The following is a 55,850-nucleotide window of genomic DNA, read 5'->3' as shown; positions in this document are numbered from 1 at the left end:
GAGGAGCTCTAGGACCAGAAGAAAGAGATTATCGAAGAGCAACCTTAATCCGTGAGCGATTACGAATTGAACAAAATTAAGCGCAAGTAGGAGGCGATTTCTATGATGTTTGGAAGATTTACAGAACGAGCACAGAAAGTATTGGCTTTATCTCAAGAGGAAGCAATTCGCATTGGGCATAATAATATTGGAACAGAACATATTTTACTTGGGCTTGTACGCGAAGGTGAAGGAATTGCAGCAAAAGCGTTAATTGCTCTTGGATTAAGTCCAGAGAAAGTTCAAAAAGAGGTAGAAGCATTAATTGGACGTGGAACGGAAGCTTCTCAAACAGTACATTACACACCTCGTGCTAAAAAAGTTATTGAGTTGTCTATGGACGAAGCTCGTAAATTGGGCCATTCCTACGTTGGAACAGAACATATTTTACTTGGTTTAATCCGTGAAGGTGAAGGTGTAGCAGCACGTGTTTTAAATAATTTAGGTGTAAGCCTAAATAAAGCAAGACAACAAGTGTTACAACTCCTTGGAAGTAATGAAGCTAGTTCAGGTCACCAAGGTGGTTCATCAACAAATGCGAATACACCTACACTTGACAGTCTAGCGCGTGATTTAACAGTTGTTGCACGTGAAAATCGTTTAGATCCTGTTATTGGACGTAGTAAAGAAATTCAACGTGTAATTGAAGTGTTAAGCCGTAGAACAAAAAACAATCCAGTATTAATTGGAGAACCTGGTGTAGGTAAGACAGCAATTGCGGAAGGATTAGCACAGCAAATTGTAAATAATGAAGTTCCTGAAACTTTAAGAGATAAGCGTGTTATGACATTAGATATGGGTACAGTTGTTGCTGGAACAAAATATCGTGGTGAATTTGAGGATCGTTTAAAGAAAGTGATGGATGAGATTCGCCAAGCTGGTAACATCATTCTATTTATTGATGAGCTTCATACGTTAATTGGTGCAGGAGGGGCGGAAGGTGCAATTGATGCATCGAATATTTTAAAACCATCTTTAGCACGTGGTGAATTACAATGTATTGGTGCAACAACTTTAGACGAATATCGTAAATATATTGAAAAGGATGCGGCATTAGAAAGACGTTTCCAACCAATTCATGTTGATGAACCAAACTTAGAAGAATCAGTTCAAATTTTAAAAGGTTTACGTGACCGTTATGAGGCGCATCACCGCGTATCTATTACAGATGATGCAATCGATGCGGCTGTAAAACTTTCAGATCGTTACATTACAGACCGTTTTTTACCTGATAAAGCAATCGATTTAATTGATGAGGCCGCATCAAAAGTGCGCTTACGTTCTTATACAACACCGCCAAACTTAAAAGAGCTTGAAGTGAAGCTTGAGGAAATTAGAAAAGAAAAAGATGCAGCTGTGCAAAGCCAAGAATTTGAAAAAGCTGCTTCCTTACGTGATATGGAACAACGTTTACGTGAAAAGTTAGAAGATACAAAGCGTCAGTGGAAAGAGAAACAAGGACAAGAAAACTCAGAAGTAACAGTAGAAGATATTGCAAATGTCGTTTCCACATGGACACGTATTCCAGTTTCTAAACTTGCACAAACAGAGACAGATAAATTATTAAACTTGGAATCAATTTTACATGATCGTTTAATTGGGCAGGATGAAGCAGTTGTAGCTGTGGCAAAAGCTGTTCGTCGTGCGAGAGCGGGATTAAAAGATCCGAAACGTCCAATTGGCTCATTTATTTTCCTAGGACCGACTGGTGTAGGTAAAACAGAACTAGCGAGGGCGTTAGCGGAATCTATGTTCGGTGATGAGGATGCAATGATCCGCATCGATATGTCTGAGTACATGGAAAAGCATTCTACTTCTCGTTTAGTTGGATCTCCTCCAGGATATGTTGGATATGAAGAAGGTGGACAATTAACAGAGAAAGTTCGTCGTAAGCCATATTCAGTTGTCTTATTAGATGAAGTAGAGAAAGCTCATCCTGATGTGTTTAATATTTTACTACAAGTATTAGAAGATGGCCGTTTAACAGATTCTAAAGGACGTACAGTTGATTTCCGTAATACAATTGTTATTATGACGTCTAATGTTGGTGCAGACGCATTAAAACGTAATAAACATCTTGGATTTAACGTACAAGATGAGAGCCGCGATTATTCAGATATGAAAGGTAAAGTAATGGATGAATTGAAAAAAGCATTTCGTCCAGAATTCTTAAACCGTATTGATGAAATTATCGTGTTCCATATGCTTGAGAAAAAACATATTCAAGAAATTGTAACTCTTATGGTGAATCAGTTAGTGAATCGCTTAAAAGAACAAGAGATTGAATTGCACTTAACAGAAGGAGCAATTTCAGCAATTGCTGATAAAGGATTTGATCGAGAGTACGGTGCTCGTCCGCTTCGTAGAGCAATTCAAAAACATGTAGAAGATAGACTATCAGAAGAACTGTTAAAAGGTGCTATTGAGAAAGGGCAAAAAGTTATCTTTGATATAGAAGGAGAATCATTTGTCATTCATAGTGCGGAAAAGGTAAAATAAGTATAGACAAACAAAGAGGGCTACGCGATAGCCCTCTTTCTTGTACGAGAAGGATAAACGTTTGTAGATGAAAGTGAAGTGAACTATAAAAGATATGGCTAAAAAGAAAACAAAATTCACATGTCAAGAGTGTGGTTATCAGTCGCCAAAATATATGGGGAAATGTCCTGGATGTGGTAAATGGAATACGCTTGTTGAAGAGATGGAACCAGTTGTATCATCAAGGCGCCTTAATTATGCCAATGCAATTCAATCAGAAGTAACAAAACCAAGACGCTTAACAGAGGTAGAAACAAAGTCTGAGGCGCGTATTGAAACGAAATTTCAAGAGTTTAACCGTGTACTTGGTGGCGGGATTGTAGATGGATCTTTAGTACTTATTGGTGGAGACCCTGGGATTGGGAAATCAACATTGTTATTACAAATTTCATCGCAATTAGCAGATTCTTCATATGATGTACTATACATATCAGGTGAGGAGTCAGCAAAGCAGATTAAACTTCGTGCAGATCGTTTGCATGTAAAGGGTAGTAATCTATTTGTTGTAGCAGAAACTGATCTACAGCGAATTGCAGCGCACATTGAAGAGATGAATCCAGCTTTTGTTGTTATTGACTCTATTCAAACGATACATTTACCTGAAGTGACGTCAGCCCCAGGAAGTGTAGCGCAAGTACGTGAATGTACAGCGGAATTAATGAAACTTGCAAAAACGAAAGGGATTCCTATTTTTATCGTCGGACATGTGACAAAAGAAGGGGCAATTGCAGGGCCACGTATGCTAGAACATATGGTTGATGCAGTTCTTTACTTTGAAGGAGATCGTCACCATACATATCGTATTTTGCGAGCTGTGAAGAACCGTTTTGGTTCCACAAATGAAATGGGTATCTTTGAAATGAAGGAACTAGGTCTTGCAGAAGTACTAAATCCTTCTGAAATTTTCCTTGAGGAACGTCCAGTTGGAGTTGCAGGATCCACAGTGGTTGCTTCAATGGAAGGAACAAGACCGGTTTTAGTAGAAATACAAGCATTAATCTCCCCTACTAGTTTTGGAAATCCTCGAAGAATGGCGACGGGAATTGATCATAACCGCGTTTCACTTATTATGGCAGTGCTAGAAAAAAGAACAGGTTTATTGTTGCAAAATCAAGACGCGTATTTAAAAGTCGCGGGTGGCTTGAAATTAGATGAACCAGCAATCGATTTAGCTGTTGCCTTAAGTATTGCTTCAAGTTTCAGAGATAAAGCTACTGCACCAACCGATGCGGTAATAGGAGAAGTAGGCCTAACTGGAGAAATAAGAAGAGTATCAAGAATTGAACAACGTGTACAAGAAGCAGCAAAATTAGGATTTCAACGTGCTATTATTCCTAGAAAAAATTTGGGAGGATGGACAATTCCAGATGGGATTGAGGTAGTAGGTGTTTCTAATTTAGGAGAGGCGCTTCGTTTGACATTAGGAGGCTAGGCTATGGAGGAAAACAAGCAACGTGTCAAAAGTATGATTAACATTCTACAGCTCGTTGCCCCAGGAACACCACTACGCGAAGGGATAGATAACGTACTTCGTGCGCAAACTGGAGGGCTAATTGTTCTTGGGTATAATGAGCAGATTAAAAGTATTGTTGATGGAGGATTTCACATTAATTGTGCATTCTCACCGGCTAGTTTATATGAATTAGCAAAAATGGATGGGGCACTTATTTTAAATGAAACTGGGAGCAAAATTTTAATTGCAAATGCACAATTAGTTCCAGATCCATCCATTGATTCTATTGAAACAGGTATGCGTCACCGAACGGCAGAGCGTGTAGCAAAGCAGACGGCTAGCCTTGTTGTGGCTATTTCACAAAGACGTAACGTAATTACACTATATCAAGGGAACTTACGTTATACACTAAAAGATATAGGTGTAATTTTAACAAAGGCAAACCAAGCTATTCAAACGTTAGAAAAATATAAAGCTGTATGGAATGATGGGATTACGAATTTGGGCATTCTAGAATTTGAAGAGGTCGTTACAATGTCCGAGGTAGTTCACGTTTTACATAGTGTTGAAATGGTACTGCGTATTAAAAATGAAATATTGAGCTACATTCATGAGTTAGGAACGGAAGGAAGGTTAATTCGTTTACAACTTACAGAATTACTAGCCGACTTAGAAGCAGAGGCAGCGTTATTAATTAAGGATTATTATCAAGAAAAAACGCAGGATCACCATCAAATTTTGAAAAAGTTACAAGATCTTGCAAATACACAGCTTCTAGAGGATAGTGATTTAGTTAAATTGCTTGGCTATCCAGGGCAAATGAGCTTAGAAGTAAGCGTGACACCGAGGGGATACCGAATCGCAAGCAAAATTTCTCGTGTTCCACCACTTATCATTGAAAATTTAATTAATCGATTTAAAACGTTACAAGGTGTTTGTCGTGCAACTATTAATGAATTGGATGATGTGGAAGGAATTGGGGAAGTTAGGGCGAAGAAAATACGAGAGGGCCTAAAAAGAATTCAAGAGCATCTCTATATGAGTAGACACAATTAAGAATATTACATTGATTCCATAATATAACGACACTAGAACATTTTTGGTATATGATATGGTATATTGGTAAATAAAACTATTTACAAAAAAAACACGTCCGCTTTTGCATTCGGCGTTTTGATTAGCAAAACAATGGTTAATAATGAGTAGGAGGTGGTTGGATGTTAAAAAGGATCGTACAGCTCTTCTTTTTAGTGATCGGGGGAGCGTTAGGGATTTTTCTAATCCCAAAAGTTATTAATGTATTGGACGTCGGTGCTGTTCCTTGGCTTGAGGGATCGTACGTTCGTGCAATTATTGGTGCAATTATTTTATTTTTAACAACATTTTGGCTTGTGGATTATATTGTTCAACTTATTAAACATATCGAAGAAGCCCTTGTAAAGGCACCGGTAGCGGATGTTTTATTTGGTACATTAGGGTTGATCTCTGGTCTTATTGTTGCATATTTAATTTTGATACCAATTCGTGAATTCACGATTCCAGTCATTAGTACAGTATTACAAGTGTTCTTTACTCTTTTACTTGGTTATTTAGGATTCCAAGTAGGATTTAAAAAGAGAAATGAATTGCTAGGATTATTTACATTACCCCAGCGCGGAGGTAAGAAGAAAAACAATAGCGAGAACGAAGAGGTAGAGGTAGAAAAATCTACAACTCATTGGAAAATTCTCGATACAAGTGTAATTATTGATGGACGTATTGCGGATATTTGCCAAACGAAGTTTTTAGAAGGAACAATTGTGATTCCACAATTCGTATTAGAAGAGCTTCAGCATATTGCCGATTCTTCTGATGCTTTAAAGCGTAATCGTGGTCGCAGAGGATTAGACATTTTAAATCGTATTCAAAAAGAGCTACCAATTCCGGTGGAAATTTATGAAGGCGATTTCGAGGATATCCAAGAAGTGGATAGCAAGCTTGTAAAGTTAGCGAAAATCACTGGTGGAACTGTTGTAACAAATGATTTCAACTTAAACAAAGTATCTGAATTACAAGGAGTAACAGTGTTAAACATTAACGATTTAGCAAATGCAATTAAACCAGTCGTACTCCCTGGCGAAGAATTAAGTGTTTATGTTGTAAAAGATGGTAAAGAGCAAAATCAAGGTGTTGCATACTTAGATGATGGTACGATGATTGTAGTAGAAGACGGTAGAGAATTTGTCGGTTCGCAACTTAATGTACTAGTTACAAGTGTGTTGCAAACATCGGCTGGTCGTATGATTTTCGCAAAACGTAAATTATTAGAAAAAGCATTATAAGTAGAGGATTATTAATATGTATACGTTAATTATTCCGGCAGCGGGTCAAGGAAAACGGATGGGTGCTGGCAAAAACAAGTTGTTCTTACTTATAAATGGAGTACCTATCATTGTGCATACATTACGTGCTTTTGAAAAAGATAAAGCATGTAAACGCATTATCATGGCAATTAACGAAGAGGAACGCCCTTATTTTGAGGAGTTAATGCAGAAGTATCCGGTTGAAAAGCAGGTGCAATTTATTCAAGGCGGGGCCGAAAGACAAGATAGTGTGTATAATGCGCTTCAGTATGTGAGTGGTGTTGAGTATGTTCTCGTACACGATGGTGCGCGCCCGTTCGTAACGAATAAGATGATGCAAGATGTATTAACTGCAGCAGAGAAATATGGTGCTTCCATTTGTGCGGTGCCAGTGAAGGACACCATTAAGAAAGTAGAACAGGGTGTTGTTGTTGAAACGGTAGAACGTTCTCAGCTTAAAGCGGTTCAAACACCACAAGGATTTTCTGTTCCTCTTTTATTAGAAGCTCATAGAAGTGCAAAGCAAAGTTGTTTTCTTGGTACAGATGATGCAAGTCTCGTAGAACGTGTCGGGAAGCAAGTAGGCGTAGTAGAGGGGAGTTACTATAATATCAAGGTGACGACTCCAGAGGATTTACTAATTGCTGAAAGCTTCCTTCATGTTCAGAAGAAATAGAAGTGATGGTATTATAGTAAAGAAAAGCTCGGCCGTTGCCGGGCTTTTCTTTATAGAGATAGCAATATAATATAGAATTCATAAAGTAGTTTAGATTGAGGAGGATGTAAAGAATGTTTCGAATTGGACAAGGTTTTGATGTGCATGAATTTGCGGAAGGTAGACCGTTAATTATCGGCGGAATTACAATTCCTCATGAAAAAGGGTTAATCGGTCACTCGGATGCAGATGTATTGTTACATACGATTGCTGACGCATGTCTAGGAGCAATTGCAGCAGGAGATATTGGAAAACATTTTCCTGATACAGATCCTGCCTTTAAAGATGCGGATTCAGCTGTGTTGTTACAAAAGGTTTGGGAATTTGTGCGTGAACAAGGTTATGAACTAGGGAACCTAGATTGTACAATTATTGCCCAAAAGCCAAAAATGGCACCGCATATTGAAAGCATGCGTAAACGCATTAGTGAACTATTAGAAACGTCTATTGATAATATTAATGTAAAGGCAACAACAACAGAAAAATTAGGATTTACAGGTAGAGAAGAAGGGATTGCTTCTCAAGCGGTTGTTTTATTACAGAAAAAATAGTGGTTTTTAATTCGTAAGATGGATAATCACGTTTTTTTGGTGTACAATTATAGAATGTGTTGACATTAAGATTGGAAGGTGTACCAATTATGGAAAAGCAAGTGAGAGTGCGCTATGCGCCAAGTCCAACAGGACACTTACATATCGGAAATGCGCGTACGGCATTATTTAATTATTTATTTGCTCGTCATCAAGATGGTAAGTTTATTATTCGTATTGAAGATACTGATGTGAAACGTAATGTTGCTGGTGGAGAAGAAAGCCAATTAAAATACTTGAAATGGCTCGGTATGGACTGGGATGAGGGTGTTGATGTTGGTGGTGAATTTGGACCATATCGTCAAACAGAGCGTTTAGATATTTATAAAAAATTATATGAAGATTTATTAGAGCGTGATTTAGCTTACAAATGTTATATGACAGAAGAAGAGCTAGAGGCAGAGCGTGAAGGTCAAATCGCTCGTGGTGAAACACCGCGTTATGCAGGAAACCACCGTGATTTAACTGAGGAGCAAATTAAAGGTTTTGAGGCTGAAGGCCGTATTCCAAGTATTCGCTTCCGTGTGCCGGCTGATAGCGACTACACGTTTAAAGATATCGTAAAAGATGAAGTTGCATTCCATTCAAATGATTTTGGTGATTTCGTTATTGTGAAAAAAGATGGAATTCCAACTTATAACTTTGCGGTAGCGGTAGATGATCACTTAATGGAGATTACACACGTACTTCGTGGTGATGATCATATTTCAAACACGCCAAAACAAATGATGATTTATGAAGCTTTCGGTTGGGATATTCCGAAGTTCGGTCATATGACTTTAATTGTAAACGAAAGCCGTAAAAAGCTAAGTAAGCGTGACGAATCTATTATTCAATTTATTGAGCAATATAAAGAGCTTGGATATCTTCCAGAAGCAATCTTTAACTTTATTGCATTACTAGGTTGGTCACCAGTAGGTGAAGAAGAAATCTTCTCTCAAGATGAGTTTATCAAAATGTTTGATGCAGCTCGTTTATCAAAATCACCTGCATTATTTGATTCTCAAAAACTAAAATGGATGAACAACCAATATATGAAAAAACAAGATTTAGATACGGTTGTTGAACTAAGCTTACCGCATTTAGTGAAAGCGGGTCGCGTAGGCGAAAACTTAAGTGAGCAAGAACAAGCGTGGGTTCGTGATGTAATTGCTTTATATCATGACCAAATGAGCTTTGGAGCTGAAATTGTAGAGCTTTCTGAAATGTTCTTTAAAGATCATGTTGATCATGAAGAAGAGGGACAAGAAGTATTGAAGGGTGAACAAGTACCTGAAGTACTTCGTACATTTGCCGATCAATTAGAAGCTTTAGAGGCAATGGAGCCAGCGGCAGTTAAGGCGGCTATTAAAGCAGTTCAAAAGGAAACAGGACATAAAGGTAAAAACCTATTTATGCCAATCCGTGTTGCTACTACTGGACAAACACATGGTCCAGAGCTTCCTAACGCTATTGCTCTTCTTGGAAAAGAAAAAGTTTTAAATCGTATTCAAAAAGTAATTGGTTAACATTTTCTAGGTTTAGCAATATAATAAGTATACCTAAAATCTAATAAGGAAAAGCGACGAGAAGGAGAAGTAGAAAATCAGGCTTTTTACAGAGAGAACCACCCTTAGGCTGGAAGTGGTTTATAAGCGGATTTTTGAAATGCCCCTTCGAGTCTTCTGTTGAACAGCGAAGTATTTCGCGGAACGTCTTAGGGCGCAAAGTAAACAGAAGCGGTGTAAACCGTTATCATGGATGAGTTTGAGGCTTCTTTAGCCTAAACAGAGTGGAACCGCGCTTAAAAGGCGTCTCTGTCTATATGACAGAGGCGTCTTTTTTTTATACCATGTAAATGGGTGTGAGTATAAGTTTTATCCCCTTGTATAAAGATTCAGGGGGAGTTAGGGGAGTTAGTTCACTCGAAAAAAGCAGCCCATAAAGGGGAGGGAACATCGATGTTTAAGAGGCTTCGGGAAGATATTGAAGTCGTTTTTGAACAGGATCCAGCGGCACGAAGTTATTTCGAAGTCATTTTAACTTACTCTGGATTACATGCAGTTTGGGGCCATCGAATTGCACATGCTTTTTATAAAAGGAATTTTTTCTTTATGGCACGTTGGATTTCGCAAGTTAGTCGTTTTTTTACTGGCATTGAGATTCATCCAGGAGCAACTATTGGTCGTCGTTTTTTCATTGATCATGGAATGGGGGTTGTAATTGGCGAAACGTGTGAAATTGGCGAAAACGTAACAATTTATCAAGGTGTCACATTAGGTGGTACAGGTAAAGAAAAAGGAAAGAGGCACCCTACAATTCAGGATAATGTATTAATTGCAACAGGTGCTAAAGTACTAGGTTCTATTACTGTTGGAGAGAATTCTAAAATTGGAGCAGGATCTGTCGTGTTGAAGGAAGTTCCTGCACATTCTACAGTTGTAGGTATACCTGGCCGAGTCGTTATTCAAAATGGAGTAAAGATTGGTCAAGAATTAAATCATTCTGATCTTCCGGATCCGATTTTTGATAAATTAAAGGTTATGGAAGCAGAACTTGATAAATTGAGAAAGCAACTCGAAGTAAAGGTAGAAAGGAAGGATAAAAATGACTATTCACATTTATAATACGTTAACGCGTCAAAAAGAAGAGTTTATGCCATTAGAAGAAAATAAGGTGAAGATGTATGTGTGCGGACCTACAGTGTATAACTACATTCACATTGGGAATGCAAGACCACCTATGGTATTTGATACAGTACGCCGTTACTTAGAATATAAAGGATATGATGTGCAGTATGTATCTAACTTTACTGACGTGGATGATAAATTAATTAAGGCGGCAAATGAGTTAGGTGAAGATGTGCCAACAATTGCAGATCGTTTTGTTGAAGCTTACTTTGAAGATGTAACGGCACTAGGTTGCAAGCACGCAACGGTTCATCCGCGTGTAACGGAAAATATGGATATCATTATTGAATTTATTCAAGAACTTGTGAATAAAGGGTATGCATATGAATCAGAAGGTGATGTGTACTTTAAAACGAAAGAATTCGAAGGTTACGGTAAATTATCACATCAACCAATTGCAGACTTACGTCACGGTGCACGTATTGAAGTAGGAGAAAAGAAACAAGACCCTCTTGACTTTGCTTTATGGAAAGCTGCGAAAGAAGGAGAAATCTTCTGGGAAAGCCCTTGGGGGAAAGGACGCCCAGGGTGGCATATTGAATGCTCAGCAATGGCGCGTAAATATTTAGGGGATACAATTGATATTCATGCTGGTGGTCAAGATTTAGCATTTCCTCATCATGAAAATGAAATTGCGCAGTCTGAGGCGTTGACAGGAAAAACATTTGCACGTTATTGGATGCATAATGGATATATTAATATTAATAACGAGAAGATGTCGAAGTCGCTTGGAAACTTCATTTTAGTTCATGATATCATCAAACAATATGATCCGCAGTTAATCAGGTTCTTTATGCTATCGGTACATTACCGTCACCCAATTAACTTTAGCGAAGATTTATTGCAAAGTACGAATAATGGACTAGAAAGAATTAAAACAGCTTACGGTAACTTAAAGCATCGTATGGAAAGTAGTACGGATTTAACGGACCATAATGAAAAATGGTTAGCTGAAATGGAAAAGTTCCAAGTTGCATTTGAAGAAGCGATGGATGATGATTTCAATACGGCTAATGCGATTACTGAATTATATAACGTAGCAAATCACGCAAATCAATATTTGTTAGAAGAACATACTTCTAAAGTTGTAATTGAAGCGTATGTAAAACAACTTGAAACATTATTTAGTATTTTAGGATTGGAATTAGCGCAAGAAGAGTTGCTTGATGAAGAAATTGAAGCACTAATCCAAAAGCGTATTGAAGCTCGTCAAAATCGTGACTTCGCATTATCTGATCAAATTCGCGATGATTTAAAAGGACGTAATATTATTTTAGAAGATACCGCTCAAGGTACAAGATGGAAAAGAGGATAAGAATGATTGATGCAAAGCAATTGAACAGCTTAGCGTTAGCATATATGGGTGATGCGGTATATGAACAATATATCCGCTATCACCTCCTTCAAAAAGGGAAAGTTCGCCCTAATCAATTACATCGCTTAGGGACGGGCTTTGTTTCGGCAAAAGCACAGGCGAAAGTTGTTTATCATTTATTAGAGACGGCATTTTTGACAGAAGAGGAAGAGGCGGTATTAAGAAGAGGGCGTAATGCAAATTCGGGTACTGTTCCGAAAAATACAGATGTACAAACATATCGATACAGTACAGCCTTTGAAGCGCTAATCGGTTATCATCACTTGTTGAATAATCGTGAAAGATTGGACGAGATTGTATATAAGGCGATTGACGTTTTGGAAGAAAAGGAAGGGAGCACATCATCATGAGTAGTGAATATATTATCGGACGTAACCCTGTAATTGAAGCTTTAAGAGCGGGGCGAGATATTAATAAAATTTTGGTAGCGGAAGGTGCTGCCAAAGGACAAGTGCAGATTGTACTAGCATTAGCAAAAGAGAATAAGGTTATTTTGCAACACGCACCAAAGAAGAAGTTAGATCAATTGGTTGAGGGAAATCATCAAGGTGTAATTGCTCAAGTAGCTGCATATCAATATGCTGAGTTAGAGGATTTGTTTAAATTAGCAGAAAAACGTAATGAAGATCCGTTCTTCTTAATTTTAGATGAAATTGAAGACCCGCATAACTTAGGTTCTATTATGCGTACCGCGGATGCAACAGGGGCTCATGGGGTTATTATTCCGAAAAGAAGAGCGGTGGGACTTACAGCGTCAGTTGCGAAAGCGTCGACTGGGGCAATTGAATATATTCCTGTTGCACGTGTAACAAATTTATCGCGTACAATTGATGAATTAAAAGAACGTGGGCTTTGGATTGCTGGTACAGATGCCAAAGGGAAAACAGATTACCGTAATTTAGATGGTAATATGCCAATCGGACTAGTAATTGGTAGTGAAGGAAAAGGTATGAGTCGTATTATTGGTGAAAAGTGTGATTTCCTAATAACTTTACCGATGGTCGGTAAAGTTACATCCTTAAATGCTTCAGTAGCCGCAAGTTTGTTAATGTATGAGGTATATCGTAAACGTCACGAAATTGGTAAATAAAAAATGGACGATATTTTAATCGTTGACGGTTACAACATTATCGGAGCTTGGGGAGACTTGAAGAAACTGCGGGATGTAGATTTACAATCATCAAGAGACGCACTTATTGATAAGATGGCGGATTATCAAGGCTATACAGGCACAAAGGTAATGATTGTCTTTGATGCCTATACAGTCTATGGTATTGAAAAAAAGATGAAACAATCGCGGGTGGAAGTAATATTCACGAGAAAGAAACAAACTGCAGATGAAAAGATAGAACAACTTGCGATTGAGCTTAGAAATATAAATACACAAATATACGTTGCAACTTCGGATTATACGGAGCAATGGATTATATTTGCGCAAGGTGCACTTCGAAAATCTGCGCGTGAATTAGAGTTAGAAGTACAAGCGATGGAACAACAAGTAAGAAGGCGTACAAAAGACACGAAAGAAAAGCAACCCGCCATGCGAAAGATATTTAGTGAAGATATTACAGAAAAATTAGAAAAATTAAGAAGAGGAGAGCGTTGAAGCATTGACGCTCTTTATCTTTTTACTGTATAATATTGCTAAATATATAGCGGTCGGAGGGATCAAGGTGGAAGCAGGCTTCGTAAGTGTAGGCGACGTTACATTTCGTGATTTAGAGGATGAGGCAATCGTTGAGTTAGTTCGAAAAGGTAATACTGACGCTCTAGAATATTTAATTCACAAATATAAGAACTTTGTTCGCGCGAAATCAAGATCTTATTTCTTAGTGGGTGCCGATCGAGAAGATATTGTTCAAGAAGGCATGATTGGATTGTTTAAAGCCATTCGTGATTATAAAGGGGACAAGCTGTCTTCGTTCAAAGCATTTGCTGAACTGTGTATCACTCGACAAATTATTACCGCTATTAAAACAGCAACAAGGCAAAAACATATTCCGTTAAATTCGTATGTGTCTTTAGACAAGCCAATTTATGATGAGGAATCTGATCGAACATTATTAGATGTTATTTCGGAATCGAAAGTAACTGATCCAGAAGAGATGATTATCAGTCAGGAAGAATATACAGACATAGAATCAAAAATATCTGAATTATTAAGCGATTTAGAAAGAAAAGTGCTATCTTTATACTTAGATGGTCGTTCCTATCAAGAAATTTCAGAACAGTTAAACAGGCATGTGAAATCTATTGATAATGCTTTACAGCGGGTAAAGAGGAAACTGGAAAGATATATGGAAATGAGAGAGAGTACAACCTTAAATTCATAGTAAGTGTTGCAGGTGTGAAATATGTCACCTGTTTTCTTTTTGTAAAGAGTACAAAAGGCATGTCATTGACATTGTCTTTTGTTGTATGATACATTTTTAGGGACAATGTTACAAGGTTGGTGTAACTAATGAGGAAAAAAGTTGTACTCTCATGTGAAGAGTGTAAAAATCGAAACTACTCTACGATGAAAGATACGAGCTCAGTAGAGCGACTTGAGATAAAGAAATTTTGTAAAACATGCAATAAGCATACAGTTCACAAAGAAACAAAATAAATAATTGAAATAATACACTGGAGGTCCCGTAGATGCGTTTAACGAACTTTTTCGGCGATGTAGGTCGCGAAATGAAAAAAGTAAGTTGGCCTAAAAAAGATGAATTACTCCGCTCAACAACGACTGTTATTGCGACAGTTGTGTTCTTTGCGATTTTCTTCGCAGTGGTTGATATGGGCATTTCTTCTTTAATTCGGTTAATTCTTGGTTAATTCTTGAATAAGAAGCACTTATCCATGATATAATGTTATTTATAAGAACTGTGTAAAAGCCCGGTGAACGGGTTTTTTCATTTGCGCAAAAAAATGTACGTCAGGGAGGGAAGGACGCTCGTCCTAAATGAATGGAAAAAAGTTGGTATGTTGTCCATACTTATTCTGGATATGAAAATAAAGTAAAAGCAAACCTAGAGAAACGTGTAGAATCAATGGGTATGCAAGATAAAATTTTCCGTGTTGTTGTCCCGGAAGAAGTAGAAGTAGAAATGAAAAATGGTAAAGAAAAAATAACGAAAAGAAAAGTGTTCCCAGGTTACGTATTAGTAGAACTAATCATGACTGACGATTCTTGGTATGTTGTTCGTAATACGCCAGGTGTAACAGGTTTTGTCGGTTCTTCTGGTTCAGGATCTAAACCATCGCCTCTATTAGAAGAGGAAGTTGTTACCATCATGAAGCATATGGGAATGGACAATGAAGTGGTTGATTTCGAATTTGAACTTCATGAAACAGTGCGTGTAAATGAGGGGCCATTCGCGGATTATACAGGTGCGATTGAAGAAATTGATGTGGAAAAGAAAAAAGTTAGCGTGCTTGTAGACATGTTCGGTCGCGAGACTCCGGTTGAACTTGATTTCCATCAAATTGAAAAATTATAAAATGAAACTTGAAATGAATTGTAAAAAGTGATAATATCTTTTAAGTCAGTACGTCTTCGGTAACGGAGACGTTTTTTGAAAAAGATTTTATCATTATGATAAAATATGAAGTGGGAGGGCAAATCACTGCCCAATTGACCACATCACGGACTTAAGGAGGTGTGTCTCGTGGCTAAAAAGGTAATTAAAATGGTAAAACTTCAGATTCCTGCAGGTAAAGCTAATCCAGCTCCGCCGGTTGGTCCAGCATTAGGACAAGCAGGTGTTAACATCATGGGCTTCTGTAAAGAGTTTAACGCTCGTACAGCTGATCAAGCTGGTCTTATCATCCCTGTTGAAATTACGGTATTTGAGGACCGTTCATTCACTTTCATTACTAAAACTCCTCCTGCTGCTGTTCTTCTTAAGAAAGTAGCTGGTATTGAGTCTGGTTCTGGTGAACCAAACCGTAATAAAGTGGCAACTGTTAAGCGTGATAAAGTACGCGAAATCGCTGAAACTAAAATGCCTGACCTAAACGCTGCTAGCGTAGAAGCTGCAATGCGTATGGTTGAAGGTACTGCGCGCAGTATGGGCATCGTTATCGAAGACTAATTCGATTTGTTTTTTGTAAAAAAGGTTGCGGGTCTGGAATTCCAATTCGCAACCTTTATTATCGTAAATGATTATCATTTTTAAATAAATGGATGGGCGCACATCCTCGGGGGTTCCCGGAATGAAGGCGTAAACGTGGGAGGTTATTCCGCTAAAACCACATTCAAGGAGGAAACAAACATGGCTAAAAGAGGTAAAAAGTACGTTGAAGCTGCGAAGCTTGTTGATCGTGCATCTGCTTACTCTGCAACAGAAGCAGTAGAATTAGTAAAGAAAACAAACACAGCTAAATTTGATGCAACTGTAGAAGCTGCATTCCGTTTAGGTGTTGACCCTAAGAAAGCTGACCAACAAATTCGTGGTGCAGTTGTTCTTCCACACGGTACTGGTAAAGTACAACGTGTATTAGTATTCGCTAAAGGCGAAAAAGCAAAAGAAGCTGAAGCTGCTGGCGCTGAATTCGTAGGCGATGCTGATTACATCGGTAAAATCCAAAAAGGTTGGTTCGATTTCGATGTAGTAGTAGCAACTCCTGACATGATGGGTGAAGTTGGTAAACTTGGTCGTGTATTAGGACCTAAAGGTTTAATGCCAAACCCTAAAACTGGAACAGTTACTTTCGATGTAACTAAAGCTGTTAACGAAATCAAAGCTGGTAAAGTTGAATACCGCGTTGATAAAGCTGGTAACATCCACGTTCCAATCGGTAAAGTATCTTTCGAAGATGCTAAATTAGTAGAAAACTTCAAAACAATTGCTGACACGCTACAAAAAGCTAAGCCAGCTGCTGCAAAAGGTACTTACATGAAGAACGCAACTGTTGCTTCTACAATGGGACCTGGCGTACGCGTAGACGTTTCTACACTTGCGTAAAAATTGGAAGTTGACTTCATAAAGAAGTTTTAATATAATCATTTATGTTGTGAATTTTAATAGTGTACCGTAGACAGTAGGAGTCGATTCGACTTAATTCCCTACCTAGGTGTTAATATACGAAGCGGAATCTTTTTTCTGTGACTATATGCCTCCATGTCTACAAGTTGGGCATGGAGGTTTTTAGTGCACTTTCGGTACATCTTCTATATAATCTACAGGAGGTGTAATAACATGAGCAAAGTAATCGAAACTAAACAACAAGTTGTAACTGAAATCGCTGAAAAACTTCGCGCGAGTAAATCTACAATTGTTGTTGACTACCGTGGTTTAACAGTTTCTGAAGCAACAGAATTACGTAAAAACTTACGTGAAGCTGGCGTTGAGTTCAAAGTTTACAAAAACTCTTTAACTCGTCGTGCTGCAGAGTCTGCTGAAATGGCTGAGTTAAACGAATTCTTAACAGGACCAAACGCAATCGCGTTCAGTAACGAGGATGTAGTTGCTCCTGCGAAAGTATTAAACGACTTCGCTAAAAATCATGAAGCTTTAGAAATTAAAGCGGGCGTAATCGAAGGTAAACTTGTAACACTTGATGAGGTTAAAGCTATCGCTACTCTTCCATCACGTGAAGGCTTACTTTCTATGCTTCTTAGCGTTCTTCAAGCTCCAATCCGTAACCTTGCACTTGCTACTAAAGCAGTTGCAGATCAAAAGGAAGAGCAAGGCGCTTAATTTTTTAAAAGATAATTACTTGTTATCTATAAAACAATACAAACCTATTTAAGGGAGGATATTTACAATGACTAAAGAACAAATCATTGAAGCAGTTAAATCTATGACTGTATTAGAACTTAACGACTTAGTAAAAGCTATCGAGGAAGAATTCGGCGTAACTGCTGCTGCTCCTGTAGCTGTAGCTGGTGGCGCTGGTGAAGCTGCTGCTGAGCAAACTGAATTTGACGTAGTACTTGCAAGTGCTGGCGCTCAAAAAATCAAAGTTATCAAAGCTGTACGTGAAATCACTGGTCTTGGCTTAAAAGAAGCTAAAGAATTAGTTGACAACACTCCAAAAGCAATCAAAGAAGGCGTTACTAAAGAGGAAGCTGAAGAAATGAAAGCTAAACTTGAAGAAGTTGGCGCTGCTGTAGAAGTTAAGTAATTAACTTTTGGTGCTTTTAAAAAAAGCTCGCTCTCATGCGAGCTTTTTTTTTAACTGTAAAGAAAAGAGGTGGCCATATGGCAGACCATTATTTTTCTAACGACCCTTCTAGTAAAAGTGATCGTAAACGATGGGAAGTTACACTTCGTGAATCTCGATTTACTTTTTTATCTGACCATGGGGTGTTCTCGAAAAACGAAGTGGACTTTGGTTCTCGTCTTTTAATTGAAGCGTTTCAAATGCCAGATGTTAAAGGTAATGTGTTAGACGTAGGATGTGGGTACGGTCCAATCGGTTTGTCGTTAGCGAAAGAGTTTCAAAATCGTGAAATTCACATGGTGGATGTGAATGAAAGGGCCTTGGGACTTGCAAAAGAAAATGCCGCTAATAACAGAATTGAAAATATACGTATTTTGCAAAGTAGTGTCTATGAAAATGTAGATGGCAAGTATGCTGCTATTCTATCTAATCCTCCAATTCGTGCTGGTAAAGATACCGTGCATGAGATTTTAGAAAAGGCTGTGGAGTATTTAGTTTCAGGTGGAGAATTGTGGATTGTTATTCAAAAGAAACAAGGTGCGCCATCTGCGCTGAAAAAACTAGAAGAAGTATTTTCTGAAGTTGAAGTTGTAGAAAAGAAAAAAGGATATTATATCATAAAATCAAAAAAGCGTTGACGGTTATTTTTGGCTATGTTAACATTATACAATGCCAATATATGATTTTCTGCGTTGAGAAAGATGTATATTTTTGTTTCTCTTGGAAAAGATAGTAAAATCAGCAGATTATGAAACAGAATGATGGTTTTCTTATAGAAGCCATTTTTCTTTTTTGAGCAGGTAGAAAGACTCAACGTATCTATCTTTAAGAGAAAAACTACGCTAATAGCAGTAGTTGTATTTATTTGTGATTTTGCACAAATTTTTTTGTGTGTTTATAATACTCATGATTTGAGGGGTGAAGCAGTTGACAGGTCAACTAGTTCAATACGGACGCCACCGCCAACGAAGAAGTTATGCCCGTATTAGTGAAGTATTAGAGTTACCAAATCTTATCGAAATTCAAACCTCTTCTTATCAGTGGTTTCTTGATGAGGGTTTGCGAGAAATGTTCCAGGACATTTCTCCGATCGAAGACTTTACGGGAAATCTATCGCTTGAATTTATCGACTACAGCTTAGGTGAACCTAAATACTCTGTAGAAGAATGCAAAGAGCGTGATGTGACGTATGCAGCACCACTTCGTGTAAAAGTGCGTCTAATCAACAAGGAAACTGGTGAAGTAAAAGAACAAGATGTGTTCATGGGAGATTTCCCACTCATGACAGAGACTGGAACATTCGTAATTAACGGTGCAGAACGTGTTATCGTTTCCCAGTTAGTTCGCTCTCCAAGCGTATACTATAGTGGCAAAGTGGATAAAAACGGAAAACGTGGTTTTACTGCTACTGTAATTCCAAACCGCGGAGCTTGGTTAGAGTATGAAACAGATGCTAAGGATGTTGTATATGTGCGTATTGACCGTACGCGTAAACTTCCTGTAACTGTTTTGTTACGCGCATTAGGGTTTGGCTCTGATCAAGAAATCACCGAGCTTTTAGGTGATAACGAATACTTAAGCAATACGTTAGAAAAAGACAACACAGATAGCACAGAGAAAGCATTGCTTGAAATTTATGAGCGTCTACGCCCTGGTGAACCACCAACAGTAGAAAATGCAAAGAGCTTACTTGTGTCTCGTTTCTTTGATCCGAAGCGCTACGATTTAGCAAATGTAGGTCGCTATAAGATCAACAAAAAGTTACACATTAAAAACAGATTGTTTAACCAACGTTTAGCTGAAACACTGGTGGATCCAGAAACTGGTGAAATTTTAGCGGCAGAAGGAACAGTCTTAGATCGTCGTACACTGGATCGTATTCTACCTTACTTAGAGAAAAACATTGGATTCAAAACAGCGAAACCGATGGGTGGAGTGGTAGCAGGCGATGTTGAGCTGCAATCTATTAAGATCTATGCTCCAGAATCAGAAGGCGAACGATCTATAAACGTAATTGGGAATGCAAATATTACTCGTGATATAAAACACATCACACCAGGTGATATTCTTGCTTCTATTAGCTACTTCTTTAACCTGCTATATAAAGTAGGGGATACAGATGATATTGACCACTTAGGAAATCGTCGTCTGCGTTCTGTAGGAGAGTTACTACAAAACCAATTCCGTATCGGTCTTTCTCGTATGGAACGTGTTGTTCGTGAGAGAATGTCGATTCAAGATACAAATGCAATTACACCACAAGCGTTAATTAACATTCGCCCGGTTATTGCATCTATTAAAGAGTTCTTCGGAAGTTCTCAGTTATCTCAGTTCATGGATCAAACAAACCCATTAGCAGAGTTAACTCACAAACGAAGACTATCTGCATTAGGACCCGGTGGTTTAACGCGTGAGCGTGCAGGCTTTGAAGTACGTGACGTTCACTACTCTCACTATGGTCGTATGTGTCCAATCGAAACGCCAGAGGGACCAAACATCGGTTTGATTAACTCATTATCTTCGTTTGCGAAAGTAAATGAGTTTGGTTTCATTGAAACGCCATACCGTCGTGTTGACCCAGAAACTGGTCTTGTAACAGGGCAGGTTGATTATTTAACAGCAGATGAAGAAGATAACTATGTTGTAGCCCAAGCGAATATGAAATTATCTGAAGTAGGGGAATTCCTTGATGAAGATATCGTAGCTCGTTTCCGTGGTGAAAACATTGTCACAAATAAAGAACGCATCGACTACATGGATGTATCTCCAAAACAAGTAGTGTCGGCAGCGACAGCTTGTATTCCGTTCTTAGAAAACGATGACTCTAACCGCGCACTTATGGGAGCGAACATGCAACGTCAGGCGGTTCCGTTAATAAATCCGGAATCTCCGATTGTAGGTACAGGTATGGAGTACGTATCAGCAAAAGACTCAGGTGCTGCAGTAATCTGTAAACAGCCTGGTGTTGTTGAGCGCGTAGAAGCACGTGAAGTTTGGGTACGTCGCTATGTAGACGTTGACGGTCAAACAGTAAAAGGCGACTTAGATCGCTACAAAATGCAAAAATTCATTCGTTCTAACCAAGGAACTTGCTACAACCAACGTCCAATCGTAAGTGTTGGAGACCAAGTTGTAAAAGGTGAAATCCTTGCGGATGGTCCTTCTATGGAACTAGGTGAACTAGCGCTTGGACGTAACGTGCTTGTTGGCTTTATGACATGGGACGGTTATAACTATGAGGATGCGATCATCATGAGTGAGCGCCTTGTAAAAGATGATGTGTACACTTCTATCCATATTGAAGAATATGAATCAGAAGCTCGTGATACGAAGCTTGGACCAGAAGAAATTACACGTGATATCCCGAATGTTGGAGAAGATGCACTTCGTAATCTTGACGAGCGCGGTATTATTCGCGTCGGTGCTGAAGTGAAAGATGGAGATCTACTTGTTGGTAAAGTAACGCCAAAAGGTGTAACAGAATTGACGGCAGAAGAACGTCTATTACATGCAATCTTCGGTGAAAAAGCACGTGAAGTACGTGATACATCACTACGTGTACCACACGGTGGTGGCGGTATTATCTTAGACGTAAAAGTGTTTAACCGTGAAGATGGCGATGAATTGCCACCAGGCGTGAATCAACTTGTACGTGCATATATCGTTCAAAAGCGTAAAATTTCTGAAGGTGACAAAATGGCCGGTCGTCATGGTAACAAAGGTGTTATTTCCCGTATTTTACCGGAAGAAGATATGCCTTACTTACCAGATGGTACGCCAATCGATATCATGTTAAACCCATTAGGGGTACCATCTCGTATGAATATCGGTCAGGTATTAGAGCTTCATCTTGGTATGGCAGCAAGATACCTTGGTATTCACATTGCAACACCGGTATTCGATGGTGCTCGTGAGGAAGATGTATGGGGCACAATTGAAGAAGCTGGTATGGCAAATGACGCGAAAACAATCCTGTATGACGGACGTACTGGTGAGCCGTTCGATAACCGTGTATCTGTTGGTGTCATGTATATGATCAAACTTGCGCACATGGTTGACGATAAGCTTCATGCTCGTTCTACTGGACCATACTCACTTGTAACGCAGCAACCTCTTGGAGGTAAAGCTCAGTTCGGTGGACAGCGTTTCGGTGAGATGGAGGTTTGGGCACTTGAAGCTTATGGTGCTGCTTATACTCTTCAAGAAATCTTAACAGTGAAGTCTGATGATGTTATTGGACGTGTTAAGACGTATGAAGCAATTGTTAAAGGTGAAAATGTTCCAGAACCAGGCGTTCCTGAATCATTCAAAGTATTGATTAAAGAACTGCAAAGTTTAGGTATGGACGTTAAAATGATGTCTATCAACGATACAGAAATTGAAATGCGTGATACGGAAGATGACGATGATCATCAATCAGCAGATAAATTGAATGTTGAAGTTGAGACAACTAAGGAATAATTGGGATAACCTGTAGACTAAAAGGGAGGTAGGCCCCTTGATAGATGTAAATAACTTTGAATATATGAAGATTGGACTTGCTTCACCTGACAAGATTCGTTCTTGGTCATACGGTGAAGTTAAGAAACCAGAAACAATTAACTATCGTACGTTAAAGCCTGAAAAAGATGGCTTGTTCTGTGAGCGTATTTTCGGACCACAAAAGGACTGGGAATGTCATTGCGGAAAATATAAACGTGTACGTTATAAAGGTGTAGTTTGTGATCGATGTGGCGTTGAAGTAACGCGTGCAAAAGTTCGTCGTGAACGTATGGGTCATATCGAATTAGCTGCTCCTGTATCTCATATTTGGTATTTCAAAGGTATCCCGAGCCGCATGGGACTTGTCTTAGACATGTCCCCTCGCGCGCTTGAAGAAGTAATTTATTTCGCTTCTTATGTTGTAACAGAAAGTGGAGATACACCACTTGATAAGAAGCAATTACTTTCTGAAAAAGAATACCGTGCATATCGTGATCGATATGGCAGTACATTCCATGCTGCTATGGGTGCAGAAGCAATTAAAAAATTACTGCAAGACATCGATTTAGATAAAGAAGTAGACTTCTTAAAAGAAGAATTAAAAACAGCACAAGGACAACGCCGTACTCGTGCTATTAAACGTCTAGAAGTATTAGAAGCATTCCGTAACTCTGGAAATCACCCATCTTGGATGATCTTAGAGGTTCTTCCAGTTATCCCACCAGAACTACGCCCGATGGTACAGTTAGATGGTGGACGTTTTGCTACTTCTGACTTAAACGACTTATATCGTCGTGTAATTAACCGTAACAACCGTTTAAAACGTCTATTGGACTTAGGTGCACCAAGCATCATCGTTCAAAACGAAAAACGTATGTTACAAGAAGCTGTAGACGCATTAATCGATAATGGTCGCCGTGGCCGTCCAGTTACTGGACCAGGTAACCGTCCATTAAAATCACTATCTCACATGCTTAAAGGTAAACAAGGACGTTTCCGTCAAAACTTATTAGGTAAACGTGTTGACTACTCTGGCCGTTCTGTAATCGTTGTAGGACCGAACTTAAAGATGTACCAATGTGGATTGCCGAAAGAAATGGCACTTGAATTGTTTAAACCTTTCGTTATGAAAGAGTTAGTTGGAAAAGGATTAGCACACAACATTAAGAGTGCTAAACGTAAAATCGAGCGTGTACACCCTGAAGTTTGGGACGTTTTAGAATCTGTGATTAAAGAGCATCCAGTACTTCTAAACCGCGCACCAACACTTCACCGTCTTGGTATCCAGGCGTTTGAACCTACACTAGTAGAAGGTCGTGCAATCCGTCTTCACCCACTTGTATGTACTGCATACAACGCGGACTTTGACGGTGACCAAATGGCGGTTCACGTTCCGTTATCATCAGAGGCACAAGCAGAAGCTCGTATTCTTATGTTAGCGGCACAAAACATCTTGAATCCAAAAGACGGAAAACCAGTTGTTACTCCATCTCAGGATATGGTATTAGGTAACTATTACTTAACACTTGAGCGCGAGGGTGCAATCGGTGAAGGTATGGTCTTCAAAGATGCAAACGAAGCAATACTTGCATACCAAAATGGATATGTACATCTGCACACACGTGTTGCAGTTGCTGCGAGTTCGGTAAATAATGTAACGTTTACTGAAGAGCAAAAGAGTAAGCTTCTATTAACAACAGTTGGTAAATTAATATTTAACGAAATCTTACCAGAGTCGTTCCCTTATATTAATGAACCAACAAACTCAAACCTTGAAAAAGAAACACCAGCGGAATATTTCGTTGAAAAAGGTGCGAACATTAAAGAAATTATTGCTAGTCGCGAAGAAGTGGCGCCATTTAGCAAGAAAATCCTTGGTAACATTATTGCGGAAGTATTCAAACGTTTCCAAATTACAGAAACGTCTCGCATGCTTGACCGTATGAAAAACTTAGGATTTAGATACTCTACAAAAGCTGGTATTACAGTTGGGGTATCAGATATTCTTGTATTAGGTGAAAAAGATGAAATTCTCCATGAAGCACAAGCAAAAGTAGATAATGTAATTAAACAATTCCGTCGCGGTTTAATCACGGAAGAAGAACGTTACGATCGCGTTATCTCTATTTGGAGTAATGCAAAAGATGTTATCCAAGGAAAGCTGATGAAATCCTTGAATAAACGCAACCCAATCTTCATGATGAGTGATTCCGGTGCCCGTGGTAACGCATCGAACTTTACTCAGCTTGCTGGTATGCGTGGTCTGATGGCCAATCCATCTGGTCGTATCATTGAGCTTCCGATCAAATCGAGTTTCCGTGAAGGTTTAACAGTACTTGAGTACTTCATCTCTACGCATGGTGCGCGTAAAGGTCTTGCCGATACAGCACTTAAAACTGCCGATTCTGGTTACTTAACACGTCGTCTTGTAGACGTTGCACAAGATGTAATTGTTCGTCAAGATGATTGTGGAACAGATCGCGGTTTACTAATTGGTGCGATTAAAGAGGGTAATGAAGTTATTGAGTCACTATATGATCGTCTTGTTGGACGTTTTGCAAGAAAAACTGTAAAACATCCTGAAACAGGTGAAGTATTAGTTGTTGAAAATCAATTAATTACTGAAGATATTGCTCATATCGTTGAAAAGTCGGGTGTTGAAACTGTAAACATTCGTTCAGCGTTTACGTGTAATACTCGCCATGGTGTATGTAAGAAGTGTTACGGTCGTAACTTAGCAACTGGTACAGACGTAGAAGTAGGAGAAGCGGTAGGTATTATCGCGGCTCAATCTATCGGTGAGCCAGGTACACAGTTAACGATGCGTACATTCCATACAGGTGGGGTTGCCGGAGATGATATCACACAAGGTTTACCTCGTATCCAAGAGATCTTCGAAGCTCGTAATCCGAAGGGTCAGGCAGTTATCAGTGAAATTGACGGTGTTATCGCAGCGATCAACGATGTTAAAGATCGCCAAGAAGTAGTTGTACAGGGTGAAGTTGAAGCTCGTACGTATGCTATTCCTTACGGTGCTCGTCTGAAAGTAACTCTAGGACAGCCAATTAGCCACGGTAAAGAGTTAACAGAAGGTTCTATTGATCCGAAGGAATTACTAAAAGTAACGGACATTACAGCAGTTCAAGAATACTTATTACGTGAAGTTCAAAAAGTATACCGTATGCAAGGGGTAGAAATTGGTGACAAACACGTAGAAGTAATGGTACGTCAAATGCTACGTAAAGTTCGTGTAAGTGATGCGGGTGAAACAGATGTATTACCAGGAACATTACTAGACATCCATCAGTTTACTGATGCGAATGCGAAGGTGTTACTGAAAGGTAAACAACCAGCAACAGCTAGACCGGTTCTACTTGGTATTACTAAAGCTTCACTTGAAACTGATTCGTTCTTATCTGCAGCATCGTTCCAAGAAACAACTCGTGTTCTAACAGATGCAGCAATTAAGGGTAAACGCGATGAGCTTCTAGGATTGAAAGAAAATGTTATTATCGGTAAGCTTGTTCCTGCTGGAACAGGTATGAATCGTTATCGCAAAGTGGATCTTGTAAAAACAACACAAGATAACATGAATGTAGAAAACGATGAAGTTTATGTGGAACAGTAAAATTTTCCGTCGTAAATTTTGTATAAAAACAGCTAATCCTAGTTGACATTGTATGAGACAAAATGTTACTATAATCAAGGTTGCTCCTGAATGATGCTTTGGAGGATATTTATATGTCTTATCAAAAAGTGTCAAATGCTGAAAATGTAGTCGTTGGTCATAAACGAACATTGGAAGCAATCAAAAATGGTATAGTTAAAGAAGTTGTTATTGCGGAAGATGCTGACGTGCGGTTAACCCATGTTATCATTCGTACTGCCTTGCAACATAACATACCCATAACCAAAGTTGAATCAGTTCGTAAGCTTGGAAAAGTTTCGGGGATTCAAGTGGGAGCTTCAGCAATAGGAATAATAAGTTAAAACTGTTTTTGTGAGGAGAGAGCATTTGCTCTTCCTTGCAAAAACTTTGTTTTCAACTAATAATGAACCACCTGGATATGTGGTCATACAAACATGCGAAGGGAGGATAATCAAATGCCTACTATTAACCAATTAGTGAGAAATGGTCGTACTGATAAAGTATGGAAGTCTAAATCACCTGCGTTAAACAAAGGTTTTAATTCTTTAAAGAAAAAATCAACTGATATCTCTGCACCTCAAAAACGTGGTGTGTGTACTCGTGTTGGTACAATGACTCCGAAGAAACCGAACTCAGCGTTACGTAAATACGCTCGTGTACGTTTAACAAATGGTATTGAAGTTACAGCTTACATCCCAGGTATCGGTCATAACCTACAAGAGCATAGCGTAGTATTAATTCGCGGTGGTCGAGTAAAGGATTTACCAGGGGTACGTTACCACATCGTTCGTGGTGCGCTTGATACAGCTGGTGTTGACAAACGTATGCAAGGACGTTCTAAATATGGTACTAAGCGACCAAAACCTGCTAAAAAATAATAAACTTACAATGAAAGGAGGAACTCAATATGCCTCGTAAAGGACCTGTTGCGAAACGTGACGTGTTACCAGATCCAATGTACAATTCTAAGCTTGTAACACGCCTAATCAACAAAATGATGGTTGACGGTAAAAAAGGTAAATCTCAAACAATTCTTTATAACGCTTTCGATATCGTTCGTGAACGTTCAGATAAAGAACCAATGGAAGTATTCGAGCAAGCTCTTAAGAACATCATGCCTGTTCTTGAAGTACGCGCTCGTCGTGTTGGTGGTGCTAACTACCAAGTTCCAGTTGAGGTTCGTCCAGAACGCCGTACAACTTTAGGTCTTCGCTGGTTAGTAAACTATGCTCGTCTTCGTGGTGAAAAAACTATGGAAGAGCGTCTAGCTTACGAAATCTTAGATGCAGCTAACAACGCTGGTGCATCTGTTAAGAAACGTGAAGACACTCATAAAATGGCAGAAGCTAACAAAGCATTTGCTCATTACCGTTGGTAGGATTCAACGTAAAATAAATGTAAGCATAAACCGCTTTATTTGTCGCTTATGGAAGTGTGGAGAGGGAGAATGCCTCTCCCTTTCGTTGGGCGCTCGTTTTACATAATGAGGGTACTGGACACTGGCATATGTAACAATATAAAGTGGCTTTTTTGCTACTTAAAATAAAATAATCCAATCCATATATGGAAGGAGCAAGACACCAAATGACTAGAGAGTTCTCTTTAGAAAACACTCGTAATATTGGTATCATGGCTCACATCGATGCTGGTAAAACAACAGCAACTGAGCGTATTCTGTATTATACAGGACGTATTCATAAAATCGGTGAAACTCATGAAGGTGCATCTCAGATGGACTGGATGGAGCAAGAGCAAGAGCGTGGTATCACAATTACTTCTGCTGCAACTACAGCTCAATGGAAAGGTCACCGTGTAAACATCATTGACACTCCAGGACACGTAGATTTCACAGTAGAAGTAGAACGTTCTTTACGCGTACTTGATGGCGCAGTAGCAGTACTTGATGCACAATCTGGTGTAGAACCACAAACAGAAACTGTTTGGCGTCAGGCTACTACTTATGGTGTACCTCGTATCGTATTCGTTAACAAAATGGATAAGATTGGTGCAGATTTCTTATACTCTGTAGGAACAATCCACGATCGTTTACAAGCAAACGCACATCCAATTCAGTTACCAATCGGTGCTGAAGATGAGTTCAATGGTATCATTGACCTTGTTGAAGAGTGTGCTTACATGTACGCTAACGATTTAGGAACAGACATCGAGCGTGTCGAAATTCCTGAAGAGCACAAAGAATTAGCTGAAGAATACCGTGGGAAACTTATTGAAGCGGTAGCTGAGCTTGATGAAGAAATGATGATGAAGTACCTAGAAGGTGAAGAAATCACTGTAGAAGAGCTTAAAGCTGGTATCCGTAAGGCTACAACTTCTGTAGAATTCTTCCCAGTAATCTGTGGTTCTGCATTCAAAAATAAAGGTGTTCAAATTCTGTTAGACGCAGTTATCGACTACCTACCATCTCCATTAGATGTACCTGCTATTAAAGGTACTCTTCCGGATACAGATGAAGCTATCGAACGTAAGTCTAGCGATGAAGAACCATTCGCAGCTTTAGCATTCAAAATCATGACTGATCCTTATGTTGGTAAGTTAACGTTCTTCCGTGTGTACTCTGGTGTGTTAAACTCTGGATCATACGTGAAAAACTCAACTAAAGGTAAGCGTGAGCGTGTAGGTCGTATCCTACAAATGCACGCTAACAGCCGTGAAGAGATTTCAACAGTTTATGCTGGTGATATCGCTGCTGCTGTAGGTTTAAAAGATACTACTACTGGTGATACTCTTTGTGATGAGAAGAGTCTTGTTATCCTTGAGTCTATGGAATTCCCAGAACCAGTTATCTCTGTAGCTATCGAACCAAAATCTAAAGCTGACCAAGATAAAATGGGTACAGCATTATCTAAGCTTTCTGAAGAAGATCCAACATTCCGTGCTCACACTGACCAAGAAACTGGCCAAACAATCATCGCTGGTATGGGTGAACTTCACCTTGATATCATTGTTGACCGTATGCGCCGTGAATTCAAAGTGGAAGCAAACGTTGGTGCTCCTCAGGTAGCATACCGTGAGACTTTCCGCGCTGCTGCGAAAGTTGAAGGTAAGTTCGCTCGTCAATCTGGTGGTCGTGGACAATTCGGTCACGTTTGGATTGAGTTTGAACCTAATGAAGAGGGTAAAGGTTTTGAATTCCAAAACAAAATCGTCGGCGGTGTAGTTCCACGTGAATACATCCCAGCTGTTGGAGCGGGTCTTGAAGACTCACTTAAAAATGGTGTACTAGCTGGTTATCCACTAGTTGACATCAAAGCTGCGTTAGTTGACGGATCTTACCATGATGTCGATTCATCTGAGATGGCGTTCAAAATCGCTGCATCTATGGCGCTTAAAGCTGCGGTTTCTAAATGTAGCCCAGTAATTCTTGAGCCAATGATGAAAGTTGAAGTTGTAATTCCTGAAGAGTACATGGGTGACATTATGGGCGACGTAACATCTCGTCGTGGACGTGTAGAAGGTATGGAAGCTCGCGGTAACGCACAAGTTGTTCGCGCTATGGTTCCACTTTCTGAAATGTTCGGTTATGCAACGGCATTACGTTCTAACACTCAAGGACGCGGAACATTCTCAATGACATTTGATCATTATGAAGAAGTACCGAAGTCTGTTTCTGAAGAAATTATTAAAAAAAATAAAGGTGAATAATTGATTTTTATCGATTGTTCAAGTATAACTACTTATGTAAGCTTAGAAAGTGAGACTTAAGTTTCACTTTCTAGTCTAAATATAAAATAACCTATATAAACTAAGGAGGAATTTAGAATGGCTAAAGCTAAATTCGAACGTTCTAAACCCCATGTTAACATCGGTACAATCGGCCACGTTGACCATGGTAAAACTACATTAACTGCTGCGATCACTACAGTTCTTGCAAAAGCTGGTGGTGCTGAAGCACGCGGATACGATCAAATCGACGCGGCTCCAGAAGAAAGAGAGCGCGGAATCACAATCTCAACTGCACACGTTGAGTACGAAACTGAAACTCGTCACTATGCACACGTTGACTGCCCAGGTCATGCTGACTATGTTAAAAACATGATCACTGGTGCTGCTCAAATGGACGGCGGTATCTTAGTAGTATCTGCTGCTGATGGCCCAATGCCTCAAACACGTGAGCACATCCTTCTTTCTCGTCAAGTAGGTGTTCCTTACATCGTTGTATTCTTAAACAAATGCGACATGGTAGATGACGAAGAATTATTAGAATTAGTAGAAATGGAAGTTCGCGACCTATTATCTGAATACGGATTCCCAGGCGACGATATTCCTGTAATTAAAGGTTCTGCTCTTAAAGCTCTTCAAGGAGAAGCTGAGTGGGAAGAAAAAATCATCGAATTAATGACTGAAGTTGATGCTTACATCCCAACTCCAGAACGTGAAACTGACAAACCATTCTTAATGCCTATCGAGGATGTATTCTCTATCACAGGTCGTGGTACAGTTGCAACTGGTCGTGTTGAGCGCGGTATCGTTAAAGTTGGTGACGTAGTAGAAATCATCGGTCTTGCTGAAGAAAATGCTTCTACAACTGTAACTGGTGTAGAAATGTTCCGTAAGCTTCTTGACCAAGCTCAAGCTGGAGACAACATCGGTGCTCTACTTCGTGGAGTTGCTCGTGAAGACATCCAACGTGGACAAGTTCTTGCTAAAACTGGCTCTGTAAAAGCACACGCTAAATTCAAAGCTGAAGTTTTCGTATTATCTAAAGAAGAAGGTGGACGTCATACTCCATTCTTCGCTAACTACCGTCCTCAGTTCTACTTCCGTACAACTGACGTAACTGGTATCATCCAATTACCAGAAGGTACTGAAATGGTAATGCCTGGTGACAACATCGAAATGACTATCGAACTTATCGCTCCAATCGCTATCGAAGAGGGAACTAAATTCTCTATTCGTGAAGGTGGACGTACAGTAGGTTACGGTGTAGTTGCTACAATCGTTGCTGAGTAGTCTTTAATTAGATTATTAAAAACTCAAGGGATTCTCCCTTGAGTTTTTTTATTGCTTATTACTATAGAAGAAAGAGATGCATTTTCTATTTTTGAATGAGTTTCTTCTATAGTATATAAAACGAAAGTGACACCCAAAAACTGTAAGTTAAATAAGAGTGGATGAAAACTTGATATTCTTTAAAGTGCCATGTATAATAGCAAAAGTAGAGAAAAGCAGATGCAAACAAAAAGATGCTTGCATCTAGACGAATAACATTGTATAATAGACAATGTTGGTCTTTGACTGCGATGAAGTGGAAGGTTGCTGACACACCCGGCCGCTTTGCCATGGCATGGTGTGGGGAAATTTCCATGGAGAAGGTCTATTTTAGAAATAGGCGAACGAAGGAGGGAAAATAATGGCAAAAGAAAAAATTCGTATCCGTTTAAAAGCTTATGATCACCGTATTCTTGATCAATCAGCTGAGAAAATTGTAGAAACAGCTAAGCGTTCTGGGGCAACAGTTTCTGGTCCGATCCCATTACCAACTGAGAAGACTATTTACACAATTCTTCGTGCTGTTCATAAGTACAAAGATTCTCGTGAACAATTCGAAATGCGCACGCACAAACGTTTAATCGACATCGTGAGTCCTACTCCGCAAACAGTAGATTCATTAATGCGTTTAGACTTACCATCTGGTGTAGATATCGAAATCAAATTATAATTTATATAACTTAAAAATGTAGGAGGTGTAACTCATGACCAAAGGAATCTTAGGAAGAAAGATCGGTATGACTCAAGTATTTGCTGAGAACGGTGAGTTAATCCCAGTAACGGTAATCGCTGCTAATCCAAACGTTGTTCTTCAAAAGAAAACAACTGAAACTGATGGCTACAACGCAATTCAGTTAGGATTTGAAGATAAACGTGAAAAGTTAACTAACAAACCTGAACAAGGCCACACTGCTAAAGCATCTACAACTCCTAAGCGCTTCATTCGCGAAATCCGCGATGCAGACGTGGACGGATTAGAGGTTGGTCAAGAGGTAAAAGTTGAAGTTTTCGCTGCAGGTGAAATCGTTGACGTAACAGGAATTTCTAAAGGTAAAGGTTTCCAAGGTGTTATTAAACGCCACGGACAATCTCGCGGACCTATGTCTCATGGTTCTCGCTATCACCGTCGTCCAGGTTCAATGGGGCCAGTTGCTCCGAACCGTGTATTCAAAGGCAAAAAACTTGCTGGACGTATGGGTGGAGACCAAGTTACTATCCAAAACTTAGAAATCGTTCAAGTTGACACTGAGCGCAACTTATTACTAGTAAAAGGTAACGTTCCAGGTGCTAAGAAATCTCTTGTAGTTGTTCAAGGCGCTGTGAAGGTTAGCAAATAATTCACAATAGGAAGGAGGAATTCCAATGCCAAAAGTTACTGTATATAACCAAACTGGTTCACAGGTTGGTGAAATCGAATTAGCTGAAGCTATTTTCGGTATCGAACCAAATGAAGCTGTACTATTTGAAGCTGTAATGATGCAACGTGCATCTTTACGTCAAGGTACACACAAAGTAAAAACTCGCTCTGAAGTTCGCGGTGGTGGTCGTAAACCATGGCGTCAAAAAGGAACTGGACGTGCTCGTCAAGGTTCTATCCGCTCTCCTCAATGGCGTGGTGGTGGTACGGTATTCGGACCTACACCAAGAAGCTATGCGTACAAACTTCCTAAGAAAGTTCGTCGTTTAGCAATCAAATCTGCATTAGCTACTAAAGTAGTTGAGAACAACATTGTAGTTCTTGAAGACCTAGTGTTAAATGCACCAAAAACAAAAGACATGGTAGCAGTACTTAAAGGATTAACTGTTGAGAAGAAAGCTCTTATCGTAACTGCTGATGCAAACGAATCTGTAGAGTTATCTGCTCGCAATATCCCAGGAGTAACAGTAATCACTGCTGATGGCGTAAACGTGCTAGATGTGCTTCATCATGATAAGCTAATCATGACAAAAGCGGCAGTGGAAAAAGTAGAGGAGGTGCTTGCATAATGAGAGATCCTCGTGATATCATTAAGCGCCCAGTTATCACTGAACGTTCTATGGAAATGATGGCTGAAAAAAAATACACGTTCGACGTGGACGTTAAATCTAATAAAACAGAAGTTAAAGACGCGATAGAAGCGATCTTTGGTGTTAATGTAGACAAAGTAAACATCATGAACTACAAGCCGAAAGCAAAACGCGTTGGTCGTCACGCTGGTTTTACTAGCCGTCGTCGTAAAGCAATCGTTAAGCTAACTGCTGACAGCAAAGAAATCGAAATCTTCCAAGGCGTTTAATTCTTACTAAAGAAGGAGGGAAATTGAGATGGGAATTAAAAAGTATAATCCAACTACTAACGGTCGTCGTAACATGACTACGAATGATTTCGCTGAAATCACGACTGACAGACCGGAAAAGTCTTTACTTGCTCCTTTAAGCAAAAAGGCTGGTCGTAATAACCAAGGTAAAATTACTGTACGTCATCAAGGTGGCGGACATAAGCGTCAATACCGTATCATCGACTTTAAGCGTAATAAAGATGGAATTCCAGGACGCGTTGCTACGATCGAATATGATCCAAACCGCTCTGCGAATATCGCATTAATTAACTACGTTGACGGTGAAAAACGTTACATTCTTGCTCCTAAAACTTTAGAAGTAGGTATGGAAATTATGTCTGGCCCTGAAGCTGACATTAAAATCGGTAACGCATTACCATTAATCAACATTCCAGTAGGTACTGTTGTTCATAACATCGAGCTTAAGCCTGGTCGTGGCGGACAATTAGTTCGTTCTGCTGGTACATCTGCTCAAGTACTTGGTAAAGAAGGAAAATACGTACTTGTACGTTTAACTTCTGGTGAAGTACGTTTAGTATTATCTGCTTGTCGCGCTTCAATCGGTCAAGTTGGTAACGAACAACACGAACTTATCAAAATCGGTAAAGCAGGTCGCTCTCGCTGGTTAGGTAAGCGCCCAACAGTTCGTGGTTCTGTAATGAACCCGGTTGATCACCCACACGGTGGTGGTGAAGGACGCTCTCCAATCGGACGTAAGTCTCCAATGTCTCCATGGGGTAAACCAACTCTTGGATTCAAGACTCGTAAGAAAAACAAAGCGTCTGATAAATTTATCGTTCGTCGTCGTAAAAAATAATGGGATTGTAGTACGGTTCGTTTCAAGAACCGTACGCCAATCACGAAGGGAGGCACCAAAATGGCTCGTAGCTTAAAAAAAGGACCATTTGTCGATGACCACTTAATGAGCAAAATGGAAAAATTAGTTGCATCTGAGCAAAAACAAGTTGTTAAAACTTGGTCTCGCCGTTCAACTATCTTCCCTCAGTTCATCGGACACACAATCGCTGTATATGATGGTCGTAAACACGTACCTGTGTACATCACTGAGGATATGGTTGGCCATAAGTTAGGTGAATTCGCACCAACTCGTACGTATAAAGGTCACCTTGCTGACGATAAGAAAACTAGAAGATAATGAGAGGAGGCACTTCAATGCAAGCTAAAGCAGTAGTGAGAACAGTTCGTATTGCTCCTCGTAAGGTTCGTTTAGTAGTAGACTTAATCCGAGGTAAGCAAGTGGGTGAAGCGATTGCTATCCTTAACCACACACCAAAAACTGCTTCTCCAGTTGTAGAAAAAGTTTTAAAATCTGCAATCGCAAATGCAGAGCACAATTATGAGATGGATATTAACAACCTAGTTGTTGAAAAAGTCTTCGTTGACGAAGGTCCAACGTTGAAACGTTTCCGTCCACGTGCAATGGGTCGTGCAAGCCAAATTAACAAACGCACAAGCCACATCACAGTTGTGGTATCAGAAAAGAAGGAGGGATAATCGATGGGTCAGAAGGTTAATCCAATTGGTCTTCGTGTCGGTATTATCCGCGACTGGGAATCTCGTTGGTTCGCTGAGAAAGATTATGCTACGTTATTACATGAAGACATCAAAATCCGTGAGTACATTACTGTACGCTTAAAAGATTCTGCTGTTGCTAAAGTAGAAATCGAACGTGCAGCAAATCGTGTAAATGTTACAATTCACACTGCGAAACCTGGTATGGTAATTGGTAAAGGTGGTACTGAAGTTGAAGCACTTCGTAAAGCTCTTAACCAATTAACAGGCAAGCGTGTACACATCAACATTTTAGAAGTTAAGAGAGCTGATCTTAACGCTAAATTAGTAGGCGAAAACATCGCTCGTCAATTAGAAAACCGTGTATCATTCCGTCGTGCACAAAAGCAAGTTATTCAACGTGCTATGCGTGCAGGAGCAAAAGGTATTAAAACACAGGTTTCTGGTCGTCTTGGCGGAGCTGATATCGCTCGTGCAGAATCTTACAGTGAAGGAACTGTTCCACTTCATACACTTCGCGCTGATATTGACTATGCAGCAGTTGAAGCTGATACAACATACGGTAAATTAGGCGTAAAAGTATGGATCTACCGTGGAGAAGTCCTTCCTACAAAAAAGAAAGCTTCTGAGGAAGGAGGAAAATAATATGTTAATGCCAAAACGCGTAAAATATCGTAGAGAGCATCGTGGTAAAATGCGTGGTCGTGCAAAAGGTGGAACTGAAATTGCTTTCGGTGAATTCGGTTTACAAGCACAAGCTGCTTCATGGATTACAAACCGTCAAATCGAAGCTGCTCGTCGTGCAATGACTCGTTACATGAAACGTGGCGGTAAAGTATGGATTAAAATTTTCCCTTCTAAACCTTACACTGCAAAACCTCTTGAAGTACGTATGGGTTCCGGTAAAGGGGCACCAGAAGGCTGGGTAGCAGTAGTAAAACCTGGGAAAATTATGTTTGAAATCGCGGGTGTATCTGAAGAGGTAGCACGCGAAGCATTACGTCTTGCAGCTCACAAGTTACCTGTGAAATGTAAATTCGTAAAACGTGAAGAAAATGGTGGTGAATCTAATGAAAACTAATGATATTCGTGAATTAACCACTGCCGAAATCGAAACAAAAGTTAAAGCTTTAAAGGAAGAATTATTCAATCTTCGCTTCCAACTTGCTACAGGACAATTAGAGAATCCAACTCGCATCCGTGAAGTACGCAAAGCGATTGCTCGTATGAAAACTGTAGTTTGTGAAAGAGAGATCGGAATTAATCGATAAATTGAGGGGAGGTTTGCATAGTGAGCGAACGTAACCAACGCAAAGTTTATACTGGTCGTGTTGTATCTGATAAAATGGACAAAACGATTACAGTTTTAGTTGAAACTTACAAAACTCATTCCTTGTACGGAAAACGTGTTAAGTATTCTAAAAAGTACAAAGCCCATGATGAGCAAAACCAAGCGAAACTTGGCGATATCGTTAAAATCATGGAAACTCGCCCGCTTTCTGCTACTAAGCGTTTCCGTTTAGTTGAAATCGTTGAAGAAGCGGTTATTATCTAAATAGACGAATCGGAATTTTTAGTCCGAAGGGAGGTTTCATAACATGATCCAACAAGAATCTCGTTTGAAAGTTGCTGACAACTCTGGTGCACGTGAACTTTTAACAATTAAAGTATTAGGCGGCTCTGGTCGTAAATATGCTAATATTGGTGATATTATCGTTGCTACGGTAAAACAAGCAACACCAGGTGGCGTTGTTAAAAAAGGTGACGTTGTTAAGGCAGTAGTGGTACGTACGAAGAGCGGAGCTCGTCGTCCGGACGGTTCTTACATTAAATTTGATGAAAACGCAGCGGTTATCATCAAAGACGATAAGAGCCCACGTGGTACTCGTATCTTCGGACCAGTAGCTCGTGAATTACGTGATAGCAACTTCATGAAGATCGTTTCTTTAGCTCCAGAAGTTCTATAATTTAAGGTATTGCCTTGCTAAGGAGGTGCAGAATTAAGATGCATGTAAAAAAAGGTGATAAAGTTCAGGTAATCACTGGTAAAGACAAAGGAAAACAAGGCGTTATCCTTGTGGCTTTCCCAAAGCAAAACCGTGTTATCGTTGAGGGTGTTAACATCGTTAAAAAACACTCTAAGCCATCTCAATTAAATCCACAAGGTGGAATTATTACGAAAGAAGCACCTATTCACGTTTCTAATGTTATGGTATTAGATCCGAAAACAGGCGAACCTACTCGCGTAGGCTTCAAAGTAGAAGATGGTAAAAAAGTTCGTATTGCAAAAAAATCTGGTGAATTATTAGATAAATAATTTTCTTAAGAAAGGAGGTCACTTCATTGAATCGCCTTAAAGAGAAGTTCCAAAAGGAAATTACTCCTGCTCTAATGAGCAAGTTTAACTATAAATCTGTGATGGAAGTACCGAAAATCGAAAAGATCGTAATCAACACTGGTGTTGGTGACGCGGTATCTAACTCAAAAGCTTTAGACAATGCAGTAGAAGAATTAACGCAAATCGCAGGTCAAAAACCTGTTGTAACTCGCGCTAAAAAATCAATCGCTGGTTTCCGTCTTCGTGAAGGTATGCCAATCGGTGCGAAAGTAACTTTACGCGGACAACAAATGTATGAGTTCTTCGACAAATTAGTATCAGTTTCTTTACCACGTGTACGTGATTTCCGTGGTGTTTCTAAGAAATCATTCGATGGTCGTGGGAACTACACATTAGGTGTTAAAGAGCAACTGATTTTCCCTGAGATTGATTATGATAAAGTAAGTAAAGTCCGCGGTATGGACATCGTAATCGTTACTACAGCGAAAACTGATGAAGAAGCTCGTGAACTTTTAACACAATTCGGTATGCCATTCCAAAAATAATGGAAGCCAACGCTAAGTAGAGGAGGCGAAAACGTGGCTAAAAAATCTATGATCGCGAAACAAAAGCGTACTCCTAAGTTTAAAGTACAAGAGTATACACGTTGCGAACGCTGCGGTCGTCCGCATTCTGTATACCGCAAATTTAAGCTTTGCCGTATTTGTTTCCGTGAACTTGCATATAAAGGTCAAATTCCTGGTGTTAAAAAAGCTAGTTGGTAAAACCCACAAATGGGAAGGAGGTAAAACACATGGTGATGACAGATCCAATTGCAGACATGCTTACTCGCATCCGTAATGCGAATATGGTACGTCATGAGAAATTAGAGGTTCCTGCTTCTAAAATCAAAAAAGAGATCGCTGAACTTTTAAAACGTGAAGGTTTCATTCGTGATGTAGAATACATCGGGGATAACAAACAAGGTATCCTTCGTATTTTCCTGAAATATGGTGCAAACAATGAACGTGTAATCACTGGATTAAAACGTATCAGTAAACCTGGCTTACGCGTTTACGCAAAAGCTGATGAAGTACCACGTGTACTTAACGGATTAGGTATCGCTCTTGTTTCTACATCTAAGGGAGTAATGACAGACAAAGACGCTCGTCAATTACAAACTGGTGGAGAAGTAGTAGCATACGTTTGGTAATATATATTTAAAACGAACGGAGGTGTGACCACATGTCTCGTATTGGTAAAAAGATTCTTGAAATCCCTGCAGGTGTTACTATTACAGTTGCAGAAGACAATACTGTAACAGTAAAAGGCCCTAAAGGTGAATTAACTCGTACTTTCAAAACTGATATGTCTATCAAAATTGAAGAAAATACACTAACAGTTGAGCGTCCATCTGAACAGAAGGAACACCGTGCATTACACGGTACAACTCGTGCTTTAATCGGAAACATGGTTGAAGGTGTAACTACAGGTTTTGCACGCGGACTTGAATTAGTCGGTGTTGGTTACCGTGCTCAAAAACAAGGTGATAAACTTGTTTTAAGCGTAGGTTATTCTCATCCAGTAGAAATGACTCCAGAAGCAGGACTTGAAGTTGAAGTACCTGTACCAACTAAAATCGTAATTAAAGGTATCGACAAGCAACGTGTTGGCGAATTTGCTGCTAACATCCGTGCTGTACGTGCTCCTGAACCATATAAAGGTAAAGGTATTCGTTACGAAGGCGAAGTTGTTCGTCGTAAAGAAGGTAAAACTGCTAAGTAAACCCGTTAGGTGAAAGAAAGGAGTGACAAGAATGATCACTAAAGCTGCTAAAAATGCGACTCGTAAGAAAAGACATGCACGTGTACGTGCTAAACTTACTGGTACTGCAGAACGTCCACGTTTAAACGTGTACCGTTCTAACCAACATATTTACGCTCAAGTTATTGATGATGTAAATGGTGTAACATTAGTAAGTGCATCTACTCTTGATAAAGACCTTGCTCTTAACGGTACTAGCAATACTGAAGCTGCTACGAAAGTTGGAGAATCAGTTGCTAAGCGTGCTGTAGAGAAAGGCGTTAAAGAAGTAGTATTTGATCGCGGTGGTTACTTATACCATGGCCGTGTTAAAGCTCTAGCTGAAGCTGCTCGTGAGGCTGGATTACAATTTTAATGGTCAAAGGAGGGAAAATTGATGCAACGCATTGACCCAAGTAAATTAGAACTTGAAGAACGTGTAGTTACGATAAATCGTGTCGCGAAAGTTGTTAAGGGTGGTCGTCGTTTCCGCTTTGCTGCACTAGTTGTAGTTGGCGATAAAAACGGTCATGTTGGATTCGGTACTGGTAAAGCACAAGAGGTACCAGACGCAATCCGTAAAGCTATCGAAGACGCTAAGAAAAACTTAATCGCAGTACCATTAGTTGGTACAACAATTCCACACACAATCAACGGTCATTTTGGAGCTGGTGAAGTATTCTTAAAACCTGCTGCTGAGGGTACTGGTGTTATTGCTGGTGGACCTGTTCGTGCGGTACTAGAATTAGCTGGTGTACAAGATATTCTTTCGAAATCTCTTGGTTCTAACACACCAATCAACATGATTCGCGCTACTGTGAACGGATTAAGCGAACTTAAGCGCGCTGAAGATGTTGCAAAATTACGCGGTAAATCTGTAGAAGAGCTACTAGGTTAAGGAGGGAAAACAAATGGCGAAAAAGTTAGAAATTACCCTCACTCGTAGTGTAATTGGTCGTCCACAAGATCAACGTGCGACGGTAGAAGCTTTAGGTCTTAAAAAGTTGAATTCAACTGTAGTTAAGGAAGAAACTCCTGCTATTCTTGGTATGATCAACAAAGTTTCTCACCTTATAACTGTAAAAGAAGCTTAAGGATAACTCATTAATATAAGGAGGTGCCTGGGAATGAAACTTCATGAATTAAAACCTGCAGAAGGTTCTCGTAAAGTACGTAACCGTGTCGGTCGTGGTATCGGTTCTGGTAACGGTAAAACTGCTGGTAGAGGTCATAAAGGACAAAACGCACGTTCTGGCGGCGGTGTTCGTCTTGGCTTCGAAGGTGGTCAAACTCCACTATTCCGTCGTTTACCAAAACGCGGCTTCACAAACATTAACCGTAAAGAGTTTACTATTGTAAACTTATCAACGTTAAATCGTTTTGAAGATGGTACAGAAGTAACACCTGAATTATTGCTGGAAACTGGCGTTATCAGCAAATTAAACGACGGTGTTAAAATTCTTGCAAGCGGAGCAGTAGAGAAAAAATTAACTGTTAAAGCGCACAAGTTCTCTTCAAGTGCTAAAGAAGCAATTGAAGCAGCTGGCGGATCAGTTGAGGTGATCTAATGTTTCGTACAATCTCCAACTTTATGCGCGTTGCTGAGATAAGACGTAAAATATTATTCACTTTAGCGATGTTAGTCGTATTCAGGATTGGCACGTTTATCCCAGTGCCATTTACAAATGGAGACGTACTGAAAGCACAAGATCAATTAAATGCCTTAGGTATCCTAAATACATTTGGCGGTGGCGCCTTGAAGAACTTCTCCATCTTCGCGATGGGAATCATGCCGTATATTACAGCATCCATCATCGTGCAATTATTGCAGATGGATGTTGTTCCTAAATTTTCGGAATGGTCGAAGCAAGGCGAAATGGGCCGTCGTAAACTAACGCAATTCACGCGTTACTTTACAATTGTTCTTGCGTTTATTCAGGGGTTTGGTATGTCAATCGGTTTTAACGGTATGGTAGGTGGGCAATTAATTTTGAATCCAGGTTGGAGCACTTATTTATACATTGCTACGGTACTGACTGCTGGTACTGCATTTTTAATGTGGTTAGGTGAGCAGATTACATCTAAAGGTGTAGGTAATGGTATTTCCATTCTTATCTTTGGTGGTATTGCCGCAGCGATCCCAAGTGTTATATCTCAAGTGTATCAACAACAGTTTCAAAATATCGGAGATCAATTGTTCATGAGTATCGTTAAAGTTGCATTGATTTTACTAGCTGTGCTAGCAGTTATTGTTGGTGTTATTTTCATTCAACAGGCTGTTAGAAAGATCCCAATTCAATACGCGAAGCGTGTAACAGGAGGGAATGGGAATCATGCTGGAGCACAAAACACTCATTTACCACTTAAGGTAAATAGTGCGGGTGTTATTCCAGTCATTTTTGCTGTTTCATTCTTAATTACGCCTCCAACTATTGCACAGTTCTTCCCGAAACATGATGTATCGCAGTGGATTATTGCAAACTTTAACTATTCTCACCCAGTGGGAATGATCATATATGTTGCGCTCATTGTGGCCTTCACATACTTCTATGCATTTGTTCAGGTTAATCCAGAGCAAATGTCAGAGAATCTAAACAAGCAAGGTGGATATGTTCCAGGTATTCGTCCGGGTAAGAATACAGAACAATATCTAACAAAAATCTTGTATCGTTTGACCTTTGTGGGATCAATTTTCCTAGCAGCGATTGCAATCTTACCAGTTATCTTTACGAAATTGGGAAATCTTCCTCCATCTGCACAGATTGGTGGAACGAGTATGTTAATCGTTGTCGGCGTTGCTTTAGAAACAATGAAGCAGCTAGAAAGCCAATTAGTAAAACGCCATTACAAAGGGTTTATCAAGCAGTGAGTAAGTGGGAAGAATTATCTTCCCTACATGCTCATGTACTGAGGGGGAACAAGGATGAACTTAATTTTAATGGGGCTTCCTGGTGCTGGTAAAGGTACACAAGCCGAACAGATTGTTGCCAAGTATAACATCCCTCACATCTCAACGGGAGATATGTTCCGTGCAGCTATGAAGGCTGAAACTGAACTTGGTTTACAAGCAAAATCTTTTATTGATAAAGGTGCGCTTGTTCCAGATGAAGTTACAATCGGAATTGTTCGTGAACGTTTAAGTCAAGAAGACTGTATTAAAGGATTCTTATTAGATGGTTTCCCACGAACTGTTGCACAAGCATCAGCTCTTGAAGAGATTATGAAAGATCTTGGCAAAAAAATCGACTATGTTTTAAACATTAATGTGGATTCAGGGTTATTATTAAAACGCCTTACAGGTCGTCGCATTTGTAAAGAGTGTGGTGCGACTTACCACTTAGAATTCAATCCGCCAGCAAAAGCTGATGTGTGCGATAAATGTGGTGGCGAATTATATCAACGCTCTGATGACAACGAGGAAACTGTAGCAAATCGTTTAGATGTAAATATTAAGCAAACAAAACCTTTGCTTGATTTCTACGGGGAGCTTGGTTACTTAGAAAGCATTAATGGTGAGCAAGATATCAATAAAGTATTTGCTGATATCGATGTTCTCATCGGGGGCTTAGCGTAATGATCATCTGCAAAACTCCTCGCGAGATAGAAATCATGCGAGAAGCTGGCAGGATCGTTGCTTTAACTCATCAAGAGTTGAAACAACATATTACTCCAGGAATTACAACGAAAGAGCTCAATCAAATAGCGGAAAAGACGATTCGAAAATATGGTGCTACGCCATCTTTTAAAGGATATAACGGATTTCCGGGGAGCATATGTGCTTCTGTAAATGAAGAGCTTGTACACGGGATTCCAGGGAAGCGTAAACTCGAAGAGGGCGATATCATCAGTATCGATATTGGTGCGAAATACAATGGGTACCATGGAGATTCTGCATGGACGTATCCAGTTGGAAACATTTCTGAATCTGTTCAAAAGTTACTTGATGTCACAGAAAAATCGTTGTATCTTGGTCTAGAACAAGTAAAACCAGGCGAAAGATTATCAAATATCTCACATGCGGTTCAAACCCATGCTGAAGAGAATGGATTCTCGATCGTTAGGGAGTATGTTGGTCACGGAATCGGGCAAGACTTACATGAGGACCCTCAAATCCCGCACTATGGTCCACCAAATAGAGGCCCTAGATTAAAGCCGGGAATGGTCATCTGTGTTGAGCCGATGGTGAATCAAGGAAGACGATATGTAAAAACACTATCTGATGACTGGACAGTGGTAACGGTAGATGGTAAATGGTGTGCCCACTTTGAGCACACGATTGCTCTTACAGAAGCAGGATACGAAATCCTTACCACTTTATAAGTAGCTGGCTCTCCGGGATTTCAGAGCAGTGTAAAATGTTACTGATTTGAAGAAGGGAGAACTATTGAATGGCTAAAGATGATGTAATTGAAGTCGAAGGTACCGTTCTTGAAACGTTGCCAAATGCTATGTTCAAAGTAGAATTAGAGAATGGGCATGTCGTATTGGCTCACGTTTCTGGTAAAATCCGTATGAACTTCATTCGTATTTTACCAGGAGACAAAGTTACGGTAGAATTATCTCCGTACGATTTAAATCGTGGTCGTATTACGTACCGTTTTAAATAATATAGCACTCCGTAATCTTTAAGGAGGTTCGAGACATGAAAGTAAGACCGTCAGTTAAACCAATCTGCGAAAAATGTAAAGTTATTCGTAGACGTGGAAAAGTAATGGTTATTTGTGAAAACCCTAAACATAAACAAAAACAAGGTTAATCAGAAGGAGGTGCATTCAGAATGGCACGTATCGCAGGTGTAGATATTCCTCGTGACAAGCGCGTTGTTATTTCTTTAACTTACGTATTCGGCATTGGTCGCACAACTGCTGAAAAAATTCTTACAGAAGCTGGTATTTCTTCGGAAACACGAGTTCGTGATTTATCGGAAGATGAATTAGGACGTATCCGTGATATCATCGATCGTATTAAAGTTGAGGGAGACCTTCGTCGTGAAGTATCTCTTAACATTAAACGTCTAATGGAGATCGGTTCTTACCGTGGTCTTCGTCACCGTCGTGGTTTACCAGTTCGTGGTCAAAACTCTAAAAACAATGCTCGTACGCGTAAAGGTCCACGTCGTACAGTAGCAAATAAAAAGAAATAATAAGTAAAGGAGGTTGAACTAACAATGGCACGTAAAACAAACACTCGTAAAAAACGTGTGAAAAAGAATATTGAAGCTGGTATAGCTCATATTCGTTCTACTTTCAACAACACAATCGTAACACTTACAGATACTCACGGTAACGCACTTTCTTGGTCTAGTGCTGGTGCACTTGGTTTCCGTGGATCTCGTAAATCTACTCCATTCGCTGCGCAAATGGCTGCTGAAGCTGCTTCTAAAGTTGCAATGGAGCATGGTTTAAAAACTTTAGAGGTTACTGTTAAAGGTCCTGGTGCTGGTCGTGAAGCTGCAATTCGTGCTCTTCAAGCGGCAGGTCTAGAAGTAACAGCAATTAGAGATGTTACTCCAGTTCCTCATAATGGATGTCGTCCACCAAAACGTCGTCGTGTGTAATTTTTCTGTATAGAATTTTCCCTTTTGTCTATAATGGATATGATGCATTATCGAGAAATTTCGTACAGAAACATCGCTTGTTGTGCACAATCGGGAACTGCCTAAGGGGGACTTTCGGTTAAACAGAGGTTTTTCCTTTGTTTAACCGGGGTTTCGACGTTTTGAAGGAGGGTTTAGTTAATGATTGAAATCGAAAAACCGAAAATCGAAACGGTTGAACTTAACGAAGATGCTAAGTATGGCAAATTCGTGATTGAACCGCTTGAGCGTGGATATGGTACTACTTTGGGTAACTCCTTACGTCGTATTCTTTTATCCTCACTCCCTGGTGCCGCTGTAACTGCTATCCAAATCGATGGCGTTTTACACGAATTTTCAACAGTAGAGGGCGTAGTAGAAGATGTTACTACGATGATCTTAAACTTGAAAAAGTTAGCTCTTAAAATCTACTCTGAAGAAGAGAAGACGTTGGAAATCGATGTACAGGGCGAAGGTATTGTCACAGCTGCTGATATTACTCACGATAGTGATGTTGAAATCTTAAATCCAGATTTACACATTGCGACGTTAGCAAAAAATGCGCATTTCCGCATGCGTTTAACTGCAAAGCGTGGCCGTGGGTATACGCCAGCTGATGCAAATAAAAGCGAAGATCAACCAATAGGAGTAATTCCTATTGATTCTATTTATACTCCAGTATCACGTGTGACTTACCAAGTGGAAAAGACACGTGTCGGACAAGTGGCTAATTATGATAAGCTTACGCTTGATGTATGGACGGATGGAAGCATCGGGCCAAAAGAAGCTATCTCTTTAGGTGCCAAAATCTTAACTGAGCATTTAAATATCTTTGTTGGTTTAACTGATGAAGCACAAAATGCTGAGATTATGGTCGAGAAGGAAGAAGATCAAAAAGAAAAAGTTCTTGAGATGACTATCGAAGAACTAGATCTTTCTGTTCGTTCTTATAATTGCCTAAAACGTGCAGGAATTAATACTGTACAAGAGCTTGCGAACAAAACAGAAGAAGATATGATGAAAGTTCGTAACTTAGGACGTAAATCCTTAGAAGAAGTTAAACATAAACTTGAGGAATTAGGTTTAGGTTTACGTAAAGACGACTGAGGATTTAAACCCATCAACAAAGGAGGGAACTACGAATGGCATACAGAAAATTAGGCCGTACAAGTGCGCAACGTAAAGCTATGTTACGTGATTTAGCTACTGATTTAATTATCAACGAGCGCATCCAAACGACAGAAACTCGTGCAAAAGAACTTCGTTCTGTAGTGGAAAAAATGATCACTTTAGGTAAACGCGGAGATCTTCATGCTCGTCGTCAAGCAGCAGCTTTCATCCGTAATGAGGTTGCTAACGCTGAGACTGGTCAAGATGCACTTCAAAAATTATTCGCTGATGTAGCTCCACGCTATGCTGAGCGCCAAGGCGGATACACTCGTATTGCAAAAATTGGTCCACGTCGCGGAGACGCAGCACCAATGGTAATTATCGAGCTAGTATAATGATAATTAAAAGGGCAAGACAGTTCTTTTCAAGTAACTGGTCATGGCCCTTTTTTTTTAAATATAGAAAAACGGGCTAACTTGGCGAAAGAAAGGGTGCCTTGTATTGAAAAAAGAGAAACTTCGGACAGAAAATATATCATTTCAATATCCTGGGGCAGCCTCTTATGCATTAAAAGATGTTTCATTTTCCTTATATGAAGGAGAATGGGTATCTGTCATTGGACAAAACGGTTCAGGGAAGTCTACACTTGCAAAGTTATTGAATGGTTTGTTTTTGCCGGAATCAGGGACAATTACTGTAAATGATACAATGGTTTTATCTGAGGAAACAGTATGGGATGTTCGAAAGCAAATTGGGATGGTATTTCAAAATCCAGATAATCAATTTGTTGGAACAACGGTACAAGATGACGTTGTATTTGGCTTAGAGAATATCGGAATGCCAAGAGAGCTGATGATAGAAAGACTAGAGCAGGCTCTGCAACTTGTTCGTATGGAAGATTTTCTAAATGAAGAACCTCATTCGTTATCTGGCGGACAAAAGCAGAGGGTGGCAATAGCAGGTGTTTTGGCACTTCAGCCATCTATTTTAATACTAGATGAAGCAACTTCAATGTTAGACCCTCAAGGTAGACGTGAAGTAATAGAAACAGTTAGAAAACTTGTTAATCAAAAGGGTATCACTGTGTTATCAATTACACATGATTTAGAAGAAGCTGCACAGTCAGACCGTATTATTATTTTAAATAAGGGAGAAATATTAGAGGAAGGGACACCAACGCAAATTTTTAAATCCTCTCATATGCTCCAAGAAATTGGATTAGATGTACCTTTTTCGGTGAAAATAGCAGAATTATTAAAAAGAAATGAAATTCTCTTACAAAATACGCATCTTACAATGGAAAGCTTGGTGAACGAACTTTGGAGATTACATTCCAAAAAGTAGAACATCGTTATCAATATAAAACTCCATTTGAAAGACGCGCACTTTATGATGTAGACGTGTCGTTTCCAAGTGGGGGCTATTATGCCATTATCGGTCATACTGGTTCAGGCAAGTCAACGATGATTCAACATTTAAATGGTTTATTGCAGCCGACAAATGGTACGGTTCAAATTGGTGAACATTTAATTTCAGCAGGAAAGAAAGAGAAGAAACTTAAGCCGCTACGAAAAAAAGTAGGGGTTGTCTTTCAGTTTCCAGAACATCAACTATTTGAAGAAACAGTTGAAAAGGACATTTGTTTTGGGCCCACTAATTTTGGTGTATCTGAAGAAGAGGCAAAACAAAAGGCGAAAGATGCAATCCAGCTTGTTGGATTGGACATAGAGTTATTAGCGCGTTCTCCGTTTGAATTAAGTGGTGGGCAAATGAGGCGTGTTGCAATAGCGGGCGTACTTGCGATGGAACCCGAAGTGCTTGTATTAGATGAACCTACAGCAGGGCTTGATCCGAAAGGACAGCACGAGCTCATGGAGATGTTTTACAATTTGCATAAGGAACAGGGGCTTACAGTCATTCTTGTTACCCATAATATGGAGGATGCCGCTAAGTATGCAGATCAAATAGTGGTCATGCATAAAGGAACGGTCTTTTTGCAAGGAAGAGCAGAGGAAGTATTTTCACATGCTGATGAATTAGAACAAATCGGTGTGGATCTTCCAATGTCTTTAAAGTATAAACGTGCAATTGAAGAGAAGTTTGGTATTTCAATTTCGAAAGCTACCTTATCTTTAGAGGATCTTACTCATGAAGTTGTACAGGTGTTACGAAAAGGTGGTCATGAATCATGCAGCAGTTGATTATTGGGAGATACATTCCAGGTCAGTCACTCATTCATCAACTTGATCCTCGTACGAAGCTGTTGATTGTCTTTTTATATGTATTTGTTGTTTTCTTAGCAAATAATGCGATTTCATATGGATTTTTATTTTTATATGCACTCATTGCTTTATTTTTTGCAAAAGTGCCGATTCGTTATGTACTTTCGGGCTTAAAACCAATTTTATGGATTTTTCTTTTTACATTTTTCCTGCATATTTTTACAAATAAAGAAGGGGAAGTACTATTCCAGCTTGGTTGGTTTTCGATACATGAAAAAGGATTAGAGCAAGGAATCTACATTTCTATACGATTTTTCGTTATTATTTTAATGACGACATTATTAACGTTAACAACGACACCGATTGAGATTACAGACGGTTTAGAGACGTTATTAAAGCCGTTGAAGCGTATGAAAGTTCCTGTTCATGAAATCGCATTAATGATGTCAATTTCTCTTCGATTTATCCCCACATTAATGGATGAAACGAGTAAAATCATGAAAGCGCAGGCGTCACGTGGTATCGATTTTGCTGGGGGACCGATAAAAGATAGGATGAAAGCTATTATCTCACTACTCGTTCCACTATTTATCAGTGCTTTTAAGCGTGCAGAGGACTTAGCGATTGCGATGGAAGCTCGTGGATATCAAAGTGGCGAAGGACGTACTAAATTTAGGCAACTACGCTGGAAAATAAGTGATACAGTAACAATTGTAAGCTTACTTTGTTTAGCTTGTATTTTGGCATGGGTGCGGTCGTAATGGAGAATAGAGAAATGGAAAGAATAAAATGTACAGTTGCATATGATGGCATTCATTTTTGTGGTTACCAAATTCAACCACAGCATCGTACTGTTCAACAAGAAATAGAGAAAGCATTGCAGAAGTTGCATAAAGGAGAACTTGTTCGTGTGCAGGCATCAGGCAGAACGGATTCTACCGTTCACGCCAAAGGGCAAGTGATACACTTTGATACACATTTGTCTCTTGAAGAGTGGCAATGGAGTAATGCTTTAAATACAATGTTGCCAGATGATATTATTATTAGGCAGGTAGAGAAGAAAACAGAAGAATTTCATGCACGTTACGGTGTCGAGAAAAAAGAATATCGCTATCGTGTATTATTATCAAAGACTGCGGATGTATTCCGTAGAAATTATGTATATCAATATCCATATCCGCTCGAAATAGATTCTATAAGAAAAGCGATTCCTTATTTTATTGGAACGCATGACTTTACTTCTTTTTGTTCGGCAAAAACTGACAAAAAAGATAAAGTGCGAACAATTTATGAAATCGAATTAATTGAGCAAGACGATGAATTAATTTTTCGTTTTGTAGGTAATGGATTTTTATATAATATGGTCAGAATTATTGTTGGTACGTTACTTAGCATAGGGCAAGGAAAGCTTGATCCTGATAGCATTCCAGAGATTTTAGCGAAACAAAATCGCCAGTTTGCTGGAAAGATGGCTCCAGGTCATGGACTTTACTTATGGCAGGTAAACTATAACAACTAATCCTGGTGTAACATTTGCTTGACATTAGAAACTCAAAAGTATATCATAACATATGGTATTGTTTCTAAAACCACGATTAGCCCCGGAAGGAAATCGTGTTTAAGATAAACAATAGATTTTTTCTATGGAAAAGATAACGAGGAGGGAAACACATGCGTACGACTTTTATGGCAAAGGCTAACGAAGTTGAGCGTAAATGGTATGTGGTTGATGCTGAAGGTCAAACTTTAGGTCGCCTATCTACTGAAGTAGCATCCATTTTACGTGGTAAAAACAAACCTACATTTACACCACACGTTGACACGGGTGATCATGTAATTATTATTAACGCTGAGAAAATTCATTTAACAGGTAATAAATTAAACGATAAAATTTACTACCGTCACACTAACCACCCAGGTGGACTTAAGCAAAGAACAGCTCTAGAAATGCGTACAAACTACCCTGTACAAATGTTAGAGCTTGCAATTAAAGGGATGCTTCCAAAAGGACGTTTAGGACGTCAAGTATCTAAGAAATTAAACGTGTATGCTGGAGCAGAGCATCCACACCAAGCACAAAAACCAGAAGTTTACGAACTTCGCGGATAATTAATTAAAGGAGGGCTTACTTTGGCACAGGTTCAATACTATGGCACTGGACGTCGTAAGAGTTCAGTAGCGCGCGTACGCCTAGTTCCAGGCGAAGGACGCGTTATCATTAACGGTCGTGATTTTGAAAACTATATCCCATTTGCTGCATTACGTGAAGTAGTGAAACAACCTCTAGTTGCAACAGAAACTTTAGGTAACTACGATGTACTTGTAAACGTAAATGGTGGTGGATACACTGGTCAAGCTGGTGCTATTCGTCACGGTATTTCTCGCGCTTTATTAAAAGCTGATCCAGAATACCGTCTAACACTAAAACGTGCAGGTCTATTAACTCGTGACGCACGTATGAAAGAGCGTAAAAAATACGGTCTTAAAGGCGCACGTCGTGCACCTCAGTTCTCAAAACGTTAATTTTTGCGAACTTCAAACCCCAACCATTTTGGTTGGGGTTTTTTTATGTTTAATTCTTCTTTTGTAATTTTTGTAGCTTGGAATATTTTAGTGCTACCGTCCTGCGTATGCTTCTTCTTTAGAAGCTTAGACTAATACGTATTAGGGAGGTTTATAAGTATTATGAATGTCATTGTCAGCTTACAAGAAAAACAAAAAGAAAAGCAGTTAAAATACGAGCGGAAGATGCTGCGAGAATTATCATTAAAAACATTGCGTTCAAATATTCGTGATGCCTTTCAGATGCAAGAACTTCATCGTCAGTATGAAGATTATTGTATTGAATTAGGGATAGAATCTTATTTATTAGGAGCGAGATACAGTAAATTTGGTTATCATGGTGAATCATTCTTTGATGTGAAATATAGGGCTTTAGAAGAAGAGCAACAATTAACTGAAACATTATTTCAATTTTTAACGAGTATGACTATACGTGAAATTAAGTTGCAAGACGAGGAATTGCTTTTTGAATCTTGCCAGCAGTTTATCGGCTTGTGGTGGCAGGAAGGGTATGAAAAAGGCGAAAGAAGATATCGATTAAAGCTACACTAAGACAAGCATAAACTTTCCTCTTGTCCCATATAAGTAATTAGAGGGACTAGCTGGAGGAGGAAAGGTATGAAGAGAATTCGAATTATCTCTTTTGCGCTCGCTGCGGTTGTTTTGTTTTTTTTAGTTAAACAAGAATTTCAAATTACAAAATCGTGGCGAGCTTGGAATTTACCCTTATCAGGGAAAGTGATTGTACTAGATGCTGGGCATGGTGGGCCAGACGGAGGGGCTGTTGGTGGAAAGGATATTGTAGAAAAAGATATTACGCTTGAGATTACAAAAAAGGTACAAGATTATTTACAAGAACAAGGTGCTTTAGTTATTTTAACGCGTGAAGGAGATTATGATTTAGCTAATAAAGATACAAAGTCATATAGTAGACGTAAAGCAGAGGATTTAAAAAAGCGTGTTGAGATCATTAATAAGCCTGATGTAGACTTTTTTGCGAGTATTCATTTAAATGCCCTAACTAGTAGTGGGTCTAAGGGCGCACAAACGTTCTACTACCGTTCTTCGATTGAAAACGAACGGGCTGCGAAATTTATACAAGCTGAATTGAGAACAAGCTTAGAAAATACGAATCGTTCTGCTAAAACAATTCCTCACGTGTATTTATTGAAGTATGCCAAAAAACCAGGTGCTTTAATTGAGGCTGGCTTTTTATCGAACGTGAATGAAAGATATATGTTAAATTCGGAGAAATACCAGCAAAAAGTAGCGGCTGCAATATATCGTGGTATATTACGTTATTTTACGGAAAAAGGAAATCCTCCAGAATAAGGAGGATTTTTCGAGTTTCTCTCGTTAACGAAGTTTTCCGAAAATATGTTATACTGGAAATGTAAACGCATTTATTTCAAAAATAAAGAGAGATAAATTTAATTAACATTACGTTATTTTTCATACAGGGGGCTGGGCTAATTATGGTAACAAAAGAGCAGGTAGTGGAAGCATTGGAAGGGATTGTAGATCCGTTTATACATAAAACGTTAAAAGAAACAAATGCAATTAAAGAGGTAACAGTCAAGCCTGAGAAGGAACATGTAAGTGTTAAAATTGCGATTGTAAAGACAGGTACAGCGGAACAAATGCAGTTGCAGTCTGGAATTGTAAAGTTAGTAAAAGAACTTGGAGCAACAACAGTTGGACTTCGTTTTGCAGAATTTACAGAAGAGGAACTAGCCCAGTTTGCACCACCGCAAGAGGAAGAGAAAAGTGAATCCTTATTATCACCGAACTCAAATACAACATTTTTAGCGGTAGCAAGTGGAAAAGGTGGAGTAGGGAAATCGACTGTTTCAGTTAACCTTGCAATTGCTTTAGCTCGTTTAGGAAAAAAGGTTGGTATCATTGATGCGGATATTTATGGTTTTAGTGTACCGGATATGATGGGTATAGAAAAACGCCCAATCGTAAGAGGTGATAAGATAATACCAGTGGAGCGTCTAGGCGTGAAAGTAATCTCAATGGGATTCTTTGTAGAAGATAACGCACCTGTTATTTGGAGAGGACCGATGCTTGGGAAAATGTTAAATCACTTTTTCACAGAAGTAGAATGGGGTGATTTAGATTACTTAGTATTGGATCTACCACCAGGTACGGGTGATGTTGCTCTAGATGTGCATTCGATGTTGCCGGCTTGTAAAGAGATTATTGTAACAACGCCGCATCCAACAGCGGCATTTGTAGCAGCGCGCGCTGGAGCCATGGCTTTACGTACAGAACACAGCATTCTTGGTGTTGTTGAAAATATGGCGTATTTTGAAAGTAAAGCAACTGGTGAAAAAGAGTATGTGTTTGGAAGAGGTGGAGGAGATAAATTAGCTACGGAACTCCAAACGGATGTACTTGGTCGAATTCCACTTCAACAACCTGATTGGAATAAAGAGGACTTTGCGCCGTCGGTATATGAAGATACACATACAACGGGTCTTATTTATCGTAAGATAGCTGAGACAGTTATTGATAAAACAGCTGTTATACAAAAATAAAGTAGTAATGAGTGGACAATATATACGTTGTCCACTCATTACTATAATTTTTATTGTTGTTCTTTGTTCCCATCTTGAGAACCACCTTCACCGCCTGCGCCTTTCTTATCAGACCCACCTTTTTCAGCTTTTTGTACACCTTTACTAATGATGTCAATCATCTTAGCTTGGAAGAGTGGACTTTCGGCAGTTTCGGTTAGTACTTGCTGTAAATATTGACGATATTCTTTACTCTTCATTGTTTGTAACATAATTTTCTCTACTTCAGGATTTTTCATAATCTCTATAACACCTGATTGGTATTCAGGGTCTTTTAGTAAAGTTTTCATTAATTTTGTTTGTTCTTTTCCCATGCTTTTAGCAAATTTCGATGAGAAATCAGGGTCTTTAAAGAGCTTTTCCCAGAATTGTTGCCCTTTTTCAGATACCATCGCATCTTCAATCGTTTTCTTTACTACTGTTTCATCTAATATGAGGGCTTGTTTCATTTTTTCATCAGTTAATACATCTTGGATTGCCTTTTTTCCTTGGTCGGTTTTTAAAATATCAACAATCATTTTTTTTGTTTGATCATAATCAAGTTCGGATTTTGCTTCTTTTTCTTGTGCACATGCCACTAGTGCCATAAATAGAAAAGAAGAAATCAAAACGAGCAGCATCCGTTTCATAAGTTGGAGCTCCTTTCAGCACAGTTCTCTTTTTTTAATATAAATCTCTTTAAGGAATTTATACATTAACATGGCTAGCTTTTTGAAATTGTCATTGATACAATTTAATTAGAAATATAAGAATAATGGGGGATGTGTTGTGAATAGCCGCAAGTGGGTACGACTATTTTTTACGACGTTGTTTCTTGGTGGGATTAGCACGGTCTTTATTGGTTTTGTTTTAGAGTGGGACAAGTACGCTAAATTTTTTCAAAATTTCGACGGAAAGGAGATTCTAGCAGTTTCTTTCTGGTTGATGGGCGTAGGATTTATTTTTAGTGTTATAAGTCAAATGGGGTTCTTTGCATATTTAACGATTCATCGTTTTGGATTAGGGATGTTTCGGTCATCTTCTTTATGGAATGCAGTGCAACTGTTCTTTATTGCGTTCGTATTGTTTGATTTCGTTTATTTAAGGTCAGTACTTATTGCAAATGGGGAAGTTTCGTTAGGGAATAACATACTTGTTGCTGGGATGTTAATTGTGTTTGGGGCAATTGTCGCTTACATAAAGAGTAAAGAAACGAATAAAAAAGCATTTGTTCCCGCTTTGTTCTTTATGGTTGTTGTAACAATTCTTGAATGGGTACCAGCGCTCCGGATTAATGATACAGATTGGTTATATTTAATGGTGATACCACTTCTATTATGTAATGCATATCAGTTACTTGTATTGCATCGTTTAATTGGACAAAAGAGTAAGTCAGCTTAATGAGAAGAGAATGGGTTTTTAATTAACCAGATTCTTATCGTCTGTAAACACTAGGATAAAAAAAGCTCCGCTATCTTAACGAAAGATAGCGGAGCTTTTTATGTGTGAAGAACCGTGTGGAAAGGGACTACTTAATATCTTCGCTTTTTGTACTTGTGTTGGAAATAAGTTGCGATACAGATGTTTGTTCATATCCGTCGCTCTTTAATTTTTGTAAGAGTAATGGTAAAGCTTTATTTGTTTGAAGGGCAGAATCAGAAGCATGTAATAAGACAATATCTCCACCCTTTAAATTGCTAGAGACTGTGGAAACGATTTTATTTACGCCGGGATTTTTCCAGTCATTTGAATTGTTACTCCAATGAACGATGGTGTATCCGAGTGATTCCGCTATTTTAAGAGTCGTTTTGTTAAAGTCGCCACTAGGTGGACGTAATAGCTTGACTTGTTTTACGCCAAGTTTTGTAAAAACATCTTGTGCCCGTAAAAGATCTCGTCGTATTTCATTTGCTTCTAGTGAAGTGTAGGACGTGTAATTATAACCCATACTACCAATCTCATGTCCATCTTTCATGATGCGTTCGACAATATCAGGGTGTCTTTCAGCCCATGCAGCAGAGAGAAAGAAGGTTGCATTCTTAATTTCTCTTTCTTTGAGTGTATTAAGGATTGGAATAGCTTTTTGGTCTCCCCAACTAATGTCAAACGTGAATGCAACTTGTTTTTTGGCAGTGTCCCCTTTGTAAATCACTTTAGGGCCAGTAGCAGTTGAAAAAGCAGATTCATGTGAATATGTTTTTAAAAAGAGTAGCCATGCTGTAAATAAGGAAAGTACGACTATTAAGCTAATGTGTTTAAATGTCCTTTTACTCGTAATAAAAAAGAAAAACATAATATTACGCCCCTTTGTCCAATCCTTTTCAGTTACATATATGCTTTAAATTAAAAAAAGAGAACCAGGGATTAACATCGTAAGTGGTGGATATAATGAGTGATAGAATTTTGTTTTTTGATGATGCAGTCTTGATAATTGAAAATGAGTGCGGTGTTTATCGGTACACGTAAGGAGTTATTGGGGTGATAATTTGCTTGGGATTATGTTGACGAAGGAAGAGAAAAAAGAAATGGAATACATACTGAAGAGAGAATTAGAGGAACTTTTATTTGATTTTGAAGATGAGCGTATACATAGCGTTGTAAAAAAGGCGATGGAAGAAAGGTATAAAATCATTTTTTGTTTATTTCGGAGAGTTGCTAATAGGGAAGAATGTATTCGTTATGTAAGAAAAAGAATTTTTTATTAAAAAGTATTGACGTTAAGAGTAAGTATATGATAAATTAATAAACGTCGCTGATGCAGAAACGCAGAAAACGACAAAAAAGAAATTAAAAAACTTAGTTGACATAGAAAAATGAAGATGTTAACATAAGGA

The 55,850-nt window shown here is 39.2% G+C and carries 72 protein-coding genes and 2 other annotated features (1 of these 74 running past the window's edge); of the genes, 70 read left to right on the top strand and 2 right to left on the bottom strand.

Translation table 11 applies throughout. The features are described 5' to 3' along the window. The 68 genes from V7038_RS17050 to V7038_RS16715 all read left to right on the top strand — a co-directional run. A protein-coding gene (locus V7038_RS17050; protein WP_002113291.1) for a protein arginine kinase crosses the window boundary here: on the top strand, positions 1-80 show its 3' portion. Its footprint begins 985 nt before the window's first position; only the last 80 of its 1,065 coding nucleotides appear in the window; its start codon lies off the left edge, out of view; its stop codon occupies positions 78-80. 22 nt (positions 81-102) lie between these two features. Beyond that, positions 103-2,538: an ATP-dependent protease ATP-binding subunit ClpC gene (gene clpC, locus V7038_RS17045; RefSeq protein WP_002063405.1), complete on the top strand. Its 2,436-nt coding sequence runs from the start codon at positions 103-105 to the stop codon at positions 2,536-2,538. A gap of 94 nt (positions 2,539-2,632) precedes the next feature. Next, positions 2,633-4,009, top strand: a complete 1,377-nt coding sequence (radA, locus tag V7038_RS17040; protein WP_002113294.1) for a DNA repair protein RadA — start codon at positions 2,633-2,635, stop codon at positions 4,007-4,009. A gap of 3 nt (positions 4,010-4,012) precedes the next feature. Beyond that, entirely contained in the window at positions 4,013-5,086 is a 1,074-nt protein-coding gene (gene disA, locus V7038_RS17035) for a DNA integrity scanning diadenylate cyclase DisA (protein ID WP_002113295.1), read from the top strand. Between the two features lie 161 nt (positions 5,087-5,247). Continuing rightward, on the top strand, positions 5,248-6,351 hold the full coding sequence (locus tag V7038_RS17030; RefSeq protein ID WP_002113296.1) for a PIN/TRAM domain-containing protein: 1,104 nt from the start codon (positions 5,248-5,250) through the stop codon (positions 6,349-6,351). Positions 6,352-6,367: 16 nt separating this feature from the next. Continuing rightward, positions 6,368-7,048, top strand: a complete 681-nt coding sequence (ispD, locus tag V7038_RS17025) for a 2-C-methyl-D-erythritol 4-phosphate cytidylyltransferase (protein ID WP_002113297.1) — start codon at positions 6,368-6,370, stop codon at positions 7,046-7,048. A 113-nt stretch (positions 7,049-7,161) separates the two neighbouring features. After that, positions 7,162-7,638, top strand: coding sequence for a 2-C-methyl-D-erythritol 2,4-cyclodiphosphate synthase (gene ispF, locus V7038_RS17020; protein ID WP_000488386.1), 477 nt, complete (start codon positions 7,162-7,164; stop codon positions 7,636-7,638). 89 nt (positions 7,639-7,727) lie between these two features. Next, positions 7,728-9,185: a glutamate--tRNA ligase gene (gltX, locus tag V7038_RS17015; RefSeq protein WP_002113298.1), complete on the top strand. Its 1,458-nt coding sequence runs from the start codon at positions 7,728-7,730 to the stop codon at positions 9,183-9,185. Between the two features lie 47 nt (positions 9,186-9,232). Further along, positions 9,233-9,478: a binding site (T-box leader), on the top strand. Between the two features lie 139 nt (positions 9,479-9,617). Further along, a complete protein-coding gene (gene cysE / locus V7038_RS17010; RefSeq protein WP_016103297.1) occupies positions 9,618-10,283 on the top strand; it encodes a serine O-acetyltransferase in 666 nt (221 codons plus the stop codon). After that, on the top strand, positions 10,264-11,661 hold the full coding sequence (gene cysS, locus V7038_RS17005) for a cysteine--tRNA ligase (RefSeq protein WP_002091500.1): 1,398 nt from the start codon (positions 10,264-10,266) through the stop codon (positions 11,659-11,661). The genes cysE and cysS overlap by 20 nt, the downstream gene beginning before the upstream one ends. A gap of 2 nt (positions 11,662-11,663) precedes the next feature. Continuing rightward, positions 11,664-12,071 (top strand): Mini-ribonuclease 3, encoded by a 408-nt coding sequence (locus V7038_RS17000; RefSeq protein ID WP_002113302.1) that lies wholly within the window; start codon positions 11,664-11,666, stop codon positions 12,069-12,071. Next, positions 12,068-12,811, top strand: a complete 744-nt coding sequence (rlmB, locus tag V7038_RS16995; protein WP_002091503.1) for a 23S rRNA (guanosine(2251)-2'-O)-methyltransferase RlmB — start codon at positions 12,068-12,070, stop codon at positions 12,809-12,811. Before V7038_RS17000 ends, rlmB begins: the two co-directional genes overlap by 4 nt. Before the next feature lie 3 nt (positions 12,812-12,814). Then, positions 12,815-13,327, top strand: coding sequence for an NYN domain-containing protein (locus V7038_RS16990; protein ID WP_002113304.1), 513 nt, complete (start codon positions 12,815-12,817; stop codon positions 13,325-13,327). 67 nt (positions 13,328-13,394) lie between these two features. Continuing rightward, positions 13,395-14,054: an RNA polymerase sporulation sigma factor SigH gene (locus V7038_RS16985; RefSeq protein ID WP_002009799.1), complete on the top strand. Its 660-nt coding sequence runs from the start codon at positions 13,395-13,397 to the stop codon at positions 14,052-14,054. 128 nt (positions 14,055-14,182) lie between these two features. Then, a complete protein-coding gene (gene rpmG / locus V7038_RS16980; RefSeq protein WP_012260172.1) occupies positions 14,183-14,329 on the top strand; it encodes a 50S ribosomal protein L33 in 147 nt (48 codons plus the stop codon). A 32-nt stretch (positions 14,330-14,361) separates the two neighbouring features. Next, positions 14,362-14,541 (top strand): preprotein translocase subunit SecE, encoded by a 180-nt coding sequence (gene secE / locus V7038_RS16975; protein ID WP_002009797.1) that lies wholly within the window; start codon positions 14,362-14,364, stop codon positions 14,539-14,541. 131 nt (positions 14,542-14,672) lie between these two features. Then, on the top strand, positions 14,673-15,206 hold the full coding sequence (gene nusG, locus V7038_RS16970; protein WP_002009795.1) for a transcription termination/antitermination protein NusG: 534 nt from the start codon (positions 14,673-14,675) through the stop codon (positions 15,204-15,206). Positions 15,207-15,374: 168 nt separating this feature from the next. Beyond that, complete coding sequence (gene rplK, locus V7038_RS16965; RefSeq protein WP_001085872.1) at positions 15,375-15,800, top strand: 50S ribosomal protein L11; 426 nt, start codon at positions 15,375-15,377, stop codon at positions 15,798-15,800. Between the two features lie 180 nt (positions 15,801-15,980). Continuing rightward, a complete protein-coding gene (gene rplA / locus V7038_RS16960) occupies positions 15,981-16,673 on the top strand; it encodes a 50S ribosomal protein L1 (RefSeq protein ID WP_002009792.1) in 693 nt (230 codons plus the stop codon). A 49-nt stretch (positions 16,674-16,722) separates the two neighbouring features. After that, positions 16,723-16,868: a sequence feature (ribosomal protein L10 leader region), on the top strand. Between the two features lie 39 nt (positions 16,869-16,907). Then, entirely contained in the window at positions 16,908-17,408 is a 501-nt protein-coding gene (rplJ, locus tag V7038_RS16955) for a 50S ribosomal protein L10 (RefSeq protein ID WP_002009790.1), read from the top strand. A 67-nt stretch (positions 17,409-17,475) separates the two neighbouring features. Next, entirely contained in the window at positions 17,476-17,835 is a 360-nt protein-coding gene (gene rplL / locus V7038_RS16950) for a 50S ribosomal protein L7/L12 (protein WP_002009788.1), read from the top strand. A 77-nt stretch (positions 17,836-17,912) separates the two neighbouring features. Next, on the top strand, positions 17,913-18,512 hold the full coding sequence (locus tag V7038_RS16945) for a class I SAM-dependent methyltransferase (protein WP_002113314.1): 600 nt from the start codon (positions 17,913-17,915) through the stop codon (positions 18,510-18,512). Between the two features lie 289 nt (positions 18,513-18,801). Then, positions 18,802-22,335 (top strand): DNA-directed RNA polymerase subunit beta, encoded by a 3,534-nt coding sequence (rpoB, locus tag V7038_RS16940; protein WP_002113316.1) that lies wholly within the window; start codon positions 18,802-18,804, stop codon positions 22,333-22,335. A 37-nt stretch (positions 22,336-22,372) separates the two neighbouring features. Beyond that, a complete protein-coding gene (gene rpoC, locus V7038_RS16935) occupies positions 22,373-25,984 on the top strand; it encodes a DNA-directed RNA polymerase subunit beta' (protein ID WP_002113317.1) in 3,612 nt (1,203 codons plus the stop codon). A 113-nt stretch (positions 25,985-26,097) separates the two neighbouring features. Further along, positions 26,098-26,346, top strand: coding sequence for a 50S ribosomal protein L7ae-like protein (locus V7038_RS16930; RefSeq protein WP_000121833.1), 249 nt, complete (start codon positions 26,098-26,100; stop codon positions 26,344-26,346). 114 nt (positions 26,347-26,460) lie between these two features. Continuing rightward, positions 26,461-26,883: a 30S ribosomal protein S12 gene (gene rpsL, locus V7038_RS16925; RefSeq protein ID WP_001142341.1), complete on the top strand. Its 423-nt coding sequence runs from the start codon at positions 26,461-26,463 to the stop codon at positions 26,881-26,883. A 29-nt stretch (positions 26,884-26,912) separates the two neighbouring features. Continuing rightward, positions 26,913-27,383: a 30S ribosomal protein S7 gene (rpsG, locus tag V7038_RS16920; RefSeq protein ID WP_001137492.1), complete on the top strand. Its 471-nt coding sequence runs from the start codon at positions 26,913-26,915 to the stop codon at positions 27,381-27,383. A gap of 206 nt (positions 27,384-27,589) precedes the next feature. Further along, positions 27,590-29,668 (top strand): elongation factor G, encoded by a 2,079-nt coding sequence (gene fusA, locus V7038_RS16915; RefSeq protein ID WP_002113318.1) that lies wholly within the window; start codon positions 27,590-27,592, stop codon positions 29,666-29,668. A gap of 117 nt (positions 29,669-29,785) precedes the next feature. Next, entirely contained in the window at positions 29,786-30,976 is a 1,191-nt protein-coding gene (gene tuf / locus V7038_RS16910) for an elongation factor Tu (RefSeq protein WP_002113319.1), read from the top strand. Positions 30,977-31,376: 400 nt separating this feature from the next. Further along, on the top strand, positions 31,377-31,685 hold the full coding sequence (gene rpsJ / locus V7038_RS16905) for a 30S ribosomal protein S10 (protein ID WP_001040595.1): 309 nt from the start codon (positions 31,377-31,379) through the stop codon (positions 31,683-31,685). Between the two features lie 34 nt (positions 31,686-31,719). Beyond that, entirely contained in the window at positions 31,720-32,352 is a 633-nt protein-coding gene (gene rplC, locus V7038_RS16900; RefSeq protein WP_000160209.1) for a 50S ribosomal protein L3, read from the top strand. Positions 32,353-32,377: 25 nt separating this feature from the next. Next, entirely contained in the window at positions 32,378-33,001 is a 624-nt protein-coding gene (rplD, locus tag V7038_RS16895) for a 50S ribosomal protein L4 (protein WP_001127261.1), read from the top strand. After that, a complete protein-coding gene (gene rplW, locus V7038_RS16890; RefSeq protein WP_001205557.1) occupies positions 33,001-33,291 on the top strand; it encodes a 50S ribosomal protein L23 in 291 nt (96 codons plus the stop codon). The genes rplD and rplW overlap by 1 nt, the downstream gene beginning before the upstream one ends. 28 nt (positions 33,292-33,319) lie before the next feature. Next, positions 33,320-34,150, top strand: coding sequence for a 50S ribosomal protein L2 (gene rplB, locus V7038_RS16885; RefSeq protein WP_002113320.1), 831 nt, complete (start codon positions 33,320-33,322; stop codon positions 34,148-34,150). 60 nt (positions 34,151-34,210) lie between these two features. Beyond that, positions 34,211-34,489, top strand: coding sequence for a 30S ribosomal protein S19 (rpsS, locus tag V7038_RS16880; protein ID WP_000124454.1), 279 nt, complete (start codon positions 34,211-34,213; stop codon positions 34,487-34,489). Between the two features lie 17 nt (positions 34,490-34,506). After that, the gene (gene rplV, locus V7038_RS16875) at positions 34,507-34,848 is read left to right on the top strand and encodes a 50S ribosomal protein L22 (protein ID WP_002009773.1); all 342 of its coding nucleotides are present in this window, start codon (positions 34,507-34,509) and stop codon (positions 34,846-34,848) included. Between the two features lie 3 nt (positions 34,849-34,851). Beyond that, entirely contained in the window at positions 34,852-35,511 is a 660-nt protein-coding gene (gene rpsC / locus V7038_RS16870) for a 30S ribosomal protein S3 (RefSeq protein ID WP_002009771.1), read from the top strand. A gap of 1 nt (position 35,512) precedes the next feature. Continuing rightward, positions 35,513-35,947: a 50S ribosomal protein L16 gene (gene rplP, locus V7038_RS16865; RefSeq protein WP_000928969.1), complete on the top strand. Its 435-nt coding sequence runs from the start codon at positions 35,513-35,515 to the stop codon at positions 35,945-35,947. Beyond that, entirely contained in the window at positions 35,937-36,137 is a 201-nt protein-coding gene (rpmC, locus tag V7038_RS16860; RefSeq protein ID WP_002091523.1) for a 50S ribosomal protein L29, read from the top strand. Before rplP ends, rpmC begins: the two co-directional genes overlap by 11 nt. A gap of 20 nt (positions 36,138-36,157) precedes the next feature. Continuing rightward, complete coding sequence (rpsQ, locus tag V7038_RS16855; RefSeq protein WP_000004106.1) at positions 36,158-36,421, top strand: 30S ribosomal protein S17; 264 nt, start codon at positions 36,158-36,160, stop codon at positions 36,419-36,421. A gap of 43 nt (positions 36,422-36,464) precedes the next feature. Continuing rightward, a complete protein-coding gene (rplN, locus tag V7038_RS16850; RefSeq protein ID WP_000615912.1) occupies positions 36,465-36,833 on the top strand; it encodes a 50S ribosomal protein L14 in 369 nt (122 codons plus the stop codon). 38 nt (positions 36,834-36,871) lie between these two features. Then, the gene (rplX, locus tag V7038_RS16845) at positions 36,872-37,183 is read left to right on the top strand and encodes a 50S ribosomal protein L24 (RefSeq protein WP_000558201.1); all 312 of its coding nucleotides are present in this window, start codon (positions 36,872-36,874) and stop codon (positions 37,181-37,183) included. 26 nt (positions 37,184-37,209) lie between these two features. Beyond that, positions 37,210-37,749, top strand: a complete 540-nt coding sequence (gene rplE / locus V7038_RS16840) for a 50S ribosomal protein L5 (RefSeq protein WP_002091528.1) — start codon at positions 37,210-37,212, stop codon at positions 37,747-37,749. Between the two features lie 33 nt (positions 37,750-37,782). Further along, a complete protein-coding gene (rpsN, locus tag V7038_RS16835) occupies positions 37,783-37,968 on the top strand; it encodes a 30S ribosomal protein S14 (protein ID WP_001085700.1) in 186 nt (61 codons plus the stop codon). A gap of 29 nt (positions 37,969-37,997) precedes the next feature. Further along, positions 37,998-38,396: a 30S ribosomal protein S8 gene (gene rpsH, locus V7038_RS16830; protein ID WP_002009764.1), complete on the top strand. Its 399-nt coding sequence runs from the start codon at positions 37,998-38,000 to the stop codon at positions 38,394-38,396. 32 nt (positions 38,397-38,428) lie between these two features. After that, positions 38,429-38,968 carry a 50S ribosomal protein L6 gene (gene rplF, locus V7038_RS16825; RefSeq protein WP_002063425.1) on the top strand — a complete coding sequence of 180 codons (540 nt, stop codon included), beginning with the start codon at positions 38,429-38,431 and terminating at the stop codon, positions 38,966-38,968. A gap of 31 nt (positions 38,969-38,999) precedes the next feature. Next, positions 39,000-39,362, top strand: coding sequence for a 50S ribosomal protein L18 (gene rplR / locus V7038_RS16820; protein WP_002009761.1), 363 nt, complete (start codon positions 39,000-39,002; stop codon positions 39,360-39,362). 21 nt (positions 39,363-39,383) lie between these two features. Beyond that, a complete protein-coding gene (gene rpsE, locus V7038_RS16815) occupies positions 39,384-39,884 on the top strand; it encodes a 30S ribosomal protein S5 (RefSeq protein WP_002009759.1) in 501 nt (166 codons plus the stop codon). Between the two features lie 13 nt (positions 39,885-39,897). Further along, complete coding sequence (gene rpmD, locus V7038_RS16810; protein WP_001085231.1) at positions 39,898-40,080, top strand: 50S ribosomal protein L30; 183 nt, start codon at positions 39,898-39,900, stop codon at positions 40,078-40,080. Positions 40,081-40,113: 33 nt separating this feature from the next. Then, on the top strand, positions 40,114-40,554 hold the full coding sequence (rplO, locus tag V7038_RS16805) for a 50S ribosomal protein L15 (RefSeq protein WP_002009754.1): 441 nt from the start codon (positions 40,114-40,116) through the stop codon (positions 40,552-40,554). Next, entirely contained in the window at positions 40,554-41,855 is a 1,302-nt protein-coding gene (gene secY, locus V7038_RS16800) for a preprotein translocase subunit SecY (protein ID WP_002091534.1), read from the top strand. The genes rplO and secY overlap by 1 nt, the downstream gene beginning before the upstream one ends. A gap of 54 nt (positions 41,856-41,909) precedes the next feature. After that, positions 41,910-42,560: an adenylate kinase gene (locus V7038_RS16795; protein WP_002113324.1), complete on the top strand. Its 651-nt coding sequence runs from the start codon at positions 41,910-41,912 to the stop codon at positions 42,558-42,560. Then, positions 42,560-43,306: a type I methionyl aminopeptidase gene (gene map / locus V7038_RS16790; protein ID WP_002091537.1), complete on the top strand. Its 747-nt coding sequence runs from the start codon at positions 42,560-42,562 to the stop codon at positions 43,304-43,306. The genes V7038_RS16795 and map overlap by 1 nt, the downstream gene beginning before the upstream one ends. Before the next feature lie 68 nt (positions 43,307-43,374). Beyond that, entirely contained in the window at positions 43,375-43,593 is a 219-nt protein-coding gene (infA, locus tag V7038_RS16785; RefSeq protein WP_001029884.1) for a translation initiation factor IF-1, read from the top strand. Positions 43,594-43,628: 35 nt separating this feature from the next. After that, positions 43,629-43,742, top strand: a complete 114-nt coding sequence (rpmJ, locus tag V7038_RS16780) for a 50S ribosomal protein L36 (protein WP_000868344.1) — start codon at positions 43,629-43,631, stop codon at positions 43,740-43,742. Positions 43,743-43,763: 21 nt separating this feature from the next. Beyond that, positions 43,764-44,129, top strand: a complete 366-nt coding sequence (gene rpsM, locus V7038_RS16775; RefSeq protein ID WP_002009746.1) for a 30S ribosomal protein S13 — start codon at positions 43,764-43,766, stop codon at positions 44,127-44,129. Between the two features lie 24 nt (positions 44,130-44,153). Next, positions 44,154-44,543, top strand: a complete 390-nt coding sequence (rpsK, locus tag V7038_RS16770) for a 30S ribosomal protein S11 (protein WP_002009745.1) — start codon at positions 44,154-44,156, stop codon at positions 44,541-44,543. A 180-nt stretch (positions 44,544-44,723) separates the two neighbouring features. After that, complete coding sequence (locus V7038_RS16765) at positions 44,724-45,668, top strand: DNA-directed RNA polymerase subunit alpha (protein WP_002009743.1); 945 nt, start codon at positions 44,724-44,726, stop codon at positions 45,666-45,668. 35 nt (positions 45,669-45,703) lie between these two features. Further along, positions 45,704-46,066 carry a 50S ribosomal protein L17 gene (gene rplQ / locus V7038_RS16760; protein WP_000331490.1) on the top strand — a complete coding sequence of 121 codons (363 nt, stop codon included), beginning with the start codon at positions 45,704-45,706 and terminating at the stop codon, positions 46,064-46,066. A 106-nt stretch (positions 46,067-46,172) separates the two neighbouring features. Next, positions 46,173-47,015 (top strand): energy-coupling factor ABC transporter ATP-binding protein, encoded by an 843-nt coding sequence (locus tag V7038_RS16755; RefSeq protein ID WP_002113326.1) that lies wholly within the window; start codon positions 46,173-46,175, stop codon positions 47,013-47,015. Continuing rightward, positions 46,991-47,872, top strand: a complete 882-nt coding sequence (locus V7038_RS16750) for an energy-coupling factor ABC transporter ATP-binding protein (protein ID WP_002113327.1) — start codon at positions 46,991-46,993, stop codon at positions 47,870-47,872. The genes V7038_RS16755 and V7038_RS16750 overlap by 25 nt, the downstream gene beginning before the upstream one ends. Further along, positions 47,860-48,654, top strand: coding sequence for an energy-coupling factor transporter transmembrane component T family protein (locus V7038_RS16745; RefSeq protein ID WP_002113328.1), 795 nt, complete (start codon positions 47,860-47,862; stop codon positions 48,652-48,654). The genes V7038_RS16750 and V7038_RS16745 overlap by 13 nt, the downstream gene beginning before the upstream one ends. Before the next feature lie 14 nt (positions 48,655-48,668). Further along, the gene (truA, locus tag V7038_RS16740) at positions 48,669-49,412 is read left to right on the top strand and encodes a tRNA pseudouridine(38-40) synthase TruA (protein ID WP_335471035.1); all 744 of its coding nucleotides are present in this window, start codon (positions 48,669-48,671) and stop codon (positions 49,410-49,412) included. A gap of 152 nt (positions 49,413-49,564) precedes the next feature. Then, complete coding sequence (rplM, locus tag V7038_RS16735) at positions 49,565-50,002, top strand: 50S ribosomal protein L13 (RefSeq protein WP_001260795.1); 438 nt, start codon at positions 49,565-49,567, stop codon at positions 50,000-50,002. 21 nt (positions 50,003-50,023) lie between these two features. Beyond that, positions 50,024-50,416, top strand: a complete 393-nt coding sequence (rpsI, locus tag V7038_RS16730) for a 30S ribosomal protein S9 (RefSeq protein WP_000079986.1) — start codon at positions 50,024-50,026, stop codon at positions 50,414-50,416. Between the two features lie 162 nt (positions 50,417-50,578). Further along, positions 50,579-51,007 carry a DUF2521 family protein gene (locus tag V7038_RS16725; protein ID WP_002113330.1) on the top strand — a complete coding sequence of 143 codons (429 nt, stop codon included), beginning with the start codon at positions 50,579-50,581 and terminating at the stop codon, positions 51,005-51,007. 66 nt (positions 51,008-51,073) lie between these two features. Then, positions 51,074-51,787 (top strand): N-acetylmuramoyl-L-alanine amidase CwlD, encoded by a 714-nt coding sequence (cwlD, locus tag V7038_RS16720; protein WP_002113331.1) that lies wholly within the window; start codon positions 51,074-51,076, stop codon positions 51,785-51,787. Positions 51,788-51,930: 143 nt separating this feature from the next. After that, positions 51,931-52,998 (top strand): Mrp/NBP35 family ATP-binding protein, encoded by a 1,068-nt coding sequence (locus tag V7038_RS16715; RefSeq protein ID WP_002113332.1) that lies wholly within the window; start codon positions 51,931-51,933, stop codon positions 52,996-52,998. Between the two features lie 50 nt (positions 52,999-53,048). Here the strand turns inward: V7038_RS16715 and gerD are convergent, their stop codons facing one another. Then, entirely contained in the window at positions 53,049-53,666 is a 618-nt protein-coding gene (gene gerD / locus V7038_RS16710) for a spore germination protein GerD (RefSeq protein ID WP_002113334.1), read from the bottom strand. A 139-nt stretch (positions 53,667-53,805) separates the two neighbouring features. Here gerD and kbaA point away from each other — a divergent pair, with 139 nt between their 5' ends. Beyond that, a complete protein-coding gene (kbaA, locus tag V7038_RS16705) occupies positions 53,806-54,417 on the top strand; it encodes a KinB signaling pathway activation protein KbaA (protein ID WP_335471031.1) in 612 nt (203 codons plus the stop codon). A 127-nt stretch (positions 54,418-54,544) separates the two neighbouring features. Here kbaA and pdaB read toward each other — a convergent pair whose 3' ends face one another. Beyond that, complete coding sequence (gene pdaB, locus V7038_RS16700) at positions 54,545-55,309, bottom strand: polysaccharide deacetylase family sporulation protein PdaB (protein ID WP_002063440.1); 765 nt, start codon at positions 55,307-55,309, stop codon at positions 54,545-54,547. A 193-nt stretch (positions 55,310-55,502) separates the two neighbouring features. On the opposite strand from pdaB, the gene V7038_RS16695 reads away from it, so the two are divergent. Further along, positions 55,503-55,721, top strand: coding sequence for a hypothetical protein (locus V7038_RS16695; protein WP_002139933.1), 219 nt, complete (start codon positions 55,503-55,505; stop codon positions 55,719-55,721). The last annotated feature ends 129 nt before the right edge of the window (positions 55,722-55,850 follow it).

It is taken from the genome of Bacillus sp. JJ783, from assembly GCF_036963225.1.
Taxonomy (GTDB): domain Bacteria; phylum Bacillota; class Bacilli; order Bacillales; family Bacillaceae_G; genus Bacillus_A; species Bacillus_A cereus_U.
The sequence above is the reverse complement of the archived record's forward strand: the minus strand, read 5'-3'. Positions and strand labels throughout refer to the sequence as shown.

Excerpts from the sequence above, each read along its gene's own strand:
- ispF (WP_000488386.1), top strand. The coding sequence starts at position 7,162 with ATGTTTCGAATTGGACAAGGTTTTGATGTGCATGAATTTGCGGAAGGT.
- gerD (WP_002113334.1), bottom strand. The coding sequence starts at position 53,666 with ATGAAACGGATGCTGCTCGTTTTGATTTCTTCTTTTCTATTTATGGCA.
- V7038_RS17030 (WP_002113296.1), top strand. The coding sequence starts at position 5,248 with ATGTTAAAAAGGATCGTACAGCTCTTCTTTTTAGTGATCGGGGGAGCG.
- rpsG (WP_001137492.1), top strand. The coding sequence starts at position 26,913 with ATGCCTCGTAAAGGACCTGTTGCGAAACGTGACGTGTTACCAGATCCA.
- rplF (WP_002063425.1), top strand. The coding sequence starts at position 38,429 with ATGTCTCGTATTGGTAAAAAGATTCTTGAAATCCCTGCAGGTGTTACT.
- V7038_RS16725 (WP_002113330.1), top strand. The coding sequence starts at position 50,579 with ATGAATGTCATTGTCAGCTTACAAGAAAAACAAAAAGAAAAGCAGTTA.
- rplM (WP_001260795.1), top strand. The coding sequence starts at position 49,565 with ATGCGTACGACTTTTATGGCAAAGGCTAACGAAGTTGAGCGTAAATGG.
- disA (WP_002113295.1), top strand. The coding sequence starts at position 4,013 with ATGGAGGAAAACAAGCAACGTGTCAAAAGTATGATTAACATTCTACAG.
- radA (WP_002113294.1), top strand. The coding sequence starts at position 2,633 with ATGGCTAAAAAGAAAACAAAATTCACATGTCAAGAGTGTGGTTATCAG.
- rplC (WP_000160209.1), top strand. The coding sequence starts at position 31,720 with ATGACCAAAGGAATCTTAGGAAGAAAGATCGGTATGACTCAAGTATTT.
- rpmD (WP_001085231.1), top strand. The coding sequence starts at position 39,898 with ATGGCGAAAAAGTTAGAAATTACCCTCACTCGTAGTGTAATTGGTCGT.
- infA (WP_001029884.1), top strand. The coding sequence starts at position 43,375 with ATGGCTAAAGATGATGTAATTGAAGTCGAAGGTACCGTTCTTGAAACG.
- V7038_RS16795 (WP_002113324.1), top strand. The coding sequence starts at position 41,910 with ATGAACTTAATTTTAATGGGGCTTCCTGGTGCTGGTAAAGGTACACAA.
- rplV (WP_002009773.1), top strand. The coding sequence starts at position 34,507 with ATGCAAGCTAAAGCAGTAGTGAGAACAGTTCGTATTGCTCCTCGTAAG.
- V7038_RS16945 (WP_002113314.1), top strand. The coding sequence starts at position 17,913 with ATGGCAGACCATTATTTTTCTAACGACCCTTCTAGTAAAAGTGATCGT.
- rplR (WP_002009761.1), top strand. The coding sequence starts at position 39,000 with ATGATCACTAAAGCTGCTAAAAATGCGACTCGTAAGAAAAGACATGCA.
- map (WP_002091537.1), top strand. The coding sequence starts at position 42,560 with ATGATCATCTGCAAAACTCCTCGCGAGATAGAAATCATGCGAGAAGCT.
- fusA (WP_002113318.1), top strand. The coding sequence starts at position 27,590 with ATGACTAGAGAGTTCTCTTTAGAAAACACTCGTAATATTGGTATCATG.
- V7038_RS16715 (WP_002113332.1), top strand. The coding sequence starts at position 51,931 with ATGGTAACAAAAGAGCAGGTAGTGGAAGCATTGGAAGGGATTGTAGAT.
- rplO (WP_002009754.1), top strand. The coding sequence starts at position 40,114 with ATGAAACTTCATGAATTAAAACCTGCAGAAGGTTCTCGTAAAGTACGT.
- cysE (WP_016103297.1), top strand. The coding sequence starts at position 9,618 with ATGTTTAAGAGGCTTCGGGAAGATATTGAAGTCGTTTTTGAACAGGAT.
- truA (WP_335471035.1), top strand. The coding sequence starts at position 48,669 with ATGGAAAGAATAAAATGTACAGTTGCATATGATGGCATTCATTTTTGT.
- rplW (WP_001205557.1), top strand. The coding sequence starts at position 33,001 with ATGAGAGATCCTCGTGATATCATTAAGCGCCCAGTTATCACTGAACGT.
- secY (WP_002091534.1), top strand. The coding sequence starts at position 40,554 with ATGTTTCGTACAATCTCCAACTTTATGCGCGTTGCTGAGATAAGACGT.
- rpsH (WP_002009764.1), top strand. The coding sequence starts at position 37,998 with ATGGTGATGACAGATCCAATTGCAGACATGCTTACTCGCATCCGTAAT.
- rplL (WP_002009788.1), top strand. The coding sequence starts at position 17,476 with ATGACTAAAGAACAAATCATTGAAGCAGTTAAATCTATGACTGTATTA.
- rpsC (WP_002009771.1), top strand. The coding sequence starts at position 34,852 with ATGGGTCAGAAGGTTAATCCAATTGGTCTTCGTGTCGGTATTATCCGC.
- rpsS (WP_000124454.1), top strand. The coding sequence starts at position 34,211 with ATGGCTCGTAGCTTAAAAAAAGGACCATTTGTCGATGACCACTTAATG.
- pdaB (WP_002063440.1), bottom strand. The coding sequence starts at position 55,309 with ATGTTTTTCTTTTTTATTACGAGTAAAAGGACATTTAAACACATTAGC.
- secE (WP_002009797.1), top strand. The coding sequence starts at position 14,362 with ATGCGTTTAACGAACTTTTTCGGCGATGTAGGTCGCGAAATGAAAAAA.
- rpmJ (WP_000868344.1), top strand. The coding sequence starts at position 43,629 with ATGAAAGTAAGACCGTCAGTTAAACCAATCTGCGAAAAATGTAAAGTT.
- V7038_RS16765 (WP_002009743.1), top strand. The coding sequence starts at position 44,724 with ATGATTGAAATCGAAAAACCGAAAATCGAAACGGTTGAACTTAACGAA.
- rpmC (WP_002091523.1), top strand. The coding sequence starts at position 35,937 with ATGAAAACTAATGATATTCGTGAATTAACCACTGCCGAAATCGAAACA.
- tuf (WP_002113319.1), top strand. The coding sequence starts at position 29,786 with ATGGCTAAAGCTAAATTCGAACGTTCTAAACCCCATGTTAACATCGGT.
- V7038_RS16930 (WP_000121833.1), top strand. The coding sequence starts at position 26,098 with ATGTCTTATCAAAAAGTGTCAAATGCTGAAAATGTAGTCGTTGGTCAT.
- rplP (WP_000928969.1), top strand. The coding sequence starts at position 35,513 with ATGTTAATGCCAAAACGCGTAAAATATCGTAGAGAGCATCGTGGTAAA.
- V7038_RS16990 (WP_002113304.1), top strand. The coding sequence starts at position 12,815 with ATGGACGATATTTTAATCGTTGACGGTTACAACATTATCGGAGCTTGG.
- ispD (WP_002113297.1), top strand. The coding sequence starts at position 6,368 with ATGTATACGTTAATTATTCCGGCAGCGGGTCAAGGAAAACGGATGGGT.
- rpsM (WP_002009746.1), top strand. The coding sequence starts at position 43,764 with ATGGCACGTATCGCAGGTGTAGATATTCCTCGTGACAAGCGCGTTGTT.
- rplJ (WP_002009790.1), top strand. The coding sequence starts at position 16,908 with ATGAGCAAAGTAATCGAAACTAAACAACAAGTTGTAACTGAAATCGCT.
- rpsL (WP_001142341.1), top strand. The coding sequence starts at position 26,461 with ATGCCTACTATTAACCAATTAGTGAGAAATGGTCGTACTGATAAAGTA.
- rpmG (WP_012260172.1), top strand. The coding sequence starts at position 14,183 with ATGAGGAAAAAAGTTGTACTCTCATGTGAAGAGTGTAAAAATCGAAAC.
- V7038_RS17000 (WP_002113302.1), top strand. The coding sequence starts at position 11,664 with ATGATTGATGCAAAGCAATTGAACAGCTTAGCGTTAGCATATATGGGT.
- rplX (WP_000558201.1), top strand. The coding sequence starts at position 36,872 with ATGCATGTAAAAAAAGGTGATAAAGTTCAGGTAATCACTGGTAAAGAC.
- rplD (WP_001127261.1), top strand. The coding sequence starts at position 32,378 with ATGCCAAAAGTTACTGTATATAACCAAACTGGTTCACAGGTTGGTGAA.
- rplB (WP_002113320.1), top strand. The coding sequence starts at position 33,320 with ATGGGAATTAAAAAGTATAATCCAACTACTAACGGTCGTCGTAACATG.
- V7038_RS16745 (WP_002113328.1), top strand. The coding sequence starts at position 47,860 with ATGCAGCAGTTGATTATTGGGAGATACATTCCAGGTCAGTCACTCATT.
- clpC (WP_002063405.1), top strand. The coding sequence starts at position 103 with ATGATGTTTGGAAGATTTACAGAACGAGCACAGAAAGTATTGGCTTTA.
- rplQ (WP_000331490.1), top strand. The coding sequence starts at position 45,704 with ATGGCATACAGAAAATTAGGCCGTACAAGTGCGCAACGTAAAGCTATG.
- rpsE (WP_002009759.1), top strand. The coding sequence starts at position 39,384 with ATGCAACGCATTGACCCAAGTAAATTAGAACTTGAAGAACGTGTAGTT.
- rpsK (WP_002009745.1), top strand. The coding sequence starts at position 44,154 with ATGGCACGTAAAACAAACACTCGTAAAAAACGTGTGAAAAAGAATATT.
- nusG (WP_002009795.1), top strand. The coding sequence starts at position 14,673 with ATGGAAAAAAGTTGGTATGTTGTCCATACTTATTCTGGATATGAAAAT.
- cysS (WP_002091500.1), top strand. The coding sequence starts at position 10,264 with ATGACTATTCACATTTATAATACGTTAACGCGTCAAAAAGAAGAGTTT.
- rplA (WP_002009792.1), top strand. The coding sequence starts at position 15,981 with ATGGCTAAAAGAGGTAAAAAGTACGTTGAAGCTGCGAAGCTTGTTGAT.
- rlmB (WP_002091503.1), top strand. The coding sequence starts at position 12,068 with ATGAGTAGTGAATATATTATCGGACGTAACCCTGTAATTGAAGCTTTA.
- rplN (WP_000615912.1), top strand. The coding sequence starts at position 36,465 with ATGATCCAACAAGAATCTCGTTTGAAAGTTGCTGACAACTCTGGTGCA.
- rpsJ (WP_001040595.1), top strand. The coding sequence starts at position 31,377 with ATGGCAAAAGAAAAAATTCGTATCCGTTTAAAAGCTTATGATCACCGT.
- cwlD (WP_002113331.1), top strand. The coding sequence starts at position 51,074 with ATGAAGAGAATTCGAATTATCTCTTTTGCGCTCGCTGCGGTTGTTTTG.
- gltX (WP_002113298.1), top strand. The coding sequence starts at position 7,728 with ATGGAAAAGCAAGTGAGAGTGCGCTATGCGCCAAGTCCAACAGGACAC.